This is a genomic window from Saccharicrinis aurantiacus, assembly GCF_947489045.1.
Taxonomy (GTDB): Bacteria; Bacteroidota; Bacteroidia; order Bacteroidales; family Marinilabiliaceae; genus Saccharicrinis; species Saccharicrinis aurantiacus.
Genome location: NZ_CANLCN010000003.1, coordinates 1 through 57,671, shown reverse-complemented (window position 1 = coordinate 57,671; position 57,671 = coordinate 1). Strand labels below are relative to the sequence as shown.

The window sequence follows — 57,671 nt, the reverse complement described above, 5'->3', positions numbered from 1 at the left end:
TAGTATAAGATTTATCGATATATGTTCCGCCAAGTTGTCGTACATACTCAACACGCAAAACTTTAAATATGTTGGTTAAGCCAAATCCAATTTCGGCATAAGGTACTGTAGGGTCATTATGGTAATAAGTTGGTAGATCGAAAACACCATTATATGAATTGGTTAAATCACCATAATGTGTTTTTAACGACACTATTTCACGCAGTTTTAATTCACGAATTAAAGGAATCTTATTAAGTACCATACCGCCTCCATTAAGATGGAGGTGTGCATTACCATATAAGTTATGAGCAAAAGAGGCGTGGTGCAATAAATTATACTGATACTTAGAGTAACCAAATGACATTGAACCCACAGGTTGATCTAAGATATCGTAAGGAGCATCACCCATAAGATATCCACCATTAACCATGTACACAATAAAGGCCTGACCTAATATTAAACGGCCCTGCACAGAACCTCGTATGTGTGCATACAAACCCGAGTCGCCAATATCTCCATCGTGAAGTTTTACTTGTCCTATATCCACACCAAAATTTACGATAGGTACAGGCGTTGAGTAATACACTCGGGTAAAGAAATAAGTGTCAAACTTTTGGCCAAATGCATAACGCATATTAAAAAGCACTCCGTAATTTGAATAGTCGTTATAACTCACACCATCTTTTGTAAAACTCACATCAGGTGTTTGAGTGGTTTTGGTATAATAAGGCGCAGCCTCTATATGCAAATCATTCTCAGCATTATATTCAAAGCGCATTTCAAAACTCTTATCCTCCTTTATGTAAGGATTCCTTTCGGTTGAAGTAAGCGCTCCGATAAAGTTACTATTGCCCTTGTTATTGGGGTTATTTTTCACAAATCGAAGAAATTTATCTTGCGAAAGAAGGTTATAATCATCAGAATAACTCATCCTTAAAATTACCTTATCAGTAGGCAAAGGTCGGAAAGCTATATTTGTACCGTACTTAAATTCTTCGCTTTTGGTTCCGTAACCTAAAAATCCACCCACATAAAAATTATCCCACAGTTTTTCACTAGTTCGTAATGGAACTGTAATTCTGTTGCCTTCTATTTTATTGGTACTATAAATATCGAATACAGGGCCAATATCTACTTTTCCAACATTTAAATAGCTCGATAGCGCCATACCACCAACTCCATCTGCCGCTTTTACATATGTGTTTTCCTTTAAAGTTTCTACTTTCCGATAGGTACTATCTCCCACAAAGGAGGAAGAAAACTCATCTTGAAACTTCCATTGGTTTCCTTCTATATTATCAAGATTGGACGAAGTAGAGTAAATAGTTGACTTATTTACCAACCAGTTTCCACTGGATACCTGATCAATTCGTTCAGAATCGTATTGCGAAGTATCTTTATTTAGCGTTAACGACATATTTATATCAATACTCTGTTTGTCGTAAAACCAATCGCCATTGGGGAGTTGCTTATAGGCAACCTTACCCTTAAAACCATTTACAAAGTTAATGTTGGCTTCTTTAGGTATTTGAGCCGATATTTCAGTAATGGCATAGCTTCCCTCTTCAACTACAAACTGACCCGAGAATAAAGAATTGTATCTGTTTTTAGGCGCATAAGTAAAATGATAATACTTTTTATCGTTTACCCGGGTGCTATCGTTAAAGTATAAATTGTAATGCAACATTGCACTGCTGCTAATGGGTGATATGAATCCGCGCTCAAGTATGAAAATTTGATCTTTATAAAAATCTAAATCCACAACCACACTTCTTAAAATGTAGTTTTCAATGGCTTGATTAATTCGTGGAAATATACCGTCCTTTTTACTATAAACCACCTCAGTATTTTCACCCTCAACTCTTTGAGCTTCTTCGGCTAAATATACTGGAGAAAACCGTAGAGTTTGGTTTTCCATTTCTATGCTTACATCGTTTATATTGTCAAAAGCACGAGATATGATAGAGCTGGTATCAATGGCGGTATATACTGTTGTATTTTGAACAGATTTATAGTTGTTAACCGACCTTATTTGTCTGCGGTTTTCTTTTTTGTGTTCCTGAATTCGTTTAAATATAACCTTTGCTATAGGCATTTTTGCATTAATGGTTACATCATCAATTACTTGTACTTCTTTTGCCAGATGTATGGTAGTTTTTGCATCACTATTTTTATTAATTGATACTTCATTACTAATGTAGCCAACAGATGATGCACAAAGCGTATTACCACTTGGGTTTGCAATAGAGAAGTATCCATCAGCATCGGCAGTTACCCCCTGAATAGTACCTTTAATCCATACATTAGCGAAAGGAATAGTTTCTTGGCTATTCTTTTCTTTTACATACCCTGAAATACTTTGTGCGTAAACCTGAGCACTAATAATGAATAAAATAATACCAGCTATTCCTTTCTGAAACATATAATTTAGTTGCTAGTATCTTTTTTCATTAACCAATAAAGTCCTTTAACCCCAATTTTAATATCATCAAGCTTAAACAATACTAATATTTTCTCAGTATATGCTATTGCTCCCCATCCTACAGCTAGATAATACATCCAAGGGTAAAACCCGAATACAAACAAAATGAAGAAGAAGATGCTTTGAACATATCCTGCAGAAACGGCTGAGTATAAATGCAAACCTGGTATTTTTCCAAATCTGAAAAAAGATACAAAGTAACTCAATACAAACACCGTTAAAAAGATATATAAAATCAGAGCATGCGGTTCTATTTCAGTCCATTTAAAGATAAATAAACCCAATAAAGCCATGGCGTAAGTGCAGATATCCGCAAGGTTATCTAAGGCAGCTCCAAAGTTGGTTTGTAGCTTAAAGTATCGAGCAATATTTCCATCCAATACATCACTCACTAAACTTATACAAAGTAGTGTTACAAAAATACTCTCTTCTCCTGTAAGGGCCATTACTAATATTACAGGAAATACCAAGAGGCGGTAAAGACTGATTAGGTTAGGAACGTTTAATACGTTTTCTCCTTTTACTATTATTTGTTTCATATGCTAATAATTAGTTGTCATACGGAACTCACAAATAAAATTGATGACCCTTTTGTGTATAAATTGGGATAATCAAATTTGCATGCTCGTTTAATCGTTTTTAAAAAATAATTTCACTATTTAAGTGTTAAAACTAAACCGTGATAATTGAGTGTATATACATCCAAAAAATGGTTTTGTAATAATGCTATTAACTTGCTTTTGGCATTAACTGTGCTCCTTTAGGGGTTCGCAGAGTATTAATAAAATATTCTAACATCTTAGCTACATTATTTTCTTTAACAGTATTGTTGTTTTCTTTGTCTAATGAATCTAATTGCGTTGTATCAAATCTCAGATTGGTGCTGATGTAGTTCCCAGTAAACGACATACCCACCGAAACCAAACGCTCAACAGGTTCCATTTCGTTTTTATCAAGCTCAGATACAGGTATAATACTGATTGGCATTAACTTAGCAATACTATCAATTATATAACGATTTGGTGTTGAATATTTAGCAATACAATTAATAATAACCGGAGGGTTTTCTACTTCAACGGTTCTCTTTAAATAATTTACTACAGTGTCTATCGGAATCAGGTTTTGTGTTGAATTAGAATCAACTACCATTCTAACTTTTTTATTGGGATATCGATTAGATAAACTATACATCCTTTTTGCAAAATCAAAAATTCCATAATCGGTTTTTGTAATGCCCGAAGTACTATGCCCAACTACCTGCGATAGTCTTATAACATGCGCTCTCGTACCATTATCATCAATATGCTTTTTTACTACATTTTCAGCATATCGCTTCGATTGTTCATAGTAGTTTCTAAATTCACTGATATCGGCATTATCGTAGAATTTTTCTTCAAATACACCCTCGTGTTTACCACACGAGTATGCTGTGCTAATAAAGAAAAAGCGTGAATTTACATTAGAGTATTCATTGTATACGTTTAATGAGTTTTCTAATCCATCAATGTTTGTGCTAAAAATCTCGTCTCTCGATTTAAGATCGTACTTTAATTTTAGATTAGCGGCAAAGTGGTAATAATCAAAATTACCACTAAATATGATTTTTAGTAAAGCCTTCGAAAGTCCAAAATCTGCCTCTAATAACCCGTAAGAGAACACTTTAAGATTTTTATTATTAGAGTGCTTTCCATCAGTAGTTTCCTCCAATACATTATACATTCTCTCGTTGGCTGATAGCTTTTTGTTTCCTCTTACCAAGGCAATTACTTCATAACCTTTATCTAATAATTCATTAATAAAGTTAGAAGCAACATATCCGTTGGCTCCATTAATTATTATCTTTCTCATTGTTGTATTTTTTTCTTGTTTAAAAAGTGTGGGTACTATAAAAATATAAGTAGTATACATGCTATACTTACTGGTATACTAAGGTTGTCGGACCCGCGCCAACTGAATAGTTCACTCATAGCTCCAATAATGGCTATTATTGCAGATAGCCAAAATGTTTTTATATCAAATACTCCCCTATAGTAGTATATTGCAATTAGGCTAATCACAAAGCTCATACTAACAAATGCCCCTGTGCCTAACCATGTTTTCTGATATTTACGACCAAATAGAACTACTTGGTTGTTATATTTTTTAATGTTCATACCAAGTATAGCAGCCATAGGATCGCAAATAGCTAATATTAACATTGGTAGGATATAAATAAACTTGTTTTCGAGGTAGCTCGATGCTAAGAATGTTACGTAAATAGATAAAGGTAATAGATAACTTCCGACTGATTTACGCTTTATATCGTGTATTGATTTAAGTTGCTTGGTTTGTTGCGTAAAATACAAGCCTGCAAAAAATATGAGTGCTAGCCCAAGTACATACCAATGCGATTCAATCATATATGGCATCGGTATTACCGCAATTATTGAGGCAAAATGAGCAAACTTCCGTGTTATTTCACCCTTTATTTTAAAGCGTCTGTAGTTTAATTCGTTAAAGCCAAGTAGTATTACTATTCCTATTAAATAGAAAAACGATAGAGTAATTATATTTCCCATTATTAATGTTTTTAAAAGTTGAAAAGATTTATACATACTGCTACCCATGCACCACCAGCTATAAGGCTATCAAAGCGGTCGAGCACGCCACCATGGCCAGGTATTAAGTTGCTATAATCTTTCACTTTATATTTTCGTTTGTAATATGATGCTGCTAAGTCACCTAGCATGGCAAATACAATAATGCCAATGGCAAGTGTAATTATATGAAGCGGGGAGTTATTATAAAGGCTATTAAGCAATAGCGCACTAGCTGTAGCTACAATTGTTCCGCCAACTAAACCACCTAATGTTTTATTCGGACTAATTGTGGGAAACAACTTTGTTTTACCCCAAAGTTGACCTGTGATTTGGCTAAAACTATCGAATATGGATAGTACCAGAAATGTAAATAATATGATGTTTTTAGGAATCTCGCTAAAACGATATAAGCCTATAGAGAGTAAACTAAATAGTATGAGGGATGCCAGAAAAAATGCCTTATTCTTTTGCTTTGATTTATAAAACAGCCTAAGCAATTCTGCTAAACCTATACCAATTATAGCAACACATAAATATTTAAATACAATTGGGTTTATAACTATACTGAAAAACAGCGCGTTTATAATTATAAAATAGGTTCCAAACTTGGTATAGCTTTTTTTGGCAACATCAGCAGGTTTGTTTCTGTTGATCACATAGAAACCAATTCCGCCTAAAATAAAATAGCTTATAATAATAATGTATATAGTTGTTATCATACTAAAGGTTTATTTTAAAATCATGATTATTCCAACAGTAAAAAGTACTACAGCATAAATAAAGCGGGCTTTAGATTCTTTATTGTTGGTGTTTGTTTTTGAAATTATTTTAGGTCCAATGAAAGCTCCAATAATTGATCCTGCTGTTAAAAATAAGATCAGCGTTAAATCAATTTTACCGATTAATAAGTGTGCTGTTATTGAGGCTATTGTATTTATCAAAACAACAAATAAGGAGGTTCCTATTACTAGCCTTAAGGGTAACTTTAAAGATAATAATCCGGCTAAAACCGGACCTGTTCCGCTTGTACCAAAGCTACCAGAAATTGCCCCCCCGAATAAACCATATATTGATGATTTAATATTTCGAGAAATAGGAGTTTGATTTAGATTGCTATTATTGGTTTTAAGAAGAGCTTTATAGGCAATGCTTAAGGATAAAATTATTGTGTAAGCTCCAAAGCAACTTTTAAGCAATTGTGGAGAAACTATTGATGTGATATATGCGCCTATAAATGCTCCTGCAAGTCCAAATATAACAAATGGCAACCCTGTTCTAAAGTCTATATTGTTTTGTTTCAGATGCCCGTAAGTACCCACTAACCCTATGGGAAGAGTAGCTACTAGAGATGTAATTACAGCTGTTTGTGTAGGTACACCTAAAACAATTGTTAGTATTGGTAGAAAAAAAAAGCCACCTCCACCTCCTAGTACTGTGGCAAATAAACCGATGATGAACCCTACTATTGGTAGTATATAATAAATAGGTTCTATAGAAGAGTAAAAAAACATGGTGTAGAGTTAATTGCAGTATTCTAGATAAATATCGGCTATGGAATGTTTAATCTTAGCATTTGTTAAAATGCCATCTGTATATGTATACTCATGAGTAACATCGCCCTTGTTATTTACTAACGCATACATGTGGTCTCCAATAGATTTAATAAATCTTTTTTCACCACTCTTCTCTTTATAAACATGCTCAATATCAACGGGCTCATTAAAATACAATAGGCTTCCTGTATATGTAATAGGCTCATTTATATATACTGTATCATTATCTTTAACGCAGATATAGTCATTTGCATCAGCTATAAGCCATGTATCAGAATCTAATTTGTTATTTTTCTTTGTTTGCAGATGTGATTGTAAAAGTCTTCCATCCTTATGAGTTGTGTATAATGTGTATTTTATTTTATATGGTAATAACACCTTTACCCTAATTTCATTAACACTTTCTGTAGTAATGAGGCCTTCATTATTAGTATACTGTGTTACTGTAAATTCACCTACATTCATACCCAGAGATTTCACATTATATCTCATCGATTTTATGTTGTGCTGTGCAGATACTTGAATTAAGCAAATACTGAATAGTACTAACAAGAGTTTTCTTTTCATTTTGAATTTGAGCAATTAATGTTAGAATTGAATTTGTGATGTAAAATCATCCTATTGACCTTTCAAAAGTAAAGGACATCATTCCTCGAAAATCAATTTTAATACTTAAGTGATAAAAACAATGTTTGAAACGTACAAATCGTATTATAAGTTGGAGAGTAAAGAAAAGTGAGCTATTATTATTTCTTTTGAAAAAACAACATACTAGAACTCTAAGTTATCACAATAAGACACGACAATAAAGAATTAACAACCAAACAAATACACCTATAAACCACGCATTACAAAAACTCATGTAAGAAAAGCACTCTGACGTTCCTAGGTTTAGGGCTTTCTAATCTTTGGTTCCATAAAATAGAAAAGCAGCAAAAGGGTTTACCTTTTACTGCTTTAATTTATTTGAAGATTTTAAGTATGATAGTACTTATCAATCATTCACTTTATTCTCCGATATTGAGAAATGCCATTTAAGAACTCTACACTTTATATCAATTCCTAAACAGAATATTATCATTAGCCACATCAATATAGATGGTAGAACTTCGCTCTATTGTATCTGCTAATATTTGTTTTGATAATTCATTAATCACATTTTTTTGTATTAAACGTTTTATGGGCCTTGCACCAAATACCGGATCAAAACCTGCTTTAGCCAAAAACTTAGCAGCCTCATCTGTTAATTCAATATCAACTCCTTTTTCATTTAACATCTTTTTAATGCTATTAAACTGAATATGTACAATCTGCTCTAAATCTGATTCAGACAAAGGGGTAAACATGATAATATCATCTATACGATTTAAAAATTCGGGTCTGATAGAATTTCTCAATACTTGAAATACCTCATCCTTTGTTTTATCGATGGTATCAATGCTCGAACCCAACTCAGCAAAGTTTCTCTGTATCACATCAGAGCCCGCATTAGATGTCATTATTATAATTGTGTTTTTAAAATCAACAACTCGACCTTTATTATCGGTTAAACGACCATCATCGAGTACCTGTAATAGAACATTAAACACATCAGGATGGGCCTTTTCGATTTCATCGAGCAAAATTACCGAATACGGTTTTCTACGCACCGATTCTGTCAACTGTCCACCCTCATCATATCCTACGTATCCAGGAGGGGCACCAATTAAACGAGAAACTGAATGACGCTCTTGATACTCTGACATATCAATACGTGTCATTTTTGTTTCATCATCAAAAAGGTATGAAGCCAAAGCCTTTGCCAATTCTGTTTTTCCAACTCCTGACATCCCCAAAAAGATAAATGATCCTACAGGTCGCTTTTCATCTTGTAGACCAGCCTTACTCCTTCTAACCGCATCGGCAACAGCCTCTATTGCTTCTTGCTGACCAACAACACGTTTATGTAATTCGGCCTCAAGACTGAGTAGTTTTTCCTTCTCACTTTTCAACATTTTTGTGATAGGAATACCAGTCCATTTACTAATTACTCCTGCAATATCCTCAGAATCTACCTCTTCTTTTATTAAAGAGTTTTCGTGTTGTTTATCCTGAAGTTTAGCTTGCAAATTAATAATGGATTCTTCCGCCTGTTTTATTTTTCCGTAACGCAACTCAGCTACTAAATCAAACAAACCTTCTCTTTCAGCTTTTTCTGCCTCAAACTTAAAGTGCTCTATATCTGATTTATTCTTTTGTATGGCATCCACAAGGTTTTTCTCTTCTTGCCATTGTGCTCTAATAAAAGTTCGTTTATCGTTTAACTCTGCAATTTCTCGCTCTAAAGCTGAGAGTTTAGTATTATCCCCCTCGCGCTTTATTGCCTCGCGCTCTATCTCCAACTGCTTATACTTTCTATCAAGCTCATCCAACTCCTCAGGAACCGAATTAATCTCAAGTCGCAACTTAGCAGCAGCCTCATCAATTAAATCAATAGCCTTATCGGGCAAGAAGCGATCAGAAATATATCTGCTAGATAATTCCACTGCAGCAATAATTGCATCATCTTTTATACGTACTTTATGATGCGATTCGTAACGCTCTTTCAAACCCCTAAGAATAGAAATGGCACTCAAATTATCAGGTTCTTCTACCATTACCTTCTGAAAACGGCGTTCTAAGGCCTTATCCTTTTCAAAAAACTTTTGATATTCTGCTAAAGTTGTAGCCCCCACTGATCGTAATTCTCCACGAGCTAATGCAGGCTTTAAGATGTTTGCTGCATCCATCGCTCCTTCTCCTTTACCTGCACCAACTAAAGTATGTATCTCATCTATAAATAGGATAATTTGACCATCACTTTCAATTACTTCTTTTACAACAGATTTTAAACGCTCCTCAAACTCACCTTTATATTTAGCACCAGCAACAAGAGCTCCCATATCAAGAGAGAATATTTGTTTATTTTTTAAGTTCTCAGCAACATCACCATTCATTATTCTAATGGCCAAACCTTCCGCAATTGCAGTTTTACCTACCCCGGGCTCTCCAATTAATATTGGGTTATTTTTAGTTCGACGCGACAAAATTTGCAACACCCTGCGAATTTCGTCATCTCTACCAATTACAGGATCGAGCTTTCCATTTTGTGCTTGATCGTTCAAATTTATTGCATACTTCGACAAGGCATTATAAGTATCTTCCGCAGTTTGGCTATCTACTCTAGCACCTTTTCGTAATTCAATAATTGCGGCCTTTAAATCTTTAAAAGATACACCAGCATCCTTTAATAAATTAGAAACTTCACCTTTAACCTTTACTAAAGCCAAAAGAATATGCTCAATACTTATATACTGATCTTCTAATTCAGTTTTTAATTCAGTGGCTTTATTTAATACCTCATTAGCCCCTCTTGATAAATAGGGCTCACCCCCACTAACTTTTGGATAAGCATTTATTATCTGATCTAAGATTAAATCGACTGAACGTACTCCAAGTTTCTGAAAAATATGCGATACTAATTGATCACCTACCATTAATACGCCCTTTAGTAAATGACCGGGCTCAATAGCTTGATTACTATTTGATGAGGCAATTTCTACTGACTTATGAACGGCCTCTTGTGCTTTTATTGTATAATTATTTAAGTTCATACCCTTTTTATTTAATTAATTATTTAACTGAAATTAAACCATTAATAACATGCTTACATATTATGATTAATTCCTTCTCGATTTGATAGTCATCAAAAGGCAAACCAATCTTAATTTACTGAACTATTGACATTAAAACACTTCTTACAAAGTCACTATGTCATTGATTTAAAGTTTTATACTGTCAATAATTCCGAATTATACTCCACAAAAAAAGCGAGACCAATACAATTGACCTCGCTTACTCTATTATTAATTCCTCTTATCCTAAGAGCTCTATTTCTTTAACCGTTACATTTATGGATGACTTTGCGTCACCCGTTTTACTAGTATAAGCCGAACACGTTGGTTCTCCTTCTATCAGAACTTTTGTTCCTTTTTTTAAATAATCAGCTATGTTTGTTTCGCTTTCTTTCTTTTTCCAAATTGCAGCACGTATCCATTCTGTACGTTCTACCTTTTCTCCTTTGTTATTTTTATAATCCCTTGAAACGGCAATATCAAAATTAATGGCCTTTTGATTTCCAACTTCGTTTATAGTGGCGTCGTTTCCTACGTAACCACTCAAAATAATTTTTAGCATAACTTTAGATTAGTAAAACCTGTTTGGTTTAAATTATTACTCGTATTTAATTTATTAATAATAATTGCATTAGGAGTATTGAAGCTACACAAAAAATATTAATCCTCAAAAATCAAAGCACATAAAATTAAACAAAACAACTATTTACACAAACAAAAAACCCCAAGTACAGCGAATTGAGCTTTACTTAGGGCCTGATATATTTTTACTATATGTATTCTAATAATCTTTATCTTGGTTTTTCTCTAACATCTTTTTAGTGCTTAATAAACCACATGCGGCGTAAATATCTTCACCTCTTGATTTTCGAATAGTAGTAATAACTTTCTTCTGTTCTAAAACTTCTTTGAAATGTTCCATAACAACATCTGAACTACCCGTTAAAGGTGTATCAGGAATAGGATGAAATTTAATTAAGTTTATACGAGCATTTACCCCAGACATTAGCCTAACCAATTCTTTTGCATGTTCAGGACTATCATTAACACCATCAAACATTATGTACTCAAATGAAATGCGACGCTGGCGTCCAAAATCATACTCCTTAAGCGTATCCATCACTTGCTCAATTGGATATACATTTTCAATTGGCATCAATTCTTTACGCTGCTCATTATAAGGACTGTGTAAACTTATGGCAAGATGCGCTTCACTTTCTTCAATAAATTTACGCATTGCAGGTATAACTCCGATAGTGGATACGTTTATTCTACGTGGACTCCAAGCAAAACCCCAATCGGAAGTGATAATCTCAAGACTTTTCATCACTTCATCAATATTATCCATGGGCTCTCCCATTCCCATATATACCAAGTTAGTCAATTCATCCGTTTCCGGGATGCTTACCATTTGATTTAATATTTCACCAGTGGTTAAATTCTTTTGAAAACCTTGTTTACCAGTCATACAAAACAAACAACCCATTTTACAACCCACTTGAGAACTCACGCAAAGTGTTTTTCTGTTTTCAGAGGGAATATAAGCAGCTTCAATAAACTGATTAGAAACAGTAGTAAAAAGGTATTTTTTAGTACCATCAACCGATTCCTGAACCTTATTGTAATTAGTTAAACCGATTATATATTGTTCGCTTAAAATAGCTCTATTCTTTTTAGAGATATTCACCATAGAGTCAAACTCACTCACCTTCTTTTTGTACAACCAATCTGCCAACTGTTTGGCTACAAATGCAGGCATACCCAACTCTTTGCAAATATCTTTTATCTCGTTAAGTGTTTTTCCAAACAATGCTTGCTTACTCATACTATTATTTTTTGCATCAAAGCATTAGCTAATGATGATCTTATAAATTAAACGAAATGGCTAATTATTGATGCTCTAAAAATATATCTCGGCCATAATATTTTCAAAAGGAACGCCCTTTGCTAATATTAAGTCTCGAACATCTACAACCATTTCAGGATTGCCGCAAAGGTAATATTTAATTTGCTTTGGTAAAGTATCTTGCTTTTCTATCCAAGCAGATAATCTTTCATTAAATATATTATCTGCTTTCTCTTGCGTGCAAAATCGCATATAGTTATTACCAATTTTATTAAGCATCAAATCTTGAAAAAGAAACTGATCGAGATATCGAGCTCCATAGATGAGCTTTTTTGGCGGCTTAATACCCGATTCAATCATTGAAATAAAAGGGGCAATTCCGGTACCTGTTGCAATCCACCACTCTTCTGAATTTGAAGGAATAAACTCACCAAATGGTTCAGTAACCATTATCGAATCTCCAGCCTTTAATTTAGCTAGTTTAGGCGTTAAAAAGCCTTCTTGTTTAATATCAAATAATATTCGCATTTCATTAGCAGTATTGCTACTTGCTATGCTATACAAACGAGGTTCGTGCGATTTATCAAGCGCAATAGCGACAACCTGACCGGGTTTGAATTTAAATTTACGGGTAAAGCTCAGTATAAAATAATTATCTGCTATTTCGGAAACTGATGTGACCAAATGCTTATGTAGTTGTTTAATTTTTTGAGGCATTTTATTAGTATTTACAGGCAAACACAAAAAAGCCATGCTTTGTTTAGCATGGCTACATATTAAGTTTATTATATTATAGAATATCTATTTTACAGGAATATAAATTTCACTAATCCACTTGCGGGAGTCAGGCTCATCCATCGGATTAGTAATATATAATTCGTACCCAGCATAATCTTGCGATTGCATATTTTTTTGCCCTTGCATATAGCTCATTCCCGCTGACCACGCATTGCCTATATATTCATAATCGCCAGTAAATACAACTTTAACAGCTTTACCCGCATCAATTGTTGAAGAAATGAATCCTTCCGAGGCCTCTATTTTCTTATCAAGAACTCCACCTGCTACAAACTCTAATTCTGGATTAAAAATATCAAACTGAGTATAAAGTGTAATTCCTTTAGTTGATTTAAGATTATTTTTTTCTACCTCTTGCCAAACATCGTACATGGCCTTTTGCATTAGTGGTCCTAAATCTTCAAATGTGGTTCTTTGGGCCTTTCCTAGGTATGCAATTTCAGGTATATCAACTACTCCTATAATCTCAACTTTAGAAGCAACGTAACCTTTTTCAGCCAATCCTTTTATCATTTTTAAACCTCGCTCATAATCCATACCAATTAAAGGCTCCATCATTTTAGTCATAAAACGAGCAAAAAATGGCATTTCTCCTTTCATGCCCCATGTTACCTTTGATGTTGAGTCGTTTAATGATTCAAATATCCAATACACATCCGATTTTGATTCCATTGGAGTTTTAAAACGAATCTCTTGGTTGATGAGTTTATTTTTTTCAAGTTGCAGATGTTCAATTGTTCCTATTCCTACCAACTCACCTTCCCATGAGTATGTATCACCGATATCTGAACCACTTCCGGTTACATCTACTTTTGCATCTGGCTCCATACATAACCACGGCGACCATTCGGTCCATGTTTTGAAATTATTTACAAGAGGAAAAACCTTGTCAACAGACTTGTTTATTACAATTGATCGTGTTACATTGTAGTGTGATTCTAAGGTATATAACCAAATAGCAACTCCTAAAATTGCTAAAACAATAACCGCTAATACGGCAAGCAATATTTTTTTCATAATTAATACTTTAGGGATAATATTATATGTTAATCACTTTTCTATTTTCATTTTTCAGAGGTTGATAAAGAAAACTCCCTACGGGCAATTTCCATACTATTAAAGAGTGTAACGTTACTTTTGTTTATAATCAATCGCTTTTTTCTAAGTGAATTATAAACATATATCTTATCAAACTAGTATAGTTAATTGATTCCGAATCAAAATCCTTAAAATCAATTCTAGAATTATTTACTATACTTACAAATAATAGATATCCGATCCTTTACTTTCTCTATTCACATTATCAATCGCTGTAATCTGAATTCCTACTACTCCATTTTCATCTTTAAGCAATGAATTTAGCAATGCTTTTTTTTCGGAATTAATTAACTTTAATTGTCTAACACCACCTTCTTTAATTGTATATAGTGCATAATATTTCACACTCGATTTATCCTTACACTTCCACTTAATTTTACCGTTTCTAGAGATGTTTAACTTATTAGGAGTTGCAACTCTTTTGTTAGGAGTATTTATACAAACTGGCAACAAAGCTGGATATTTGTATTGCACAGATAAACTATCCGACACCCCTAAACTATTTTGAGAAAAGAATTTATGCCTAAAAAAAACGCTTCCTTTAATACCTTCTGTATTTCTTGTTTTTTTAACTTGATTTGGAATTTCTGAAGGGTTTCGCCAAGCGCCATCTTTACTATCAACCTTATAAAGTGCGTGACCCACATAAACGTCCTTACCAAAGCTATTTTGGGCCCACCAATTTACCAAGTAATTATACGGAACTGCTTTATTTTCATCTGACCAATAAACTTGAGGTGTTATATAATCAATCCAATCTTTCTCTAACCAAAGTAATACATCGGCATACAAATCATCATAATTCGTAACACCTGCCCTGGTAGCACTTCCGCGTTCATCTTTATCTTTATTTCGCCATACCCCGAAAGGACTAATTCCAAACTTAACATTTGGGCTTTCTGTTTTTATAATATTCCCTAAATCTTTAATAATTTCATTTACGTTTTGTCTTCTCCAATCTTCAATTGATAATTTTCTTACATTATATCGTTTATAGGATTCAGCATCTGGTAATTCTTCTCCCGCAATAGGATATGGATAAAAATAATCGTCGAAATGAATACCATCCACCTCATATTTGTTTACTATTTCAGTAACTACGTTACCTATAAACCTTCTTACTTCAGGTACACCTGGATTATAGTATAATTTACCTCCATAATTAAAAGTCCAATTCGAATTCTGCTTAGCAGGATGCTTATCAATTATCTGTTCTGAAGCACTTTGTGTAATCCTAAATGGGTTTATCCAAGCATGGAATTCAATATTGCGTTTGTGCGATTCTTTTATCCAAAACTTTAAAGGATCATATCCGGGTTTCTTTCCTTGCTCACCGGTAATGTACCTTGACCAAGGTTCAAATTTAGATTTATAAAAGACATCGGCTGAAGGCCTAACTTGCACAAAAACAGCATTAAAATTTAACTTTTTGTAATATTCTAACAAGTTAATAATCTCTTGCTTTTGTTGCTTTTCGCTTAATCCCTTTTTTGATGGCCAATCAATATTAGCAATTGAAGCTACCCAAACTCCTCGCAGCTCAATAGAAGGGGTTTGCGCTGACAAAATAATACAACTAAAAAAAAAGAAAACAATAAAAGGAAAACGGTAAAACATTTAAGCTATATTAGTTACGAAATACATCAATGAAATTATAATATTTTAACAATTTTGGCACTTGGTTTGTTAAAGCAATGATACAAAATTTTAGTCTTTTAGAACATAGTTGGTAGAATCTATTAATATAGATTTTACTAACTCATACATTTACTATATATGCAAAATAAACTCTATAATTCTCCAACTTATAAAAAGGTATTTTGGGGATTCTTACTTTTCTTTGGGTTAACAATATTACTCTCAGTACTTATTGTTGATAGTTCAAATAGAACAAGCAAAATTCTAAACCGAAATAATTCAGTCAACTCTCTTCTAAACTCCATATATCACGCGCGTTTAGCAAATGATAGCGACATTGTAAGAGTAGATACTTTAGAAATAAACAATTTATATAAGATTACTAATAAGATTGACAGCTTAGCTCAAATTGCATCTGAACAAGTAACTAAAAAATCAACTCAAAAGTTGTTAACCAAAGTAAGTTCTTCGGTTAGTAATATTAATTCACTGTATAGCGAACTTTCTTTATTACTCGACAGACGAAATAATAGAGTTGAGGATTTAAGAAAAATTTATAATAACATCGATAAACTCAGGGCATTTACCGCTGAAGAAATGAATGAGGTAGATATTAAAGACTACAATTCATACGCTACTTTTGTACAAAGCACTATTTACGAACTAATAGAACTGCAAGACTTTACACCTATATACTCAAACGACTCAGCAGTTGCTTTTAGAAGTAAACAACTTGAATATAGAATCAATAAAGTATTTTATCGAATAGATAATAAGAAAGAACAGTACTTTGATCAGTTAATAGTTAGTAAACTTGGGGAGCTTAAATCGTTTGTTAAAACATACGATGTAGCTCTAGTTCGATTAAGAAGTATTAATACTCAAATTAATAAAACCGAAGAGCATATATTCAATATAGCTAACAAAGCCCAATACTATGCAGAAGAGGCTACCAAAATAGAAGAACAAACCTTACTCTACTACCTTAAAAACAGAGCATTAATACTTTATGGAATTATAGCTTTAACGCTTATATTGACTATATTTCTTTTTAACTATTTTATTAAAAGCATTAGAGCTGATGAAAGAAAAAGAAACTTGTCAGACCAAGAATTACAAAAATCTAAACACCTTTTATCAAGCATAGTAAATAATAGCAACTCTCTAATTTATCTAAAAAACTTAGATGGATTTTATACCATGGTTAACAAGCAATGGTTAAATATATTAGATCAAAAGGAAGAAGATATCATTGGAAAAAATGACTTTGAACTTTTTGATATTGAATATGCCCAAAATTTTTCACGTAACGACAAGAAAGTAATTGAGTCAGGCCTACCATTACTACAAGAGGAAAAGCTGTTTATAAACGGACAAGATGTTATTTATCTGTCAAACAAATTTCCTATTAAGGATGCAGAAGGAAATATTACAGCCATTTGTGGCGTAAGCACCGATATATCCAACCAAAAGAAAATACAACGCGCACTCGAAAAAAGTGATGAGACTTTCCGTAATCTTGTAGCAAACGTTCCAGGTATTGTATTCCAATCGAGTACAGATTACGACAGGGAAATGTTTTACATTAGTGATGAGGTTGAAAAACTTACAGGCTCAAAGGCTGCTGATTTTATTGAAAGCAAATCTAATTTTACTGACTTTATTCACCCTGATGACTTGCTGAAAGTAAATAATATAATTACTCAAGCAAAAACTAATTTTAGTTCGTATAAAGTTGAATATCGATTAATTGATAATACTGGCAAAGAATTTTGGGTGAGTGAGAAAGGAACGGCTATTCGCTCTAAAGGTGATGGCTTGGATGTGCTACAAGGCGTAATTATTGACGTTAGTGATCAAAAGAAGATCTTCTCTGAAATTATATTAAGAGATCGTTTCCTTACTGGACTCTCTGATTCTGTTAACGAATTAATAACCAGACCCAACATAAAAGAGGCACTGCCTATCGCTACTCGAATAATCACCGACAGCTCCGATTATGATATTGGTTTTATCCTGAAAAATGAAAAAACAGAAGACAATGAAGTAATCACTTCACAGTTATTTCAATGGAATAGAAACCAAATTAAGCCAACGGTGAATCAAAACCTTCAAAAAATACCGTTTGAAGAATTAGGAGCTAACCAATACTTTACCTTAAAAGATGGTAAAGAAAGTATAATAGATTTTAATTTAGATAATAGCCAACCTGCATTAAAAAGTCTTAAGCTTACGAATTTGTTACTAATACCAATACATACCAGAGATCATTTTTGGGGTGTATTAGGCCTAGGTTATCAATCGGGTACAATTAGTATATCTCAATCAAACATATCCTTACTAAAGGCCTTTACTGCAACAATTGGCATTACTATCGATAAAGAAAACGATGCACTTGATTTAAAAGAAGCTAAAAACTCAGCAGAACAAGCTACGCATGCAAAAAGCGACTTCTTAGCTAGGATGAGTCATGAAATCCGAACTCCTATGAATGCCATTATAGGGCTTAGTCATCTAGCATTGGTTAAAGAAGATTTAGATTATACCACAAACGATTATTTAAAGAAAATACAATTATCATCTAAAACACTACTTGGGATTATAAACGACATTTTAGACTTTTCAAAGATTGAAGCAGGTAAACTTACACTAGAAAATATAAACTTTGATTTGGAGAATGTATTCTCTGAACTATCTACATTAGTTACCCAAAAGGCCCACGAAAAAGAGCTTGAATTAGTATTTGCCATAAATAACGATGTGCCTCTTAACTTAATTGGAGATCCTTTAAGATTAAGCCAGGTGCTTGTTAACTTGGTAAACAATGCCATTAAATTTACCGAGAAAGGTGAAATTATTGTTGAGGTTAAAACCAACTCTATTAAAAACGATGAAATAGAATTACTCTTTGCCGTTAAGGATACAGGTATTGGTTTAACGCAAGAGCAACAGAAATCATTATTCGAATCGTTTACACAAGCAGACAGTTCTACTACCCGACGTTATGGAGGATCTGGTTTAGGGTTATCTATTTGTAAGCACCTTACCGAATTAATGGATGGTTCTATATGGGTTGAAAGCGAGCATAAAGTTGGTAGTACTTTCTACTTTACGTGTAACATAAATATGCAAGAGATTCAGAAAAAGAATAACACGGTTATTCCTAAAGATATGAAAGGATTGCGTATTCTTGTCTGTGACGATAACGAGCATGTATTGAATAACATTGCCGATATGCTTCGCAATTTCAAGTTTCATGTTACCACTGTAAATAGTGGTACAAAAGCACTTGAAGAAATCAAAAAGAGGAATGATAGTAATCAATTCCAGTTGGTTATAATGGATTGGATGATGCCAAACATGGATGGCATTGAAACCATTGAGGAGATTACAAAACTCTCTAAAACTCAATTACCACAAATGCTAATGGTTACTGCCCACCAGCACGAAAGCATCATTGTAAAATCAGAAGAGCTTAATGTAAGCAGCATTTTATACAAACCATTTTCTTATTCTGATTTGTTTGATGCTATTCTTAAATCATTGGGAAAATCAGTTCAAAGCAGAAGTTTACATTCTAGCCAAGAAGGATTCTATTATAATAAACTCAGCGAATGCACTTGCGAAATGCGACTATTAGTTGCAGAAGACAACCCAATTAATCAACAAATTACCACTGAATTACTCGGTTTAGTAAATATCAAAGCTGATATAACTAATAACGGACAAGAAGCCTTACAAGCTGTTAAAAAAGACCCAAATCAATACGACTTAGTACTGATGGATATTCAAATGCCTGTGATGGATGGTTACGAGTCTGCTAAAAAGATTAGACAATTGCCACATGCTCAAGATTTGCCTATTGTTGCCTTAACGGCTGATGCTGTTGAAAAAACAAGAGAAAAATGTATCAGCTATGGCATGAATAGCTTAGTGGCAAAACCTATTGAACCTGAAGTGCTTTATAAAACTATTTATAAGTATTGCGCTAGCCTCAAAAATGAAAACAACATTAAGATTATTGCCTCTCCAGAGACTAAAGACTCTAAAGATACTCCTGATACATTCCCACAAATTGATGGAATTAATATTCAAGAAGGATTAAACCGATTTATGCAAAAAAACCACTTTTTCAAACGCTTATTGGTCAATTTCTATTATGACCATGTTGGTTTTATGGAGGAACTAAAAAGTATTATAAAAGAAAAGGACAAAGAAACTACCTCACGCTTTTTACATTCTTTTAAAGGTATATCAGGCTCTATTGCTGCTACCGAACTTTATCCGCTTTCCATAGAAATGGAAAATGCTTTTTTAAAGAAAGATCCCCGTTTTGAAGAACTATTAGAACTGTTTGAAGTAAAACTGGAGGCACTCCTTCTTAAGCTAAAAAATACCCCATATTTAGAAATTGAATAATAAATACTATTTTTACGGTGTTACCTACACACCGTAAAATAGTAGTATTCTTTTTATTGGAGTATCTACACATAAATTCCTATTTAATGAAGTATACCTACATTATCTTATCTATTCTTTTATTTACCAATTGTCGTTTTATTGAAACCAAAACAGAACTCCCTTCAGTCCCTTTAATTTATTATTCTTTTAATGGCAGCGCTAAAAACACTGGCATCGAAATGTTTTCATCTATTGGAAGCCAATACTTAAGCTATGCGAGTGGAATCAATGATTCGTGCTTCGATTTATCCTTATCGGCCAAACAAAGAATCCCGATGATTATAAATACGAAAGAAAAAATGCATTTAGATCGGTATAATGGATTCTCGATGACTGTATGGGTTAAACAAGTATCCGGTTCGTTTGAAGAGTATGCCATAATCGGAAATAAAAGTTTAAATAAGCCTAATGAAAAAGGCTGGATGCTGTCAACCACAAAAGAAGGATCGTGGAAATTTGAGATATCTGATGGCACCAATACTTGGAATTATAAAGCTAGCTCTTATCGACAGATTATTAACGATGGCAACTGGCACCAACTTGCTGTTGTAGTTAATAAAACACAAAAAGAAATTCATTTGTATTACGATGGCAACAATGTTGGCATTTTAAGTATTGCTCAATTAAATAGTTTAACTGGAAACAGAAATATACATATTGGTTGTGATCCTGATTCTAAAAACTATGCACAAGATTCCTTTTACGGTTGCATTGATGAGGTAGGCTTATGGACCAAAGTTTTATTCCCTTCAAACATTAAGGAATCGTACTATAAATTTAATTCAAGCATTGATGTAGACAGAACAAAACCTATCAAAAATGATTTTAAAGTACTGAGTTGGAATATCTGGAATGGTGGTAAAGAAAAAGGAAGAGAAGCCGGCCTAGATATGGTTTCCGAAATTATCGAAAATTCTAAAGCTGATTTCATTAGTCTTCAGGAGACTAATAATTCTGGTGAATATATAGCAGACAAACTGGGATACTATCATTTTAAACGAAGTAATAACCTTTCGTTCTTAAGTAAATACCCCATCGAACAAACTTTTGATATTTATAAGGAAACTAATTTTGGGGTAGTTAAAATTAATATTGAGAAAGACTTATCCTTATATCTTGCTAGTATTGAGCTTAACAACAAACCCAACATTAGAGGATTACTAATGAATTCATTATCTAATGTAGATTCTATTGTTTCAAAAGAGAAAAGCACACGAGGTAAAGAAGTCCAATTCATTCTAAATGAAATGAAGCAGTTAAGTAATAAAGGTAGTAAAAGAGATGCCTTTATAATTTCGGGGGATCTTAATTCAGGATCTCATTTAGATTGGACTGCTGAAAATAAAGACCACAAGAATGGACTTGTAATCCCCTTCCCTGCCACAATGTACTTTGAAAAAATGGGATATACCGATAGCTTTCGCGAGATATTCCCTGATGAAACTAAGGTATTTGGCACAACATTCTCTCCTATTTTTACTGAGGGATACCAAGATAGATTGGATTACACCTACTACAAAGGCACCTCTATAAAACCCATAGAAGCAGAAGTAATCACCAACTCAAATTCATTTTTCCCTTCAAAACGAGGTGCACTACTAACTACCTTTAAAATAACCGAATAGCCTATTATACAATTCATTATTAATTCTGATAATTCTCATCCTCTAAAAAAAGTTATAACTTTAATAGGGGATTTTTCTTTTTCCCTTGTCATACTATAAACACCTTGATTAATGAAGGACAGTGAACTAATAGAACTAATAAAAAAGGGAGACGAAAGGGCATTCGAGAAGTTTTTTAAGGAGCATTATATTGGGTTAGTTGCTTTTGCTAATAAATACCTGCACGATATTGATAAGGCTGAAAGCATAACCCAAGAGATATTTGTGCTCTTGTGGGAAAAGAAACAGAAGTACCAAATACAATCGATAAAAGCCTATTTATTCTCCGCCGTTAGAAATAGATGTAATAATGAGCTAAAGCGGATACAATACGAACAAAAATACAGATCGAAAATAAATCCTGAATCTCAAATCGAATATCTCAATTATTCTGATTCAACAGTACTTGGCAAAATAAATTCGATCATTGACACATTACCCGAACAGAGGAAAAAAATCTTTAAGCTAAATAGGATTGACGGACTTAAATACAAAGAAATTGCAAACAAGTTAAATATATCGCCCAAAACAGTAGAAAATCAAATGGGCAAAGCTCTAAAATACCTAAGGTTAAATCTTAGTGAGCTGAAGAAGCAAGTATATCAAATAATGTTGTAGTTATTAAAGACGAAAGAACAATGAAGACTAATAATATAAATAATGAGTTAAATTGGGATATTGCCACCAAAGTTTTAAGTGGTGAAGCCAATAAAAACGAACAGCTGTATATTGAAGATTGGATAAACCAAAGCCCGAGAAACAAAGTTGAGTGGGAACAAATTGCATCAGGTTTATTCGAAACCGATAAAGCTATGCTTACCAAGCAAATCAACGTTGACGATGCATATACTAAAGTAAAATTACAAATTAATAAAAGTAAATTAAAGCAACGCTTTGCTTATGTATTTGGTGCTGCAGCTGCAATATTACTACTTGTTGGTATATTCTCGGTATTCAATTCTAATAATATTGAAACTATTGCAACAAGTAATTTAATTGTTAAACAGTATCAATTACCTGATGGTTCTGTAGTTGATATTAATAAAAATTCTAGCATATCAATTGATAATACTTTCAATAAGAATGAACGAAGAGTTAGTTTATCGGGAGAAGCCTTTTTTCAGGTTAAAAGAAATGCCTCTTCCCCTTTTACCATAGATATTGGCGATATAAAGGTTAAAGTACTTGGAACTTCATTTAATATTAAGGAAACCAAAAATCAAACAGCTGTAACAGTTGCTTCAGGCACGGTTGAAGTATTTAAAAGTAATAACGAAGATGATGCTTATTATTTAACTGCAGGTGATAAAATATATTATAATAGGATAAGTCACAAGCTAGTTAAAGTTAAGAATACCGACAACAATTTTATCGCATGGAAAACTAAAAAGCTAAAGTTTAAAAAAGAACCTTTAAATGATGCTATTGACTTAATTGAAGACATATATAACGTAGAAATCGTATTACCTGAGAATTTTAATTCTGAAGAAGCTCAAATTAGTGCCACCTTTAATCAAAGTAATATTGATTTTATATGCGATGTTATTTCAAAAACCTTTAATATTAGTGTCAGCTTTGTAAGTAGTTCAAAAACCTCAATATAAATTATAAACTAAATCTGTGCATGAAATCAAAAACATACTTATCATCTTAATATTATGTAGTATATCTACATTACCTCTTATAGCGCAAAGTGAAAAGGAAATTACAAAACCAATTCGTATTAAATACGAAAACATATCTATCTCGAACCTACTCGATTCGCTTAATAAAAAATATCAGGTAGACTTCTCATACGATCCCAACACAATACCTACTGATTCTATCATTAGCATTAATGAGGAAGGTATTTCAATAATCGAACTTCTAGGCAAAACCCTAAGCAATACAAAAATAGATACCTTAGGTAATCAGATTATTATTACTAATAATTTTGCAAAACGGAAATCTGTCCTTAGTAGTAAAAACCTAATCGTAAACGGAACTGTTTTTTCAGCTAATACCAATAAGCCCATTTCGTATGCAAATATTTCCATTCTAGGAAAAGCACTTGGAACCATAAGTAATGCTGAAGGAGAATTCTCTCTCATTATACCCGATTCGTTGGCTCATAGCACAATTGTTGTTTCATCATTAAGTTATAATCAGAAAAGGTATCTAGTCCCAAATTCTGATACAAGTATATTTGTAGCTCTTCGAGAAAAGTTTGTGCAGATTAAAGAAATCAAAATCAAAAATATTAAGGCTGATGAGGTAATTGAGAATTGCATTTCTGCCTTCAATGATAACTATATTAACGAACCACAAACGCTTAAAGCATTCTTCAGAGAAACCATCATTCAGGATGGTCAGTATATTGATGTAGCAGAGGCTGTTCTTCAGATTGATAAAAGCGAATACTCTAATAGCATCGATGAAGAAAGAGTTAAATTTATTAAAGGTCGTAAAGTCAAAAGTGAAACAGATGTATCAGTAGCACGACTCAAATTAGCTGGCGGCCCCGCTGTATTTGCCAAACTTGATGTGGTTAAACACCGGTCTTTTTTTAATACAAATGATAAGGATACAAAATATGTATATAAACACAATGGCTACATAATTGAACATGATAGGCTCATGTATAAAATATCGTTTAAACCTATTATAACCGAAGATAACTTGTATTACGAAGGCGAATTTATTATTGATACAGAAAGCTATGCACTTAGTTCTGTGAAATTTGCAATGACCAAACGCTCTTTAAAAAACAGCGCCGATTACCTAATAAAACAACATGCAAAAAAAATAAAGTCAACCCCTTACTTTACAGAGTATAGAGTTAATTACAGACCCATAAATGACAAATGGATTTTAAATAATGTAAGAGGCGAACTAAAAATTCGGATGTCGGATAAACGAAACAAACAAAGCTCAGAATATCATGCTGTGGCAGAATTGCTTATTTCCGATGCAACCTATAATAGTGAACCTTTAAGAAATTCAGAGTCGTTTAAAACCCATTATATTTTAGCGGATGAAATAAAGGAAACGGATATTGCCTTTTGGAAAGATTATAATGTAATCACCCCCGATGAAGATTTAGAGAATGTTTTTAAGAAACCAATTTCAATATACTTAGTCCCTAATCTAAAAAAACCAGACAAGCAGCCTGGTTTTTAATAGTTGTTATTTAATCACCTATTCTAATTATGCACAATGTTGTTGTAAATATTCGATTGTAGATTCTACCGATCGGATATTATTCAATTCAGAGTTATCAATTTCAACCTGAAATTTAGTTTCCAATAAAAATAAGAAACAAGTTAAATCAACCTCATCTTTCAATATTCCTTCTTGCAAATTTGCATCCTCTGAAATGCTTTCGCGTGGAATACCTGTTTTTCTTAAAACCTTATATAAATTTCTTCTTATTGCTGTTTGTTCCATAGTGGTAAATGTTAGTCCAATATACTAATGCTTATAGCTTACAATATTGGTAATTCATAATAAAGACAATCAAGTATTACATTACACGTACTCTATTGTGATTTATTTTAAACATTTATTACAAATCGCTCAATAACTGATATTTACGAGTGAATATTTTTTCACCTTATTTTAACAATCAGCTATTAAATACCAAAATTACTATTACTATCCGCACAGAAAGTTGCGCAAAAACATCAATTAAAAAGTCATGAATTATTCTATCTTTGCGATACTTTAAAAAATAACAGAAAATTGATAAACAATGAATACTTGGTTTGAGTGTAAAGTAAAATACGAAGCAATAGACGAACAAACAGGCAAACAAAAAAAGGTTAATCTACCCTATTTAATTGATGCCGTTTCATATACCGAAGCTGAAAGCAGAATTCATGCTGAAATGGAACAATACGTAAGTGGCGAATTTTCAGTTCCCTCGATAAAAAAAGCAAATTATACCGACCTATTCTTTTACGATGATGGAGACAAGTGGTATAAATGTAAAGTTGTTTTTGTAAGTATTGATGAAGAAGCTGGTAAAGAAAAGAAAGTTTCAAATATGATGTTAGTACTTGCTTCTGACCTTAAAGAAGCATACGAGCGCATTAATGAGTCAATGAGTGGAATGACTGTTGATTTTGATATCACACAAATAATGGAAAGTCCTATAGCGGATGTATTCCCTTATTTTAAAGATGATGTGAATGAAGAGATTCCTGAAAACTTAAAACCTATTTCAGAAGTAGAAGAAGTTTCTGAGACTGGGGAATCGGAATTTTTATAGATCATAAAAACCAAAAAAAACATGAATAACGTCAGTATTTCATACATACTGGCGTTTTTTTATGCAAAAAATGAAAGTTTATTCAGTAATTTTAGGCCTCTATCCTCAAAATAACACTTTCTGAGATGTTAATCATTGTTAATAATTCACGCGCTCAAAATTTAGAAATTAATAACTTTCGCTCACTAATATTTAACAATTATCTCTACCGTTTAAAGAAATCCTTTTGTAAATTTGGTTGATTTTAAGAATGATAGAATAAGGATTATAAAAACTCTATTCAAAAAATATTCTGTAACTAAATCATAAGAAAAAAAATAAATCAATCATCTAAGAAACCCTATCTACTATTTATTTAAAAGTAAATGAAGAAAAATATCTTTAATTTTTTATTTTTGTCATCGCTAAATTAGAAATTCCATTAAATCAATAGATAATGAAAGAGGAAGTATTAAATTTAAAGCCTACTAAGAAGGATCGTAAGGATATGATCCAGTACATAAATCTTCAGCTGGCTGCACTTGGACAACCTTTGTTTCATGATGAAAATGATTCAAACAAAAAATTGTCTAATGCAAAATTTTTAGACCTAACAGATGGTTTAATCCAAAGCTTTAGAGAAAAGTCACGTTTATTATCCGATCACCTTTCTCCGGTTGACACTAGAATTCAAAACTTTATTGATGATTATCTTAAAGATGTTAACATCGGAAAATCATTACAAATTCCTAACAATACATTTGTATTAAATCAAAAAGGTTTAGCTCGCGAAATCAGTTTACCACCTAACGGCGATACTTTTAAGAATGATTTAGTAAGCTCTTATAGAGTAAAGCAAGGTATTCTTAACAACCCTAAAGCTGATAAAAGAACTACTAAGGGTACTTTCCACATTGTAGATGGCGGTATGCCTGTGCCTTTGGACAAGAAAGAGGTACCAAGAGTAACTTTTGCACACTTATTACATTCAGCATTAAATCCGGATGTAGAGTCAAAACAATTGCCTTTTACTGCCAACCAAGAGAAAAAAGCCAATGTAATGTTATCATTAATGTTACGTCCGGTTGTTTGTCCTGAGGTTCCAGGTGTAATTGAGCAAAAAAGCATGGAGATTCGTTTCTTCGCTCCTGGTTGTTTAGCTAGTAACCTTGACTTTGTTGAGAATATTTTTGGTAACGCAGGTGACCATAACCTAGCAGAAAACGATGCTGCATTAGATGTTGAGCACTGGACTGGTCATACTGGTTGTGTAGTACTTGCACCTCAGTTAACTAAGTTAAAGAAAAAAGATGTTGGTCTTCCGCATATTAGCGAAGCTACAGAGCGTCAGAAAAAAGACGGTATGTGCTACGAGAGCGAAGATGAATTATACAACGAAGGTGGTGCGTTTAAATTAACTTGTAGAACTGATAAGGGACAAGTTATTACACTTATTGCAGATAACTATTATGGTTATTCTAAAAAAGAAGTAAAAACTCAAATCGGTTTCTCTGCTAACCTTTACGGTTTAGTTGAAGAAGAGCATGCTGGTGGTGCCATTGCATTCCCTCGTGGTATTATGAGTGAAAATGTATTTGGCGATGTATTCTCTGATAAATTTGATTACAAATACAGCTTCAAAGAGGCTATGAGCCTTATTAATAGCAAAGCTGAAGTAAAAGCTGAAGGTTATGCTATCGATAAAAAATATCCAAATATCATTTATATTCCTGAGTCGGCTGATATCGATATCCAAAAATCTACAGTTAGCTGGGATGGCGGATCTTTAAAATTATCTCCTGAGAAAACTTACGTACACCCTTCTGGTGACAAGTTTCAGTTGGTAAAACACCCTACTCAAGCATTATGGCGCATAGTACACACAAGTGCAGAAGGTATGTTCTGTCACAAACCATGTACAGTTTCTGGTGGTGGTAAATCAGAGATTTCTAAATCGCTACAAAACGCTATTAAGTATGGTACATTTAACATCCAAAACTTAGAGGCTGATTTTAAATTAGCTGATGAGGTAATTAATAAAGATTACTCTGATCGTTGGAAAGAGGTTAGAGAAGGTGGTGAGAGCCGTTCTTTCTTAAGCCCAAAACGTACTTTAGGTTCTGCAGTTAAATTATTAACGCCATCAGAACAGTATAGCGATGAGTACAACGAATTCTTAAACAACATTCCAGCACACATCCGTACTTTAGTTCTTTTTGTAAAACGTCTTTACAGAAACGATAAAGAAACAGGTAACTGGAAAGATTATATGACTGTAGAGTATGTAAATGGTCGTGAAGGCACAACATTACTTTACAAAAACAACCCAGTAATGGGTAGCTACGTTCGTATTGGATTTAAAGAAGATGGCAACTGGTTAGTACACAAATTACGTTCTGACTTTGTTCCTTCTCATAAAATTCAGATGGAAGATGATATCACAGCTTCTATTACATTACCTGCTAGCAGCATTCCTAACTTAAACGGAGAGTACGCTAACAAGAGTGTGAAAATTACTAAGAACTGTGAGGCTCACTTATTCCAACGTCCGGATGAGGCTGTAATTAGAGGTTACGATATAGGTGCTGAACTTGATATTGTTACTCCAGGCACATTCCTTACTAACTACGAGCCTATGCGTAAAGCAGATGCTATTGAGTTAGTTGAAGATGCAATCAACTTTGATAAGTATACACAACCTGTTAAAGATCTTATTACTAAGGTTGCTAACAGCGATAAAGACGGTTATTTTGTAACTCCATCTCATACACGTGTTGTGGCTGATGGTCCTACTAAAAACCCACGTTACTTAGAGAAAAACGTTTACGCTACAGAAACTGAAGATAGTTACTTAGCTGAAATAGGTATCCGTTTACGCAGAAGAATTGCTGCTACTGATGCTGTTGTTCACCCAGTAAATGCTGTATTACCAGGACGTAGAAATAACCCAGTTGATAAAGAAAACGGTATTAGACCATTAAGTGTTTATAACCCGATTCATTACCAAGAGTTACCAGAGTTATTTATGGATTTCATCTGTAGTTTAACTGGTAAATCTCCATCAACAACAGGTGCAGGTTCTGAGGGTGCTTTAACAAAAGGTCCTTTTAACATGTTAGCTCCAACTGCTGACCTTAACAATGCTTTATTATCGTACATCTTAACAGAGTACCAAGGATTTAGTTCTGCTGCAGGTTACGTTGGTAAAAATCGTTTCGATCACGATATTAGTCTTCTTATTCCTGAAATTTGGGCACGTTTAGTACCTGAAGATAGAGATCCTGAGTTATTAATTAAAACAGGTTGTTTAGAGAAAATAGAAGACTTCGAGTTTGAAGGTAAAAAAATATTAGGTAGCCGTTTAGGATACAGAATTACTGAAAACTTCGCATTCCGTTGTATGAACCGTTTATTCGATGAGCCTAAAGCTGTATTTAGTGAGGAAATGTTGAAGCCTGAGGTTCAAAGCATGGAAGATTTTGTGGATGGTATTAACAACATCTGCGAAGCACAAGAGAAAGTAGCAAAAGCTTATTTTGCTGATGGTTCTATTGATGCAGCTATTCCTCCATTGAAGATTCTATTAAACATTATGGCTTACGGTGAGTACGAAGGAAAAGAAATTTCTGATCCTGAATTACGTAAATATTTCGATCGTGAGTACGTTGTTAATAGCGATTGGTACAAAGAGCGTTTGGCTTTACGTCAGTCTCAATCTGCTGCATTTATTACTTCTCAGTTAGCAAATCTTGAAGATTTTGCTGCTCAGCCAGAAAATGCAGAGTTAGTTGTAGATATGAATGTGGCTTCAAGAATTGAAATTGCTAAAACTAAATTAGCTTACATCACTTCTGATGCTTACATGGCTGATCTTGTTGGTACAATTGGTGCTGACCCGCTTTACAAAGCATAATCAATTATTGATTATATATACGAAAGGCTATCTGGAAACAGGTAGCCTTTTTTTTGCTGCATACAACACCCCTTCATAATACTTTAAATGATCTCTGGATAATATTACCTTCTAAGGTAAAATATATACACCGATAGGGATCAATTTTAGCACTTAAAATTTACATAATCGTATTCATACTTAAAGTGAACTACGAATTAGTGAATACTATCCAAATATCCTAGAATACTTAATGAAGCATATTTACACTTCCTAACAAAACAACTCCACAAACAACTAAATTGTAAGCATATTGCATCTGTTATTTGCAAATTGTGCTCAACAACATAATAATTAAGTATTGCTTAATTCTATTTAACTTAGCTTAATTACCTTCAATTACTACCTTTGTTTCGATTACAAAATCATACATTAATGAAGAGATTGGGCATTAGAATAAAGAGAAAAAGAGAAGCATTACATATGCAGCTTAATGATTTGGCAAAAAGAGTTGGTATTAGCTCAAGTGCCTTATCTCAGATCGAAAATGCCAAAGCATCGCCTTCAATTGTTACTCTAAAATCTATTGCAGATAACCTACACTCATCCGTTGGAGAACTAATTGGTGAGAATGAAGTTGTAACGAACAATCCCCTAGTTAAATTTGATGAAAAGCATTTTGTTGAGCAGAATCAATCAGGAGCTTCGCTGTATTTATTATCGAATCATGGCAATGGTAAACAAATGGAAGCCTTTTTAATTGAGTTTAAACCTGGCTCAAATTCTAAAAACATTATGAGAACGCATCCTGGACAAGAATTTTGCTTTGTCTTAAAGGGTGAAATAGTACTTCAATTCAAAGAAAAGAAATATACACTTCAGGAAAAAGACAGTTTCTATTTTAATTCAAATAGATCGCACGAAGCCTACAATGAATCTGATGAAACCACTGAAGTGATATGGGTAATAACCCCTCCTGACATACATTAATCAAATGCATAACTGAAATATGGAAAAATTATAACATTAATCATAAAATAAACAAGAAAGATGACAGAATTACAACAACATCTTGAGAAACTAAAGATTGCATTACCGGATAATGTTGCTATGCTTTTAAATGAAGCAAAAAGTGTTACTTTTTTTAATAGTACTGAGGAGCTTGCAAATGCAGCAACCAATGGTAAAGAAAATTTAGAATTCGAAGTTAAATATGATGTACCTGGAAAAGGTGAATACACAGAAGCTGTTGTTCATCGTGTAAAGAATGGTATTTCAGCAAACTACACAGAGTCATACATGCGTCGTAGAGACCCAGGAACTATGGCCATTGCTGATGATAAACCAACAGACAAAACTAAATTTAAAGATAAGTTTGGATATGAGTTCTCAAAAATTCAAGGCGAAACATTTGAATGGATGAAAGCACAAGACCTAGCTGTATTCTTCTATTTTGCGGGTCGTGCCGGAATTGGTTCTTTAGGTATTGCTATTGCTCCTGCTAATGCTGGATTCTTCGCTTTAGGTTTAGCTATGCTTCAGGAAATGAAATCGCTTGAGGATTTGAAAGAAGGAATGGAAATTAAGTCTTCTATTTTTGTAGCTCCTGTATTCCGTCATACACACTTTGAAGGAAAACAAGTTGTAGTTCACAACCGTACTGACGAAGTTCACGAATTATATTCATATAACTTATACCCTGGACCATCTGCTAAAAAAGGTGTTTACGGAGTATTATTGACACAAGGTGAAAAAGAAGGATGGGTAACAGCTCACTGTTCTGCAGTTGAGGCTATTTCTCCTTACGATAACATTACTACATTTATGCACGAGGGTGCTTCTGGTGGTGGTAAATCAGAGTTACACCAACACCTTTTACGTGAGCCTGAAGGTGGTATTTTATTAGGTCAGAACATTGTTACTGGTGAAACTAAGCACGTTGAGATTCCTAAGTCTTGTGCTTTCCGTCCGGTTGCTGATGATATGGCTTTCTGTCACCCTTCTGTTCAAGAAGCTGATGGTAAATTACGTATCGTTGATGCTGAGAACTCTTGGTTCGTTCGTGTGGATTCAGTAAACCAATATGGTGATGATCCAACACTTGAGAAAACTTGTATTAATCCTAAAGAGCCATTATTATTCTTAAACATTGATACTAATCCTGATTCTACCGCTCTTATTTGGGATCACATCGAAGATGAGCCAGGTAAAAAGTGTCCGAACCCACGTGTGGTAATCCCTCGTAAGATTATGCCAAACGTAATTGACCGCCCAGTAGCTGTTGATGTTCGCTCATTTGGTTTACGTGCTCCTCAGTGTACTAAAGGAGAGCCTACTTACGGTATTGCAGGTATGTTCCATATTTTACCTCCAGCATTAGCTTGGTTATGGCGTTTAGTGGCTCCTCGTGGACACAAAAACCCATCTATTGTAAGTGATGGTTCTATGCAGAGTGAAGGTGTTGGTTCATACTGGCCATTTGCTACTGGTAAAAAAGTGGATCATGCTAACATGTTATTAAAGCAAATTATTGATACACCACGTACTACATTTACATTAGTTCCTAACCAAAACATTGGTTCTTGGAAAGTAGGTTTCAAACCTCAGTTATTAATGCGTGAGTACATGACGCGTCGTGGTGCTGCTAAGTTACGTGAAGATCAATACCAAGATTCTCGTTGTCCTTTATTAGGATATGAGTTAAACTACTTAACAATTGAAGGTTCTAAAATTCCTAAGCAATTATTAAAAGTTTACAAGCAACCAGAAGTTGGTGTTGAAGGTTATGATGCAGGTGCTGCTGAGTTAACTGAATTCTTTAAAAAAGAATTAAAGCAATACTTACAACCAGGATTAATGGAAACAGGACGTAAGATTATTGAGGCTTGTTTAAATGATGCAACTATTGAAGAGTACAACCAAATTGTACCAATGAGTTTTGAGTACGATTACTCGTTCAAAAAAGTAGAAGACTTTAAATAAGATTACGAAATACTGAGTAATTTATAATTAACTCAGATGACTTAAATTAAAATACGGTAATTGCTTTATGCGGTTACCGTATTTCTTTTTTATGAAGTTGTTCAAAGTTGTCTAGAAATTTCGAGAGTGACCTATTGGTTTTCAGTGGCAAGGCTCAATTTTTCTTGCATAGCCATAGCTACGGAATTAAAATTAGCTGAAATCAATGAAACGAGAGTTCTATGAGATAAAATACATGTTTCAATCTCATAAAATTAAGATGTTACTCGCAGTTTTTCAGCATGACTTTAAACAACTTCTACAAATATTAAGTGTCAGTATTTTAAGATTATCAAGGAATACTATACATTTGTGCTCTCAAAAATATCAATACCATCAAATGAACAATATAGAACAAGCAGCGGAATTTTTAAAACAAGAAGACGTAGTAGCTATACCTACTGAAACTGTATATGGTTTAGCAGGTAGTGCTTACAGTGAAAAAGCGATTAAGAAAATATTTGAAGTAAAAAATCGTCCTTTCTACAACCCGCTTATTGTTCATATTAAAAGTATCGATGACTTAGCCAAAATAGCTACAAATATTCCTCCTTTAGCTTATAAGTTAGCAGATGCCTTTTGGCCCGGACCACTGACAATGGTGCTTGATAAGCAGGATTGTATTTCGGATTTAGTTACGGGAGGAAAATCAACTGTTGCGGTAAGATTACCAGGACACCCTGTTACATTAGAGTTATTAAACCAATTGGATTTCCCCCTTGTAGCCCCAAGTGCGAACCCTTTTAACTATTTAAGTCCAACTAGTGCACACCATGTTGAAGAGCAATTAGGCGACAAGATCCCTTACATTTTAGATGGTGGTAACTGTGAAAAAGGCGTTGAATCTACTATTATTGGTTTTAAGAACAATACCCCTATCCTATTTCGTTTAGGAGCCTTATCAATGGAAGATATTGAAGAAGTTGCAGGTGAATTAACTGTATTAAATACATCAAAAAATACCCCTGATGCTCCGGGAATGCTATTAAAGCACTACTCTCCCACAACTAAATTTTGTTTATCAGATAACATTGAACAGAGCATAGAACAATATAGAAACAAACGCATTGGTTTAATAACATTCAATTCAACAGTAAATAGTACTTCTGTTTTTTACCAAATTGCTTTATCCAATAAAAATGACCTCAAAGAGGCTGCCTCCAATTTATTCAGTACGCTTCATAATTTGGATAAAATGAATTTAGATGTAATTATTGCTGAACGATTTCCTGACAATGGCTTAGGAAAAACAATAAATGACAGATTACAACGAGCTGCTTCTGATTCAACAATACTTTAGCATTAATACTTCCTGCACTAACGATTTACTGAGTCTGTTTTGGACCAACTTTATTAAGTGACACGAAAACTTCGGCACTGTGCATTAAAAGGGCAGAACTACACACATAGTCTGTAATTCTGTAATATACTTCATCAATTTTAATATAGGCTTCTTCCTATTCTGTAGGTACAATGTCGAGCTCGGTAGACATTCCTTCGAGTCTGGTAGACACTACTTCCTGTCTGGTAGAGTCTCCTTCCTATCTGGTAAACATTTTTTCGCCTTCGGTAGACATTTCTTCCTACTTGGTAGACATTTCTTCCTCCTTGGTAGACATTTTTGCAAGCTCGGTAGACATTTTTTCCTACTTAATATACATTTTCTCATAAATTTTGAACCATATAAGCGCGTATTAGTATCTACCAACATCGAACCTTTACCATATTTATACTGAAGAGGACAAGAACAAGGCGCAATTACGTTCTTATATTAATTATAAGTGTAAGATAATTAGTACTATTCTATTGGGCGAAGACTCAGGAGAGTTGATTATCAAGGATTACATCATTAAATCTTCCCCGGTGAAACACCGTACTCTTTCTTAAAACAACTTGAAAAGTAAGCAGGAGAAAAACCCAAGGCATAAGCAGCATCTGAAGGCGAAAAATTCTCTTCAGTAATTAACCTATAACCTTCTTTTAAGCGCATCTTTCTAATATATTCTGCTGTTGAAACATCAAGCATACGCCTTAGCTTATCGTTTAATGTGGTTTTGCCAATTCCAATTTGCTCACATAACACGGGCACACCAAAGTTCTCGTGCTTCATTTCGCGCATAATAATTTTATTAAGCTTGTCTAAAAAACGTTGGTCTTGCTGCTCAAAATTAGATAAATCAACATGATCACCCTTTTTAAATGATTCAATTAATTGCTTACGCGATTGAAGAATATTATTGATTTTCTGTAACAAAATATCACTATTAAAGGGCTTTCCTATATAATCATCGGCACCAACCTCTAGGCCTTTAAGTTGTTCTTCCACTTCGTTGTATGCAGATAGTAAAACAACAGGAATATGCGAAGTTATAAACGCGCTCTTTAGCTTTTGGCACATGGTAATTCCATTCATTTCGGGCATCTGATAATCAGAAATAATAATGTCAGGAATGTGATTGGTAGCATATTCAAGACCCTCTTTACCATTCGGTCTTACAGTCACGTTGTAATACTTTTCAAATATGCTTGCAATGTACTTACTGATTTCCGCATTATCTTCCACAATTAGTATACTTCCTTTAAGAGCATTCTTCATCGTCACCTTTTCTGTATTCTGAGTAGATACTTTACCTGAGGTATTCTTATCGTATTTATATTCTCCCGGAACATTAGCTACAAGCTGAGGAATAAAAGCCCTAAAAGTACTACCATTTTCTAGTGAACTTTCTACATTCAGAGTTCCATTATGTGCCTCAATAATCTTTTTAGCAAGAGCCAATCCTATTCCAAAACCATGCTGATTGTTGTTATCTGTTTGGTAAAAACGATTAAAAATAGTATTAATCTCATCTGAAGATATGCCTTTGCCAGTATCTTGTACCGAAAGTTCAATTCCCTTATTTAATTCCTCAACCTTTATATTAATTGTGCCGTCCTTCGGTGTGTGTTTAATGGCATTACTAAGAAGATTAGTGATTACTTTTTCAATTTTATCTGCATCGCATACCATTTTTATATTCTCATCAATAAAATAATGAATCTCGATGTTTTTGCCAGACAACTCATATTGATACAACTCGCAATTATCCTTAATAAGATGGGCAATATTACATTCCTGCAGCTTTAAAGGGAGTGCGCCGTTTTCTGCCTTCCGAAATAAGAGCAATTCATCCATTAAGTTTGTGAGCTTATTGGCACTTTTATGCACCGTGTTTAATGAATGCTGCAATTCATAATCAAGCTTTCTGCTTGCAAATATTTCTTTTATCGGACCCAAAATTAGAGTCAGAGGCGTTCGGATTTCATGCGCAATATCTGTAAAGAAACGAAGCTTTGCTTGATTGATTTCTTCTGCTTGCTTCTTCTCTAATTTAGCCAAAGCAATGGAACTTTTGTATAAGGCTTGTTTCCGCGTAATGCGATAAGTAATAAAAAATAGAGCAAATAAAATAACTACATAAAGGATATAAGCCACATTTGATTTATACCACGGAGGATATATAACAATTTCAGGACTATAAGTAGGCGCTGACCAAGCCGAATTAGGAAGTGCAACCCATAACTTTAGCTTATACTTGCCGGGTGGAACATTGGAAAAAAAGACTTTATTGGTTCCTGTAGTACAAAGCCGCTCCTCGCTTGAATAACCCTCTAAAAAATATTTATAGATATAGCTTTCAGAAGAGGTATAATCTGGTGTAAAAAAAGAAATTTCGAAGCTATTTTTATCGTAGCTGGTTGACAACCCAGTAGCGAGTTGACCAACATTGTAGTGATCGTTTCCAATTGTAATATCTGAAACAACAGGACTAGGAAGCTCTATATTGGCTTTGATGTTTTTAGGTTTAAAATAAGTAAACCCATTAATACCACCCATAAATAGAGTTCCGTCACTAGCTTTTGCTGCAGCATTATAGTTAAACTGATTGTCTTGTATGCCATCTACCTTTTTATAATTTAAAAAGCGTTTGGTAGAATAATCAAAAGCTACTAAACCGGAATTTGTGCCCAACCAAATTCTACCCAAATCATCTTCAACAATACTGTATACAACCTTAAAATCGATATGCTCAGCCTGTTGTATTGCTTCAATAAAACCCTTATTTGTTTGGTAATAATAAAGCCCATCGCCATAGGTTCCAATCCAAATACTATTTTTTGAATCGCAGTAAATGGAGGTTATCCCAACGGAAGTTAGGCCCAATTTTTGAGCCTTCTTTTCCAATTCTATATTGTATGAATCTGATTTTAAATCATAGATCTTCAACCCGTTTTTAGAGGCTATCCAAAGGTTATCTTTCTCATCCTTAAAAAGGGAAGAAATATATCCCTCATTACTTTTTATCAAAGTAGATATCTGTAGCGATTCGGTATCGAAGCTTAGCACACCAAAAGTAGTAGCAATGTATATGATCTTGTTCTTATCATCAAAGCAAAAATCATCACAGGTTATGCGAGCATTCCTACTTAAGAAAGCATTAATTACGGTATTGTAAGTTTCTTTATTCTTTCCTGAAATAATATTAAAACCATTGTCGTAATATCCACCCCAAACTCTTCCCTCCCAATCTTTTTTAACGCAGTGCATAATATTGCTGCTTAATTGGTAGTTATTGCCTTTTGCGCTTTTAAATTGGCCCATGGTTCTGTTATATATTACTAAACCTGCGGTTTCTGTTGCCAAAGCAATGCTATTGCTGTCTATTTCTAAAATACTACTAATTAAGCCTGATGGTATCTTACTATCCGTATCCGTCTTTCTGTAAGTATTAAAAAGCGTTTCTCGATTGGCATATTTCACCACGCCCTTTTGCCATGTTCCGCACCATAAATTACCTTTATTATCCGCAAGCAAGGAGTTCATCCAATAGTTTGGAGGATTCTTAAACTTAATATTTTGGCTTGCATTATCAACCGAAATCAAACCTTGCTGCGTAGCAAACCAATATTTACCATCCGAAAAAGCAACATCTCCAATTTTATAATCAATACCAGTCTGTTTCCGTAAATAAATGTGGTAGTCATTCATGCCCGAAACATCAAAGTGCCCATTTTCTATTGGGATAATAAAACTGCTACTATTTTGCTTAATCCAAATACTATTAGTTTTTGCTAAGTATTTTAACTGAGTACATTTTTTTATCTCAGGGATGATACTTTCTACTTGCTTTTTATTGGGGTTGTAGGCGAATATTCCTCTCGACGAGGATATAATAAGTTGATCATCTACAACAGTAATATCATTTACCGCTTTCGCGGGGATAGATACTTCTTGCATAGAGATATTTTCGCCCTGAATTTTAAGCTCTACCAACTCATGATTTCTTATTCCATATAATAAGCTATCATTAAACATGCATATATGCTGGTATTTCTCCTTCTGCAAATACAGAGGTAATGGCACCCATTCCTTACTCACATAATTATAACAAGCCAAACCAATATTGGTGGCAAGCCAAAGCTGATTCAAATTATCTTCAGTAATATCATTTATAAAGTTATTCGACTTTAAACTATCACGCTCAAGATATAGTTTCTCAATGCTGTGCCCATTATAGCAATTCAAACCATTTTGGGTATAAATCCAGATGTACTTTAAATATTTATCCTGATAAACTCCCCTAACTTCATTTAAGCTAAGCCCTTCGTTAACCGTAAAAACTTGCGTTGATGATGCTAATGAAACAGAAGCACAAACGCACAAAAACATAAAAGTCAACATTACTCTTAGCCTCACTAATTTTTGAGTATTTAATAATTTTAAATCAGTCATAATGCACGCTCTCAACAGGGGGTAAATTATTTGTGTGGTCAAAATTAAAAGAATCCGGTCAATAACCATAGCCAAAAACAGAGGCTTTTACATTCATTTGTAAGCGGTAAAATGCCGTAAATGCAATAAATATATACACTATGAAATTTCTAAATTTTATTCTAATCCTATCAGCTCTATTAAGTACTTGCTTAATCAGTGCTCAGAAAGATATAAAAATAGATGTTGGGTCAAACAACAACATCGGCCATTTGGGTAAAGGGATCATCCCCGATGCGGGAGTAAACGATCCGCACATTCATATTTTTAATAATAAGGCCTATTTGTTTGCCAGTCACGATACCATTATTGGCGATAAAAACACCACTTACATGATGCCCAATTGGAACATTTACTCTTCGCAGGATTTGGTGCATTGGGAGAAGGAGTTTGTTTTGTATCCTGAAAACACCTACATAGGTAAGAAAATAGATAAATGTTTTGCTACCGATGGAGCAAGCCGAAATGGCAAATACTATTTCTATTTCAGTAATTTCAATATTAGCACTGGTGTTGCTGTTAGTGACCATCCGGGAGGGCCTTATACCGATACCGGAAAACCTGTTTTAACAAAAGATATAAAGCCTTTAAAGAATAAAAAATACGACCCAACCATATTTATAGATGATGATGGTAAACATTATATCATTTGGGGACAAACGGGTTGGAATAACAATTCGTACCAAATAGCCGAACTTAACGAAGATATGCTTAGCATTAAGTCTGAACCACGTGATTTGGTAATGGCTGACAATACCAAGATAAAACGCGATGCCAGTTACCTGCACAAGCACAACGAAAGATACTATTTAAATGCCCACCATGGCCAATACGCAAGCTCTGATAATCTTTATGGCCCGTATGAATACCGAGGGGAACTTGAAGCTGGCGGCGACCATGGCACTTTTTTTACGTGGCACAACCAAACTTACTACACCGCCGGAGCATGGCAAGCTCCCTATTTCAGATATACCTTTTTATGCTACGCACACTATAAAAACAATGGAGAAATTGTTGTTAAGCGACCACTAAATGGCAAAGTAGATTTAGGTGTTGCACGATATGATGCGAGTTTGGGAAATATTGAGGCCGAGTGCTATTTTGCTGCTTCTGATGAACTTCTGAAAAAGGAAGGCGCAACAGGTTTTGAGATTCAGAACATCACAAATAAAAGCTATTTATTTTATCCCAAAGTATATAATATTACTGATGACGCTCAGATAGAATTCAGCGTTTCAAGTGCTCACCCCAAAGGAGGAACTATTGAGGTGCGTTCAGAAAGTACTGGAGGAAAACTACTTGCCTCTTGCAAAATTAAACCTACAGGCGCTTGGAACAAATACGTAAATGTGAGCTGTGCATTGCCTAAACTTAAAACACCGCAAAACTTGTACTTAGTTTTTAAAGGTAAAGAGGGTGAATTGATGCGTTTAGACTATTTCGAGATTAAATCAAAGAAGCACTAATTACCAACTATTAAAAAAATAATAACATTACAATGAAAAAGCTACTACTACTTCTACTACTCGCCATTTCATTTAACCTATATGCACAAAAGCCTGCTGTTTGGTTAATTAGCGATGGCGGCAAAAACATTAACGACCCAGATGATATTTCGGCAATAGCCAGCTATATACTCATGTCGAATGAGTTTGATACGCGGGCCATTGTGTTGGGAAGCACAACCCACCCGTGGAACAAAGATACCGAAGATATGAAACTTTGGGCTGAAGAAACCTACGGAAAGGCGTATGCTGCCGACCTTCCGAACTTAAACAAATACATCGGTGGATACCAAAGTAAGTTTCGTTTTATGGAGTCATCCATTAAAGGACAAGGCAAAAATTTCGCATGGAACGAAAACTATAATTTAAATGATTACCCAAGTATTCAGGCCCTATACAAAGAACTAGAAAAAACCAAAGGAACACTAAACGTATTATGTTTCGGTCCATTAACCGAACAAGCCATTTTGGTAAGTTACTGTATTCAAAAAAAGCGTACTAATTTATTAAATAAACTTCGGTTTATTAGTCACTGGACTTCTTCAAACTTTCATGTGGGTAATGAGGCTAATCCTGAGCGCACGCACAATTGCATGGGCGATCCTATTGCTTGCGATTACATAAAAAAGATGGCGCTAAATGGTCGCTTCGAATTTTACGAATGTGGCGGAATTGGCCAATATGGCATCGTTGAAAATGCTCAAAAAGGTGCTCAGTATTACGACCTATTTACAGAAAGTAAATTAGGTAAAATCTTCCGCGAAGGAAAATTCAATAAAAACCGTGTTGATGATTCTGATTGTGCAACCTATTGGACATTGCTAGGTAATTGGGGTGTATCCTTAAATGATATCGCTAGCAATGGATTAAACTTTCCCGATGTTGAAAAACGAAACGAAGAGGCATTTGCTAAAAATGCAAAAGCAATGCGCGATGAGCTTTTACGTCGTTCCAATGCTGCTGCAGGTTATAATCCTGATGCCATTAAAGTAGATCTTATTGTGCCGGAACACGGCATGGCTGATCCGCATGCATGGGTTGAAAACGATACGCTTTGGTTTATTTGTGGCCATGATAAGAGCTGGGAACCTTCACACAAATTCCGAATGGACAGATGGGAAATATGGTCAACAACAGACCTGAAGAACTACAAATATCACAATAGCATTTTACCAAAGGATACCTACATTGGCGATCTTCCGCATTGCTGGGCAGGCGATATCACAAAACGCAACGGCAAGTATTACTGGTTCTTCTCCAATCAGCATATCGATACTGGTGTGGCTGTAGCCGATAAAATTGATGGCGATTATAAAGACCTTCTAGGCAAACCATTATTGCCTGCCAATATTGTTCCTGTAAACCCATACGATCCTGAAATATATGAGGAGGATGACGTTTACACAATCTGTTTTGGTGCAGGAACATACTACATGGCAACTTTGGCCGAAGATATGATGTCGCTAACAACAGAACCTAAGGCTGTTGAGATAAAATATAAAGATGGCAAGCCATTCCGCTCAGAAGACAAGCCTACCCTATTTAAGCGCAATAATATTTACTATCTGGTTTTTGGTTCTCGCTATGCGATGTCCGATAATTTATATGGCCCCTATACCTTCGAGGGCGCCTTCTTAAGTGGCGGACATACCAGTTTCTTCGATTGGCACGGTCAGAAATATGTGCTGCAAGAAAACCACGATATTAGCGCATTCTATCGCGGAGCTAGCTTAAAACCTGTATTCTTTAATGAGGATGGTACAATACGCATTCCTAAAAGCGATAGATTTTATCCGGGACCGGGAAGAACTTTCCATTTTGAGAACAGTACTATGGGCTGGAAAGCCTTAAATGGAACCAGCATTTACATGAACGATGGTAAATTATCTGGTAAGATTTCAGAGCCGAAAGCTCTACTGACAAGTGCGCCTGTACTTTTCACACCGATGGATGGCTGTACAAAGGTCATTATTAAAATTCGTAACCAAAGTTATGCCGATAGACTGAAGATTTCTCTTGCTACTCGTAATAAGGGGCAAGACTTCTGGAGCAGTGCAGCAAATCCGGTTAATTGGGATGAGCAAGAATGGATAAACATACCAATCAGTGCTAACGATACTGAGTTTAAAACTTACGAAATAAAACTTTCTCAGTTTAAAGATATCAAAGACAGACTGCTTCAAGTAGCTGTTCAACCTGCTGTGAATACCTACAACGGAACATGGGAGATTGAAGAGATTATTATTGAATAACAACAGACATAGCAATTGGGCAGCAACAAGCTGCCCAATGCTTCAAACTTCTATGAAATGAGAAAAAAATTACAAAAATTGATCTTCGCATCTTTTACATTTGCCATTTGCTTTGGAGTTTCTGCACAGCAAACAGCAAGTGAAATTGATGCAAAAGTGGATCATATGCTTAAGCGAATGACCTTGGAAGAAAAGGTTGATTACATTAGCGGAATGCGCATTGGCGGACACGGCCCAAACAAATGGGATGGCACCAAAGAAAACAAACGCTTGGGTATTGAGCCAATAAAAATTTATCACGGCCCTTATGGCATTGGTGCACTCAGATATGCTAAGAAAAATGGAACATATTACCCATCATCCATTAATATGGCATGCACATGGAATCCTGAATTGGTGCAAGAAGTTGCAACATCAATGGGAAAAGAATTAAAGGCTGCCGGCGGACAATCGAACGCAGGACCTGCAATGAACATCATTCGTGATTTGCGAGGAGGACGGAGCATGGAATACTTTACCGAAGACCCTTATTTGAACGGCCAAATTGCTGCGGCTTATGTAAAAGGAATTCAGTCGCCAGGGAATTTTGCCATAATGAAGCACTTTATCTGTAACAATCAGGAACGCGAAAGAAATTATATCGATGTTAATGTTGGCGAAAGAGCTTTGAGAGAAATTTATCTCCCAGGATATAAACAGGCTGTTATTGATGGTGGAGTACTTGGTGTAATGACGGGTTATAATACAGTAAACAGCTCCCATAGTTCGGCCAACAAGCACCTAATTCAAGATATTCTGAAAGATGAATGGGGCTTTAAAGGTATTGTAATGACAGACTGGTCTGGCTCTGATGATGACGCAGTACAGATGCTGAATGCTGGCCTTGATTTAGAGATGCCAAGACCAAAAACATTGACTTCAGCCAATGTTCTAAAGGCACTAAAACAAGGGGAAATAAGCGAAGCAGAAATAGACGAGAAAGTCAGACGTATTCTTTATGTAAGCTATTTTACTGGAGTTATGGATGCTAAACCCGAAATTCGTCCTGAAGAAATGACAACACCCGAAACAATTGAACTATCCAGAAAAATGGCAGAAGAAGCGATCGTTCTTCTTAAGAATGAAGATGATATTCTTCCACTTGACAGAGATAAGGTGAAAAGCATTGCTGTAATTGGCCCTAATGGTGAATTTGGAGCTCATTTCCGTAACGGACAAAAAAGCTATCAGCTATTACAAGGAGGAGGTAGTGCCTCTATTTCTCCACAGCAAGGACGAATGATAACGCCGTTTGCCGGAATTAAAAATGCATCTAGAGGAATTGAGGTTACTTTTGAACCAGGCTGTTATGGCGACCACGGATGTACAACTATTCAACCTGAATTTTTCACAACTACAGATAATAAACCAGGACTAGAGGCTAAATACTATGCCAACAGTAATCTAAATGGTAAACCCAATGTAAAAATCGATAAGAACATTCGTTTTTTCTGGCAAAAAACACCTGAAATTATAGAACAAGGCAATGATAAACAAAATGGTTCTGAAGACGGATTCTCGGTAGAGTGGACAGGCAAATTAAAAGCTCCAATAAGCAGAAAATATACTTTTGAAGTGGAAGCACAGGGACTTACCAAGGTATTTATTGATGGAAAATTAGTGCTTGACAAATACAAGCCTGATGTTGGCTGGGATAGATATGCTATGGGCTCTGCTTATTTAGAACAGGGAAATCACGATATCAAAATAGAGTTCCGTAAATCAGCAGCGCGCAACCAACTGCACTTAATGTGGGATTATGGTAACGATGTCTATTTAGATAAAGCAATTGAGTTGGCTAAAAAATCAGATGTAGTAATTATGCCTGTTGGAACATCTGGCAGTCTGGAGCGCGAGGCAGTAGACCGCGATGAAAAACTAAACAGATCAGAGAGCTTAGCCTTATCAGCTGCACAAGAAAGGTTAATAAAAGAAGTCTCCAGAGTGAATAAGAATGTGGTTGTGGTTACTTTTACCGCCGGTGTAGTTTGCGAGCAATGGAAAAACAATGTATCAGCAATCTTATACGCAGGTTTCCCAGGACAAGAAGGTGGAAACGCATTGGCAAGCATACTCTTTGGAGACGTTAATCCTTCGGCTAAACTTACAGTTTCTATACCTAAATCAGTTTCGCAATTCCCTGATAAATGGTATTCTAACAAGGAAACTATTTCTTACGATGAAGGCATTTATGTGGGCTACAGATTTTTTGATGAGTATAAAAAAGAACCCGCATTTCCTTTTGGTCATGGCTTAAGCTATTCACAATTCAATTACGGTAAACCTAATTTATCAGCAAAAGCTAAAATAGGCGAAGTTGTTAAGCTTAAAGTACCCTTGAGTAATATTGGAACTATAGCTGGTAAAGAAGTAGTTCAAGTTTATGTACAAGATAAAAAATCGAGCGAACCTCGTCCACTAAAGGAATTAAAAGCATTTAAAAAAGTACAATTAGCACCCAATGAAACAAAAGTGATTGACATAGAATTAGCTCCTGAGTCTTTCTCTTTCTTCAGCGAAAACGAAAACAAATGGATTACCGAAGCAGGAGAATTTGAAATTTGGATAGGTAGTTCTTCTGCCGATATCCGACAAAAAGTAAAGTTGGAATTAGTGAAGTAAAGTATTCATCCTATCTCTTTTAAAAAATAAAAAAGGAATAAAAACAAAACCCTTCAAAACAAGAAGTTTTGAAGGGTTTTTGTGGAGATGCAGGGTTTCGAACCCTGGTCCAATATCTCATTTATTTTCAGTCTTTTAATTCACTTTTTTAGGCTATCTGTACAAACAATTGTAAAACAACTCTATCAATTATAACATTGTATATAGTACTTATTATATCAATAAATAGTACTTCTGTACTACATTCTATAATTAAGTTAAAGATCAACACTTTACAACAGTTCAAATTTAGTACATATATAAGTTCAGTTCAATATTGTTTTTTCCCTTATGCCTTTTATAAGCTTTAGGCATAAGGGAAAAAAGTTATTTTAGGTTAATGAAAGATTTAAGTTCTATTTCATCAACAGTAATTTTATTATCATTAGCACCTCTTACAGTGAGCCATTTTGGATTAATAAATTCTTCTTGATTGTTGAATTTAACAAATGATACATTTAATGAGTTTTCTGAGAAATAAGTAATTTCAACCCATACTATTTTATCCAACATACTCTGATCGTCACCTAGCATGTTTGTGTAAACTTTCTTAGTTACGTCTTCTATTTTAGTTTGAAGAGGAACATTATGATTTGGATAGTTAGATATGAAAACCAAAGGGCTATTTACACTATCATTAATAATATGAACCGGAAAGTTAATTACGCTTCCAAATTCATTAAATAACTCCATGTATTCAGTTAGAGATGAATCTAATTTGTAAGCTTGATCATTTATACGGTTTAGAATTTTTAAAATTTGAATCTTCGCAGGTAGTATTTCTGTATTATAATCTTTTATGCTTTGAGATTTAAGAACAATCTCCCTAAAATCAATAAATTCCTGTAGCTTAATATCTTTAAATTTAGATCTGAACTGATTCTTAAAAAATACCTCATATGGTAATTTGTAAAAAGAACATAATCCTATAATTTGTTGTGTACTTATAGATTGATAATTAATAAGACGACTTAGTTCTTCCTCTGTTACATTTAAAAATAAACAAATATCTCTTATAGATAATTGGTAGGATTTAAAGTAATCCACTATCAATAGAACTTCTGAATAATCAATAAAACTAGAGAAACTATCTGCTTTAATACTAGAACTTGTAAAATCTGTTAGATCTATATTGAGGAAACTACACAGTTTAACCACAGAACCAAATTTCATTACCTCAGGATTATCTAAAGCATTATATAGTCCAGTTCTAGACATACCAGCGGTTTCTGCTAACTTCACCGCACTAACCCTTTGACTCTTAGCTTTTTGTTTGATTGTGGCTGCTAATTCTTTATAATTCACTGAAAAATAATTTAAGAAAATTCTTTTTTATGATAATAAAATTATCAATATTTGAATATTCAAAGTACAATGTCAAGCATGTGAACATATGTGAATTCAAATACATTCAAATATAACAATTATTGATATGGAAAAACAAAAAGTAGAAGTAGTAACCGTACCTAGGTATGATCTGGAAGAAATAATTTTAGATGTATTGCGAAAATTTTGGCGCATAAAAGAAAAAGAGGAATCTAAGGAGGAGAAATTATTAACAAGAACTCAAGCAAAGAGTAGATTGGGAATATGCAATAATACTCTTGTAAAACTTATTGAAAAAGGCCTTATTAAAACTACTATAGATAAAAAATGGGTATTAAACTCATCCATTGATCTATATTTTAATAAAGGAAATTAATATGGCTCTACTAACTAATGATCCAGTTAGTTTATTAGAGCCTAATAAAAAGATTAATGGGAATAATGCTACTTCTATTTGTAAGAATAGTTTCTTAACCCAATTAGACTTAATACCTAACTTTACTAATGAATTAATTATATCTACATCAAAAGAGCGGTGCACAGCATTACTTGCCAAAAAATATTCATCTATTTACCTTGATTTTGCTTGTATTAGTAATATAAGCGAAGTTATTAGTAGACTTAAAGCTAGATGTAAGCATCTTTTAGTTATTACAGATGAAAATAATTTAAAAAATATCAATAAACTATTAGAAGCGTACCCATTTATTAAACCTATAGACTTATCATCTTTTAACGGCAAAAGAGATGTGAAGGTTGAGAAATGGAGAGTTCAAAACTGGCAAACATTCGATGTTTTGATTGATAATATTATCGCTTCAGATAATTTAATAATTGAGACTGATAATATTGTAATATCCACAGAGAGTAAGTTAACCGTAAGTTTGACGAGTTTATACTCTGCTATTAGTAATGCAAAGATATATAGGTATAACTCTGATGGTAAATCGGTATTTATAAGGATTAAGAATGGGGTATTAATTCAAATTATAAAGTCCGAACAAATAAAGAATACCATATTCAGTGAAATGAAAAAACGGAACTTAGAATTAGAGTTAGAAAAGCTCTATAAGGGTTCTAACTTTTATTTCTGTGACACCACTTTATCAAACATTGAGCAAAAAAGAAGTTTGAACGAATTTAGGTCAGAAAAGAATGTTGAAAATCTATTTTTTAATGGCGTAATATGGCGGATCTCTCACAATGATATAAAAGCTATTTCTTATAAGCAATTCGATTCATATGTATGGGAAACAAGTACAATAGATTGGTTTCCTATACTCGAAGAAAAATATTTTGAGATAAATAATGATGGGTATTTAAATTCATATAAGAGAGGATATTGTCACTTCTTAGATTTTATATATAATACATCTAATGTATATTGGAGAAAGGATGGCAAGTCGCTTACTAAAGAAGAAAAACAAGAGATTAATACGCATTTTATTAATAAGGTTACTGCTTTAGGTTATTTGCTTCACACTCATAAAGAAGAAAGTGTTAGAACGGCTATTACTGCAACAGACCATATTGAGCGTAGTAAAAATGAAGCACAAGGAGGAACTGGTAAATCATTATTTGGAAATGCCTTAATGGAGATTCTTCCAACTTATTATAGATCTGCTAGACAAAAGAACCTATTGGATGATAAGCATCTTTTAAGTGGTATAGAAAATGACACGAAACTCATATTTTTTGATGATGCCAGTAAGAATTTTCCATTTGACAGATTATACTCCTGGGTAACTGGACAAATAGATATCAATAAAAAGTTCCAAGATGTGAGAATTGTAGATAAGAACCGATCTATAAAATTCTATTTGACGACAAACTATTTGATATTGAGTAATGGAAATTCAGATGATAGACGTATTCGTTACATAACATTCTCAGATTACTACGGAAAACACAGAAGCCCTATTGATGATTTTGGGGAAGAACTTTTTTCATATAATTGGAGTTGGGAACAACGAAACCGATTTTACAATGTCGCGGCACAATGTATAAAAGCCTATCTGAAATTCGGATTAATAGAGGCTCCAAAACATAATATTAGGCGTAATCAATTAAGAACATCTATACATGAATCCTTTCTTGAATGGGCTGAAGAAAATTACCTAGATTTTATCAATAAAGAAGTAAGAAGGCAAGATTTGTACAATCTTTTTATGCAGTCTTTATCTGAATTTGAAAGGCGAAAATTTAAACCTACATCGTTTAAAAAATACCTAAAGGATTTCTGTGAACTCAAGAGTTTAGAGTTTAACCTAAGTAAAAATGGTAAGGATATAAAAAGGAATAGTATAGAGTACTTTGAAATCTATACTAAAGGTAAGAGTAAATAGCTAGCCGGAACAGAAGATTTTCTGTTTTTAATATGGCTTTATTTCATAAAGTTTTATAATTGAGACTATTACGAAAGACAATATATATTACTCAACTCAATAGTGACATTAAATGGATATATAGTTTACTCATTATTAACTAATTAAAAAATATTTAGGTGTATTTTATGGCACATACAGTAACAACAACTAATATTGGTAGCCAAGAACGAGCTGCCCTAAAAAGACTTGCGACTAAACACGGTTTAAAGCAAGTTGAGTTTATAAATCATGCAATCCAATATTTCAAGAAGACAGGAATAAATCCAGCAGACGAAATCTTTTCGCCTAGAGAGGAAATAGCAAAATTAACTAAACGTGTAGATCAAGTTATCCAGTTTATTAAAACCAACGAAAGTAAAAAGCTAAACCCCTTGTTAGATCATATGACTATCATATCAAGAAAGTTGGAGGGTCAGTTAAGCAACACGGTTACAAAAAAGGATTTTTCAGATTTGAGTTCATCCATAAGCAATATGATTGATGTCAATATTGAAAATCAGGAAATTATATTTCAAAAGATTAAGGGTAATATCAATTTAGAAGAATTAAATCAGAAATCTCTTAATGAACTAAAAATTGAAGTTGATCAGTTAATGAAAATGATGCAAATATTTTATCAGTCTTTCAGTAATAAGTCATTAATGGGTGTAGGTTTTAAAAAAGAAGATATTGCCAAATTTAATAATGTGAAAAATACATCTGATGCCATACATTAAGTTTGATACACCTTCTTCTTCAAATGCAGGTTCTGTAACAGGATTTTTAGAGTATATGAGTAAAGAGGACAAAGCTAAAGGTCTAGATAAAGAATTCTGGTATAACGAAAAAGATGAATATATACCAGATTACATGGTGCAAGAAAATATTGATTTTGAACAAAAAGGTGTTGCAAAAGGAGATTATAGATATTATACAGGTTCAATAAATTTTTCAGAGAAGGAATTAAGCTTTTGCAAGAACAATGAAAAATCCCTTAAAGAATATAGTAAACGAGTATTTGAAGAGTATGCTAAGAATTTTAATAAGGGTTTGTCAAGTTCTGACATAAGATGGTTTGCTAAGCTTGAATCTAATAGATATTATAAAGGAAGCGACAAAGAGGTTATAAATGGGAATGTTAAATCTGGCGATATAAAACCAGGACTTAATACCCACATTCACTTTATTGTTGGTCGTAAAACCTCAGATAACAAAAGAAAAGTATCTCCTATAACAAAACACATTGCAACTAAAGAAGGTGCTGTGAAAGGTGGTTTTTCTAGAGATAATTTTAAGAATAGGACAGAAAAGGCTTTTGATAATTATTTTTGCTACAACAGGCCTATTGAAGAAAGTTACCGATATTTAAATACCATATCCAAGACTGATAATAGACTTGAAAGAAATAAAGCCCTAATATCTGCAAGCGACAAAAAACAATCTTTGTTAAAGTACGATTTATTATCAATACCTGAAAAGGAACAGAAGCTAAACACGCTAATCAACTTTATGCAATATGGAGGAGCTAAGGAGAAGCGGTTTATTATTGATTCTAAACAGGTTTTACAATCCGCAGCATCTAATAATTATAATGGCGATGTATACAAAAGTCTATTAAACCTCAATTTAAAAATCAAAGAAGGATATAAGCCGCAAGATAAGGATTTAACAAATCAGATATTGAGTTATTCAAAATTCATTAATGTTCCCTATCATCAGCTTCCCCAAGATTATAAAGTAGACCGGTTATATAGGTCATCCCTTATCATAAATAAACGCTTGCCCGAGAATAACAAACTCGATATTTATTCAATAATGAATAAGGCACAAGCTAACAAATACGATGGCAATATGTACGCAGGTGTCAATAGTTTGAATAAAAGCATCACTGCCAATAATATTCCTGATGATAGTACACAGTATGTATTATCGTTCACAAAAACACAAGAGAGAGAATATAGTCATCAAAATAGGCCAGAGGTAAATATTGCAAGCAAAATAGATAATAATAAAGCACCTATAATAGATGCTTCTTCAGTTAGTGCATCAAATAATGGCACTAATTATATAGAAGAAAATAAATTAAAAAAACGTAAACGAAACCCTAGAAACAAATTTTAGTATGGCAATTATTTCATTTATTAACCAAAAAGGAGGTGTAGGTAAAACAACTACTGCCGTATGCCTCGCTGCAGCTTTGAGTAGCAAGAACTTTAAAGTACTTTTAATTGACTTAGATGGGCAGTGTAATGCTTCTGCATCATTAGGAATTAATAATGCAGAAGTAACAAGCTATTCAGTTTTTAAGGGAGAGGATATAGTTATTACACCTATTAACGAAAATCTATTTTTACTGCCTTCATCATTAAATGTAAACTCATTAGAGTTAGAACTTAATGAGGTTGGAAAAGAACAAATATTAGGTGAAATTTTAGAACCTATAAAAGAACAATTTGATTTTATATTACTTGATTGTAGTCCTAATTTAGGTCTTATCTCTATAAATGCCCTTGTAGCTTCAAATTATTATATAGTGCCTCTTCTACCCCACCATTTAAGCGTTCAAGGTGTTTCTAAATTGCTAGAGGTAGCAGAAAAAGTAAAGCGTAGAATCAATCCACAATTAGAATTAGGTGGTTTTGTTCTTTCTCAGTTTTCTACTAGAAAAGTACTTCACCAAAATACTGCTGAAGTTATTCAATCCCATTTCGGCAATAAGTTATTCGATACTGTAATTCGGGAGAATATAAGCCTTGCTGAAGCACCATCCTTTGGGAAATCAATATTTGAATATGCTCCAAAATCTAACGGAGCAATTGATTATATGAATCTTTCAAAAGAGTTAATTAACAAGTTAAATAAGTAACTATGACAAAGAAAAATTTTACATACGGGATGGATTCGTTAATACAAAACAGTAAACGAAACATCAAAACTGATGAAGTAAAAGATCATCAGGCTACAAAGCAATCAAAAGTAAAAGCTACTTATTACTATAACAATATGGACTTAGAATCTATTAAAGCCATATCCTTTTACGAAAGACGTTCTATAGGCGATGTTATTGAAGAAGCTCTCAAGAACTACCTAGAGCTATACCCAAATTTGGATGCTGCAAAACATATTTACACTTCTAAAGCATAACTGTATTACCATACCTACCACATCTAATGACATTACCATTGTATATGGTTAATATGGTAAAGTATATTATAGTGATTTCTAGTCCATCACACCTTCTATTTTGCTTTTTCCAAAACAATACCATACAGTAAAGTAATACCAGTGTTTATGGTATTACCACACCCAATGGCATCATCATACAGTATGGTATATCCATACATTATTTCTATGTTGAGCCTCATTAAATAGGTAAATCCAAACATTAAATAATCTCCTATACTTTAATAAACTATGAACAACATACGTAAAATCCAAGAGCTAAACTTTCAAGATCTATCATAAATGCACCTGCAATTTAATACCAAGATTGGGTTCTTCTGAAGTTAATGAACTCGAGAGGTCTATTACAGCAGTGATGCAGGGTCCGTTAAGTGCTCAAGTTTCACAGTTTTTCATATTTGAAGAAAAGTTATTAGGAGGTTCTGAATTTGATAACCTGAGACGTTTTGTGATTGATGCTTTTGAGGCACTAGCTTTAGTGTCTGAGAATAACTTTAATCTATTGATTGATAGTTTGGTCAATTTTATTGACGAAAATAAAAATAAATTTAAAGATGTAGAATTTCTCTATATGTCAATTGAGCATATCAGAAAAAAGTTCTATGAAACAGTTGTGGTAAGCTATGATATGGCTTCTGCAAAAAAGAAAATTGATAAGTTTATTTTTGATTAATAAGATTACGTCAAAAAATCGAAATGTTCCTTATTTCTATTTCATTAGTTTAAAGGGAATTATAATAATAAACAAATAAAATATACCGAAGCAAGATTAGAACAAGCTCTTATTCCGTTCTTAAAAAAACAAAATTACACAATACCTTTCTGGCAGGACTATTGAGCGCGCAAGCGTCAAGGTGCGTGATAAAAGCTGATTTAAAAAGCTTTTTAGCAAAGCATTATGCTTCTGATTATATCACCTCTCCCGAAATTGAGCTCATTGTTGGTTACCTATACAAGAGCAACAAAAAGATAATGAAATGGATGGTGGCAAATGATTTCATCTTTAAAAGAGAAAAGCACGACTAGAAAGCTCTGCTCATTCACCTTATCTATTTTTATACCCCCAGTTATAACGCGTTTATAGTAGTTGATCAACTAAAAATTGAAACCAAAGAAAGCCGTATATCCGATTTAGTCATCTACACTAACGGATTTCCCTTGTTGTTATTCGAACTAAAAACTGCCACTGAATTACGTATTATTGATATCCGCAATCGTAAAACAATGCTGAGAACAATTGTGCAAGCGTAGGTTAACAAATTATACAGTAAATTAAATAACGAATAATAGAGAATAGCCTTGTATCGTTCTATCGAGACGAAAGAACTGTGCTTTACATGTAATTATCCTTAAAGGCCATTGCCTTTAGTTCCTGTTCATTTCTTGAGATATTATATTTGGTTGCAATAGCTCTCCATTGAGAAATAGCAGATTTTACTTCTTGTAATATCTCATTAGCTCGTTCATCCGTTAATCGGAAGAATTGTGAAACCTCAAGGGCTAAATCAAAATCTAAAGAATTGTCATCATCAGAAATGTTTAATTTCAATCCAGTACCAGTCTCAACAGGGTTAATATCGTAAGCAGGTGAGAGTATCCAGCCCTTTTCAGTTAATAAGAAACCATGATTTCTCAGATGATCATCTGTATTTGAGACACAAATACTAAACACTATTCTTCTCCAAAGTTGCTCTAAATCATTCGCTATATTCGCACCTTGATTTTGTATAAACTCAACAAGTTCTAGGTAGCTTGCTCCATCATTATGATCTTGACCATCATTATAGCCTAGCATTGTCATAGCAGAAGCAAAATGAATACGACCTCCTTCAGCTGTTCTATCAAATCTCTTTGTTAGAAATGTATAATAGCTAGATGAGTATTTTCTCACCATACTTTCAGACATTACTATACCTGCAGTAATCGCTAATTCATAAGTAACCATTTCCCAAGCACCAATATCACCCTGATCATTTCTACTAGGAAATTTTGCTATCCATAAATGGCCATTATCATCAATAATACTAGCCTTTGGTCTAGCACCACCAAGAGAAGCACCTGGTGCAATTAACATTCCCAACCACTTTAAGTATTCCGGATCATCAATTACATCATCTTCTTCTATTTTTAAGCTTGCGTATTCTAACTCTTTAAGAGAAGCCCACGGGGGACTAGCCATAGACTTATTATCATTTAGAAAGGCGTCATTATTATCTATTTTAAACCTCAATCCACCCATTCTATGGCCATCGTATACGCCAAGTAGATAATCTGTTTCAAACAGTTTTGCGGGTTCTCTTTTTTCAATTCTAGCTATAGCAGCTTCTCTTCTTCTCATTAAAATTCGTCCCCACCTATCAGGAGAAGAGTCTAAGAATATTCCAAAGTTCAGCTCAACATCACTATGGAAATGGAGACCTGAATATAACTGTAATTGGGGATCTAAGAGTAGAGAATTATTGTTTCTCAACCAATCCTTATCATATTCGAACGAAAATATTTCTTTACCTTTTAATCTGCTAGAATATAATGTGCCTAATACCATTGGGCATTCCATAGTTCCCCAATCTGCATATACGGTAATAGATCGTTTTGTCTTTTTGCTCATCACTTCTTAACTCTTTTAGATGCCCTACCTTTTAAAGCTATATCAGCATCTTGTAACTTGCGTCCTAATACATCATCTTTTGCAAGGAGTAATAAATCCTTTTCAAGTCCTAGAACCTGCAATACTAATAAGTATGAGCCTAGACTCACTGTAGCGGCACCTTTTTCTATTGAGACTAAGGTAGGACGACTTATATTTGCACGTTCCGATACTTGTTCAGCACTAAGATTTCTACGTAAACGAGCGAGTTTAATATTTTCTCCTAGTTCAGTAAGAATTCTTCTAGTTTTTGGGAGTATTACAATATTCTTCTTAGGCATAATGATAAATATATTTTACAAATATAGTAATTATTGTGAATTATATTTTACATTATAAGAGTATGTATTTATATAAATACATCGAGAAAGTTGGATATATATCAACTCTATATTTCTATAGATATAATAAACCTATAAGGTTATATATCTATAGAAATATAGGTTTATAAAATGATAAAGTTATTAAGCAATAAGTTGATAATTAAATAATTTCATCTCCTACAGAATCACCAAAATCGATTTCTCCATGCATATTCTGCTTATTTATACCCTTCAACAACTTGTTTAGTGTGGGTCTTCTTTCAATGGGCCTAAGAATGTATTCACCATTTTCTTTAGCAAGAATCTCCATCGCACCTCCTACACTTAAATCATATTTCTGAACCATTTCTTCAGGCAATGGCAAGATGTACTCACCTTTAGTGTTTCGTATCAGTTTTACTATATGTTTACTCATTTAATAATTTTTTATTGATTAAGAACTCCAATGAAGGAGGGTGATTAAATCCCTCATTCCCAATTTTCAAGAGCTTATTAAAAAAGTATTGGCTCATCAATGATTGAAAATTCCATCTGCGTTCATATCTTACAATAGGCCATCCTCGTGTAGGATAATAGTCAGCCATTCTTGAACATGCTCCAATAATTGAATTTTCGGCTAAATATCGATTCCCTTTTTGAGCATAAAGCTTACATGCATCTGTTACGGATTTATTTATAAGGTGAAAAGTTTGAGATACTGAATGTTCTTGAAGTAGATTATTAAAAATCTCGTTAAACTTATTGTCGTGGTGGTAACGAAAACTATTATGCTGCATTTCACCAATTAAATACTCTTTGGACTCAGCCATTGCGATTTCTTTCCATAAATTAAATTGCTCTTTTAAACTAGCTTCTAGTTTATTGTTGCAATTCAGTAATTCCTTTGTAACAGAAATATCAATGTTGTATTTATAATCAGTATAATCCAGACTTTCCGATATCCCTAAGTCGCTTAAGTTATTGTTTAGTATTGCACCAATAGGAAATATTTTAAACTCCTTTAATAATTTACCTTTTACTGTGGATAAATCATCTTCAATTATAGCTTGTACTATACTACCTAAAAATACTTTCTGAAAAAGAGTTAATTTCTCAAACTGAGATCTAGAGATATTAATTTCATGATCATAATAATCTGGATTCATTTTTCTTTCCCAGATTTCATGTTCTTTTTGTATAGCCAGTTTTCTTTGATGTAATATAGGATCAAAATCACATATCAATACCTCTTTACATCGAGGACAATATGGCTTCGATTTAGCTTGCCGAGATAGATTATCAATCCATGATACTACCTGACAGTCGGGACAAATAATATCATAACACTGAATTGGAGGTAGTTTTTTTACAAATGTATTTCCAGGAATCTTTTCAAGACTAAACTGCTCAATGATCTCATTTATCTTAAGTCCTTTTCCATGAAATAACTCAACAACTTCTTGAATACTATCCTTTGTAAGATTTTTCAAGTAATCATTGATCTGTGGTTCAACAAGAGGGTACTTATTCATAGGCTCGTTTATTTGGCTCACAAGCCACCAAAAACAAGGCGGGTGTGAACCTCCACTATATTAAACTAAACAGGTACGACCAAGCACCCAAGCATTTAATAATAGCAGAAGGAACACACCCATATAGAGTGCGTTCACTTCCTATCTTCTCGTGCTTATAAAATTGGTCGTTTTGTTTAGCGAGAAGCGTCAGTAACGCAAATAATTTCTAATATTTCAGCCTCAAAAGTAATAAATCATTAGCAAATAATGAGTAAGTTTAAGACTTAACAAAACTTTTTTCCCTTATGCTTATTCAGTATTGCTCCGATATACACCTTGAATTTGTACAAAATAGACTCTACTTAGAAAAGAATCCAATTGAACCAAAGGGTGACATTCTAATAATGGCAGGAGATATTACCTATTGGGGTAAAAAGCATTTTAAACACGCATTCTTCAACTATGTTTCTGAGCAATTTAAAGCAGTTTATTATATACCAGGCAATCATGAATTCTATTCAGGTAAAGACCTGAGAGTATTAGATAATCCAGTTTATGAAGCCATAAGAGAAAATGTATTTATTGTTAATAATAAAATGATTCACATTGATGATGTAGATTTAATTTGCACCACTTTATGGTCAGAAATTCCAGACTCAAAAACTTTGCTAATAGAAAATGGAGTTAGTGATTTTCATAAAATAAAGTATCGAGGCAAAAAGCTCGAATCAAAAATATTTAATCACTTACATAAAGAAAGCTTACAGTTTATTGAATCTGCAATTTCTTCATCAAATTTGAATAAAAAAGTAATTGTAAGCCATCATATACCAACATAATTATGCAATCCGGAACGATACAAAACATCTGAAATTAGTGGCGCTTTTGTATCTGAGCAACAATCATTAATAGAATCTTGGAATGCTGATTATTGGATTTATGGCCATCACCACTTCAATATGGAAGAGAAGCTAATTGGTAAAACAAAACTAGTTACTAACCAACTTGGATATGTTCATATTGAAGAAAACATTGATTATAGAAATTCTGCATATTTTGAAATCTAATTTAACTAAAACCTGTGAACTTGTGAACCTGTGAACTTGTGAACCTGTGAACTTGTGAACCTGTGAACTTGTGAACCTGTGAACTTGTGAACCTGTGAACTT

42 protein-coding genes (1 of these 42 running past the window's edge) are annotated in these 57,671 nt (G+C 33.7%); 22 read left to right on the top strand and 20 right to left on the bottom strand.

The annotated features are described in order from the left end of the window. From QMO11_RS05135 to QMO11_RS05075, 13 genes are all read right to left on the bottom strand, one after another. On the bottom strand, nucleotides 1-2,404 hold the 5' portion of the coding sequence (locus QMO11_RS05135) for a DUF5686 and carboxypeptidase-like regulatory domain-containing protein (RefSeq protein ID WP_282036326.1). 41 nt of this gene lie to the left of the window's left edge; the window shows 2,404 of its 2,445 coding nt (coding positions 1-2,404); it begins with the start codon at nucleotides 2,402-2,404; the stop codon falls past the left edge of the window. Between the two features lie 5 nt (nucleotides 2,405-2,409). Then, complete coding sequence (locus QMO11_RS05130; protein WP_282036325.1) at nucleotides 2,410-3,003, bottom strand: CDP-alcohol phosphatidyltransferase family protein; 594 nt, start codon at nucleotides 3,001-3,003, stop codon at nucleotides 2,410-2,412. A 190-nt stretch (nucleotides 3,004-3,193) separates the two neighbouring features. Further along, the gene (locus QMO11_RS05125; RefSeq protein WP_282036324.1) at nucleotides 3,194-4,312 is read right to left on the bottom strand and encodes an SDR family oxidoreductase; all 1,119 of its coding nucleotides are present in this window, start codon (nucleotides 4,310-4,312) and stop codon (nucleotides 3,194-3,196) included. Between the two features lie 35 nt (nucleotides 4,313-4,347). Next, on the bottom strand, nucleotides 4,348-5,022 hold the full coding sequence (locus QMO11_RS05120) for a diacylglycerol/polyprenol kinase family protein (RefSeq protein ID WP_282036323.1): 675 nt from the start codon (nucleotides 5,020-5,022) through the stop codon (nucleotides 4,348-4,350). An 11-nt stretch (nucleotides 5,023-5,033) separates the two neighbouring features. After that, nucleotides 5,034-5,762, bottom strand: a complete 729-nt coding sequence (locus QMO11_RS05115; RefSeq protein WP_282036322.1) for a phosphatidate cytidylyltransferase — start codon at nucleotides 5,760-5,762, stop codon at nucleotides 5,034-5,036. Nucleotides 5,763-5,771: 9 nt separating this feature from the next. Then, nucleotides 5,772-6,554, bottom strand: a complete 783-nt coding sequence (locus tag QMO11_RS05110) for a sulfite exporter TauE/SafE family protein (protein ID WP_282036321.1) — start codon at nucleotides 6,552-6,554, stop codon at nucleotides 5,772-5,774. Nucleotides 6,555-6,563: 9 nt separating this feature from the next. Continuing rightward, nucleotides 6,564-7,163, bottom strand: a complete 600-nt coding sequence (locus QMO11_RS05105; RefSeq protein ID WP_282036320.1) for a DUF6134 family protein — start codon at nucleotides 7,161-7,163, stop codon at nucleotides 6,564-6,566. A 488-nt stretch (nucleotides 7,164-7,651) separates the two neighbouring features. Then, the gene (gene clpB / locus QMO11_RS05100; RefSeq protein WP_282036319.1) at nucleotides 7,652-10,228 is read right to left on the bottom strand and encodes an ATP-dependent chaperone ClpB; all 2,577 of its coding nucleotides are present in this window, start codon (nucleotides 10,226-10,228) and stop codon (nucleotides 7,652-7,654) included. Nucleotides 10,229-10,490: 262 nt separating this feature from the next. Next, the gene (locus QMO11_RS05095) at nucleotides 10,491-10,811 is read right to left on the bottom strand and encodes a single-stranded DNA-binding protein (RefSeq protein WP_282036318.1); all 321 of its coding nucleotides are present in this window, start codon (nucleotides 10,809-10,811) and stop codon (nucleotides 10,491-10,493) included. 219 nt (nucleotides 10,812-11,030) lie between these two features. Beyond that, nucleotides 11,031-12,074, bottom strand: coding sequence for a dual-specificity RNA methyltransferase RlmN (gene rlmN, locus QMO11_RS05090; protein WP_282036317.1), 1,044 nt, complete (start codon nucleotides 12,072-12,074; stop codon nucleotides 11,031-11,033). 75 nt (nucleotides 12,075-12,149) lie between these two features. Then, entirely contained in the window at nucleotides 12,150-12,812 is a 663-nt protein-coding gene (locus QMO11_RS05085; protein WP_282036316.1) for an FAD-binding oxidoreductase, read from the bottom strand. An 84-nt stretch (nucleotides 12,813-12,896) separates the two neighbouring features. Continuing rightward, entirely contained in the window at nucleotides 12,897-13,910 is a 1,014-nt protein-coding gene (locus QMO11_RS05080; RefSeq protein WP_282036315.1) for an SRPBCC family protein, read from the bottom strand. 240 nt (nucleotides 13,911-14,150) lie between these two features. Continuing rightward, nucleotides 14,151-15,608: a glycoside hydrolase family 10-like protein gene (locus QMO11_RS05075; RefSeq protein WP_282036314.1), complete on the bottom strand. Its 1,458-nt coding sequence runs from the start codon at nucleotides 15,606-15,608 to the stop codon at nucleotides 14,151-14,153. Nucleotides 15,609-15,767: 159 nt separating this feature from the next. On the opposite strand from QMO11_RS05075, the gene QMO11_RS05070 reads away from it, so the two are divergent. From QMO11_RS05070 to QMO11_RS05050, 5 genes are all read left to right on the top strand, one after another. After that, entirely contained in the window at nucleotides 15,768-20,048 is a 4,281-nt protein-coding gene (locus tag QMO11_RS05070) for a hybrid sensor histidine kinase/response regulator (protein WP_282036313.1), read from the top strand. Between the two features lie 86 nt (nucleotides 20,049-20,134). Next, nucleotides 20,135-21,715 carry a LamG-like jellyroll fold domain-containing protein gene (locus QMO11_RS05065; protein ID WP_282036312.1) on the top strand — a complete coding sequence of 527 codons (1,581 nt, stop codon included), beginning with the start codon at nucleotides 20,135-20,137 and terminating at the stop codon, nucleotides 21,713-21,715. Between the two features lie 111 nt (nucleotides 21,716-21,826). Next, the gene (locus tag QMO11_RS05060) at nucleotides 21,827-22,372 is read left to right on the top strand and encodes an RNA polymerase sigma-70 factor (protein ID WP_282036311.1); all 546 of its coding nucleotides are present in this window, start codon (nucleotides 21,827-21,829) and stop codon (nucleotides 22,370-22,372) included. 20 nt (nucleotides 22,373-22,392) lie between these two features. After that, entirely contained in the window at nucleotides 22,393-23,358 is a 966-nt protein-coding gene (locus tag QMO11_RS05055) for a FecR family protein (protein ID WP_282036310.1), read from the top strand. Nucleotides 23,359-23,374: 16 nt separating this feature from the next. Then, nucleotides 23,375-24,913 carry a carboxypeptidase-like regulatory domain-containing protein gene (locus QMO11_RS05050; protein WP_282036309.1) on the top strand — a complete coding sequence of 513 codons (1,539 nt, stop codon included), beginning with the start codon at nucleotides 23,375-23,377 and terminating at the stop codon, nucleotides 24,911-24,913. Nucleotides 24,914-24,940: 27 nt separating this feature from the next. Here QMO11_RS05050 and QMO11_RS05045 read toward each other — a convergent pair whose 3' ends face one another. After that, nucleotides 24,941-25,180: an acyl carrier protein gene (locus QMO11_RS05045; protein WP_068475420.1), complete on the bottom strand. Its 240-nt coding sequence runs from the start codon at nucleotides 25,178-25,180 to the stop codon at nucleotides 24,941-24,943. A gap of 304 nt (nucleotides 25,181-25,484) precedes the next feature. On the opposite strand from QMO11_RS05045, the gene QMO11_RS05040 reads away from it, so the two are divergent. The 5 genes from QMO11_RS05040 to QMO11_RS05020 all read left to right on the top strand — a co-directional run bounded on the left by QMO11_RS05040 (nucleotide 25,485) and on the right by QMO11_RS05020 (nucleotide 34,195). Next, nucleotides 25,485-26,003: a DUF4494 domain-containing protein gene (locus tag QMO11_RS05040; RefSeq protein ID WP_068475417.1), complete on the top strand. Its 519-nt coding sequence runs from the start codon at nucleotides 25,485-25,487 to the stop codon at nucleotides 26,001-26,003. A 436-nt stretch (nucleotides 26,004-26,439) separates the two neighbouring features. Next, nucleotides 26,440-29,895, top strand: coding sequence for a PPi-type phosphoenolpyruvate carboxykinase family protein (locus QMO11_RS05035; protein WP_282036308.1), 3,456 nt, complete (start codon nucleotides 26,440-26,442; stop codon nucleotides 29,893-29,895). Between the two features lie 414 nt (nucleotides 29,896-30,309). Further along, a complete protein-coding gene (locus tag QMO11_RS05030; RefSeq protein ID WP_282036307.1) occupies nucleotides 30,310-30,864 on the top strand; it encodes a helix-turn-helix domain-containing protein in 555 nt (184 codons plus the stop codon). A 60-nt stretch (nucleotides 30,865-30,924) separates the two neighbouring features. After that, the gene (locus tag QMO11_RS05025; protein ID WP_282036306.1) at nucleotides 30,925-32,856 is read left to right on the top strand and encodes a DUF4914 family protein; all 1,932 of its coding nucleotides are present in this window, start codon (nucleotides 30,925-30,927) and stop codon (nucleotides 32,854-32,856) included. A gap of 379 nt (nucleotides 32,857-33,235) precedes the next feature. Then, complete coding sequence (locus QMO11_RS05020; protein ID WP_282036305.1) at nucleotides 33,236-34,195, top strand: L-threonylcarbamoyladenylate synthase; 960 nt, start codon at nucleotides 33,236-33,238, stop codon at nucleotides 34,193-34,195. 549 nt (nucleotides 34,196-34,744) lie between these two features. Here the strand turns inward: QMO11_RS05020 and QMO11_RS05015 are convergent. Then, nucleotides 34,745-38,668, bottom strand: a complete 3,924-nt coding sequence (locus QMO11_RS05015; RefSeq protein WP_282036304.1) for a hybrid sensor histidine kinase/response regulator transcription factor — start codon at nucleotides 38,666-38,668, stop codon at nucleotides 34,745-34,747. 140 nt (nucleotides 38,669-38,808) lie between these two features. On the opposite strand from QMO11_RS05015, the gene QMO11_RS05010 reads away from it, so the two are divergent. Genes QMO11_RS05010 through QMO11_RS05000 form a run of 3 tightly spaced genes read left to right on the top strand, consistent with a single transcriptional unit; the run spans nucleotide 38,809 to nucleotide 45,125 of the window. After that, entirely contained in the window at nucleotides 38,809-40,173 is a 1,365-nt protein-coding gene (locus QMO11_RS05010; RefSeq protein ID WP_282036303.1) for a family 43 glycosylhydrolase, read from the top strand. A gap of 32 nt (nucleotides 40,174-40,205) precedes the next feature. After that, nucleotides 40,206-42,464 carry a family 43 glycosylhydrolase gene (locus QMO11_RS05005; RefSeq protein WP_282036302.1) on the top strand — a complete coding sequence of 753 codons (2,259 nt, stop codon included), beginning with the start codon at nucleotides 40,206-40,208 and terminating at the stop codon, nucleotides 42,462-42,464. Nucleotides 42,465-42,521: 57 nt separating this feature from the next. Next, a complete protein-coding gene (locus QMO11_RS05000) occupies nucleotides 42,522-45,125 on the top strand; it encodes a beta-glucosidase (protein ID WP_282036301.1) in 2,604 nt (867 codons plus the stop codon). Between the two features lie 366 nt (nucleotides 45,126-45,491). Here the strand turns inward: QMO11_RS05000 and QMO11_RS04995 are convergent, their stop codons facing one another. Next, nucleotides 45,492-46,406 carry a hypothetical protein gene (locus tag QMO11_RS04995; protein ID WP_282036300.1) on the bottom strand — a complete coding sequence of 305 codons (915 nt, stop codon included), beginning with the start codon at nucleotides 46,404-46,406 and terminating at the stop codon, nucleotides 45,492-45,494. 190 nt (nucleotides 46,407-46,596) lie between these two features. On the opposite strand from QMO11_RS04995, the gene QMO11_RS04990 reads away from it, so the two are divergent. The 8 genes from QMO11_RS04990 (at nucleotide 46,597) to QMO11_RS21980 (ending at nucleotide 53,290) form a co-directional block, all read left to right on the top strand. Next, nucleotides 46,597-46,866, top strand: a complete 270-nt coding sequence (locus QMO11_RS04990) for a hypothetical protein (RefSeq protein WP_282036299.1) — start codon at nucleotides 46,597-46,599, stop codon at nucleotides 46,864-46,866. Nucleotide 46,867: 1 nt separating this feature from the next. After that, entirely contained in the window at nucleotides 46,868-48,835 is a 1,968-nt protein-coding gene (locus tag QMO11_RS04985; protein WP_282036298.1) for a primase-helicase family protein, read from the top strand. 167 nt (nucleotides 48,836-49,002) lie between these two features. Next, nucleotides 49,003-49,593 carry a BfmA/BtgA family mobilization protein gene (locus tag QMO11_RS04980; protein ID WP_282036297.1) on the top strand — a complete coding sequence of 197 codons (591 nt, stop codon included), beginning with the start codon at nucleotides 49,003-49,005 and terminating at the stop codon, nucleotides 49,591-49,593. After that, the gene (locus QMO11_RS04975) at nucleotides 49,580-50,977 is read left to right on the top strand and encodes a DUF5712 family protein (protein WP_282036296.1); all 1,398 of its coding nucleotides are present in this window, start codon (nucleotides 49,580-49,582) and stop codon (nucleotides 50,975-50,977) included. Before QMO11_RS04980 ends, QMO11_RS04975 begins: the two co-directional genes overlap by 14 nt. 1 nt (nucleotide 50,978) lies before the next feature. Continuing rightward, the gene (locus QMO11_RS04970; RefSeq protein WP_282036295.1) at nucleotides 50,979-51,722 is read left to right on the top strand and encodes a ParA family protein; all 744 of its coding nucleotides are present in this window, start codon (nucleotides 50,979-50,981) and stop codon (nucleotides 51,720-51,722) included. 2 nt (nucleotides 51,723-51,724) lie between these two features. Continuing rightward, nucleotides 51,725-52,000, top strand: a complete 276-nt coding sequence (locus tag QMO11_RS04965; RefSeq protein WP_282036294.1) for a hypothetical protein — start codon at nucleotides 51,725-51,727, stop codon at nucleotides 51,998-52,000. A 346-nt stretch (nucleotides 52,001-52,346) separates the two neighbouring features. Continuing rightward, a complete protein-coding gene (locus QMO11_RS04960) occupies nucleotides 52,347-52,712 on the top strand; it encodes a hypothetical protein (RefSeq protein WP_282036293.1) in 366 nt (121 codons plus the stop codon). 359 nt (nucleotides 52,713-53,071) lie between these two features. Next, nucleotides 53,072-53,290 (top strand): type I restriction endonuclease, encoded by a 219-nt coding sequence (locus QMO11_RS21980; RefSeq protein ID WP_425595540.1) that lies wholly within the window; start codon nucleotides 53,072-53,074, stop codon nucleotides 53,288-53,290. An 82-nt stretch (nucleotides 53,291-53,372) separates the two neighbouring features. Here QMO11_RS21980 and QMO11_RS04955 read toward each other — a convergent pair whose 3' ends face one another. From QMO11_RS04955 to QMO11_RS04940, 4 genes are all read right to left on the bottom strand, one after another. Beyond that, the gene (locus tag QMO11_RS04955; protein WP_282036292.1) at nucleotides 53,373-54,647 is read right to left on the bottom strand and encodes a type II toxin-antitoxin system HipA family toxin; all 1,275 of its coding nucleotides are present in this window, start codon (nucleotides 54,645-54,647) and stop codon (nucleotides 53,373-53,375) included. Next, nucleotides 54,647-54,967, bottom strand: coding sequence for a helix-turn-helix domain-containing protein (locus tag QMO11_RS04950; protein ID WP_282036291.1), 321 nt, complete (start codon nucleotides 54,965-54,967; stop codon nucleotides 54,647-54,649). The genes QMO11_RS04955 and QMO11_RS04950 overlap by 1 nt, the downstream gene beginning before the upstream one ends. 202 nt (nucleotides 54,968-55,169) lie before the next feature. After that, nucleotides 55,170-55,424, bottom strand: coding sequence for an AbrB/MazE/SpoVT family DNA-binding domain-containing protein (locus QMO11_RS04945; RefSeq protein WP_282036290.1), 255 nt, complete (start codon nucleotides 55,422-55,424; stop codon nucleotides 55,170-55,172). After that, the gene (locus tag QMO11_RS04940) at nucleotides 55,417-56,520 is read right to left on the bottom strand and encodes a hypothetical protein (protein WP_282036289.1); all 1,104 of its coding nucleotides are present in this window, start codon (nucleotides 56,518-56,520) and stop codon (nucleotides 55,417-55,419) included. The genes QMO11_RS04945 and QMO11_RS04940 overlap by 8 nt, the downstream gene beginning before the upstream one ends. A gap of 287 nt (nucleotides 56,521-56,807) precedes the next feature. Here QMO11_RS04940 and QMO11_RS04935 point away from each other — a divergent pair, with 287 nt between their 5' ends. Next, the gene (locus QMO11_RS04935) at nucleotides 56,808-57,341 is read left to right on the top strand and encodes a metallophosphoesterase (RefSeq protein ID WP_282036288.1); all 534 of its coding nucleotides are present in this window, start codon (nucleotides 56,808-56,810) and stop codon (nucleotides 57,339-57,341) included. Nucleotides 57,342-57,671 lie beyond the last annotated feature (330 nt).

Coding starts and splice junctions, on each gene's coding strand:
- QMO11_RS05075 (WP_282036314.1), bottom strand. CDS start 15,608: ATGTTTTACCGTTTTCCTTTTATTGTTTTCTTTTTTTTTAGTTGTATT.
- rlmN (WP_282036317.1), bottom strand. CDS start 12,074: ATGAGTAAGCAAGCATTGTTTGGAAAAACACTTAACGAGATAAAAGAT.
- QMO11_RS05130 (WP_282036325.1), bottom strand. CDS start 3,003: ATGAAACAAATAATAGTAAAAGGAGAAAACGTATTAAACGTTCCTAAC.
- QMO11_RS05000 (WP_282036301.1), top strand. CDS start 42,522: ATGAGAAAAAAATTACAAAAATTGATCTTCGCATCTTTTACATTTGCC.
- clpB (WP_282036319.1), bottom strand. CDS start 10,228: ATGAACTTAAATAATTATACAATAAAAGCACAAGAGGCCGTTCATAAG.
- QMO11_RS04965 (WP_282036294.1), top strand. CDS start 51,725: ATGACAAAGAAAAATTTTACATACGGGATGGATTCGTTAATACAAAAC.
- QMO11_RS05070 (WP_282036313.1), top strand. CDS start 15,768: ATGCAAAATAAACTCTATAATTCTCCAACTTATAAAAAGGTATTTTGG.
- QMO11_RS04975 (WP_282036296.1), top strand. CDS start 49,580: ATGCCATACATTAAGTTTGATACACCTTCTTCTTCAAATGCAGGTTCT.
- QMO11_RS05005 (WP_282036302.1), top strand. CDS start 40,206: ATGAAAAAGCTACTACTACTTCTACTACTCGCCATTTCATTTAACCTA.
- QMO11_RS05065 (WP_282036312.1), top strand. CDS start 20,135: ATGAAGTATACCTACATTATCTTATCTATTCTTTTATTTACCAATTGT.
- QMO11_RS05015 (WP_282036304.1), bottom strand. CDS start 38,668: ATGACTGATTTAAAATTATTAAATACTCAAAAATTAGTGAGGCTAAGA.
- QMO11_RS05040 (WP_068475417.1), top strand. CDS start 25,485: ATGAATACTTGGTTTGAGTGTAAAGTAAAATACGAAGCAATAGACGAA.
- QMO11_RS05125 (WP_282036324.1), bottom strand. CDS start 4,312: ATGAGAAAGATAATAATTAATGGAGCCAACGGATATGTTGCTTCTAAC.
- QMO11_RS04935 (WP_282036288.1), top strand. CDS start 56,808: ATGCTTATTCAGTATTGCTCCGATATACACCTTGAATTTGTACAAAAT.
- QMO11_RS04950 (WP_282036291.1), bottom strand. CDS start 54,967: ATGCCTAAGAAGAATATTGTAATACTCCCAAAAACTAGAAGAATTCTT.
- QMO11_RS05085 (WP_282036316.1), bottom strand. CDS start 12,812: ATGCCTCAAAAAATTAAACAACTACATAAGCATTTGGTCACATCAGTT.
- QMO11_RS04985 (WP_282036298.1), top strand. CDS start 46,868: ATGGCTCTACTAACTAATGATCCAGTTAGTTTATTAGAGCCTAATAAA.
- QMO11_RS05010 (WP_282036303.1), top strand. CDS start 38,809: ATGAAATTTCTAAATTTTATTCTAATCCTATCAGCTCTATTAAGTACT.
- QMO11_RS05115 (WP_282036322.1), bottom strand. CDS start 5,762: ATGATAACAACTATATACATTATTATTATAAGCTATTTTATTTTAGGC.
- QMO11_RS05060 (WP_282036311.1), top strand. CDS start 21,827: ATGAAGGACAGTGAACTAATAGAACTAATAAAAAAGGGAGACGAAAGG.
- QMO11_RS05045 (WP_068475420.1), bottom strand. CDS start 25,180: ATGGAACAAACAGCAATAAGAAGAAATTTATATAAGGTTTTAAGAAAA.
- QMO11_RS04990 (WP_282036299.1), top strand. CDS start 46,597: ATGGAAAAACAAAAAGTAGAAGTAGTAACCGTACCTAGGTATGATCTG.
- QMO11_RS05030 (WP_282036307.1), top strand. CDS start 30,310: ATGAAGAGATTGGGCATTAGAATAAAGAGAAAAAGAGAAGCATTACAT.
- QMO11_RS05080 (WP_282036315.1), bottom strand. CDS start 13,910: ATGAAAAAAATATTGCTTGCCGTATTAGCGGTTATTGTTTTAGCAATT.
- QMO11_RS04945 (WP_282036290.1), bottom strand. CDS start 55,424: ATGAGTAAACATATAGTAAAACTGATACGAAACACTAAAGGTGAGTAC.
- QMO11_RS05105 (WP_282036320.1), bottom strand. CDS start 7,163: ATGAAAAGAAAACTCTTGTTAGTACTATTCAGTATTTGCTTAATTCAA.
- QMO11_RS05020 (WP_282036305.1), top strand. CDS start 33,236: ATGAACAATATAGAACAAGCAGCGGAATTTTTAAAACAAGAAGACGTA.
- QMO11_RS04970 (WP_282036295.1), top strand. CDS start 50,979: ATGGCAATTATTTCATTTATTAACCAAAAAGGAGGTGTAGGTAAAACA.
- QMO11_RS05095 (WP_282036318.1), bottom strand. CDS start 10,811: ATGCTAAAAATTATTTTGAGTGGTTACGTAGGAAACGACGCCACTATA.
- QMO11_RS04940 (WP_282036289.1), bottom strand. CDS start 56,520: ATGAATAAGTACCCTCTTGTTGAACCACAGATCAATGATTACTTGAAA.
- QMO11_RS05055 (WP_282036310.1), top strand. CDS start 22,393: ATGAAGACTAATAATATAAATAATGAGTTAAATTGGGATATTGCCACC.
- QMO11_RS04980 (WP_282036297.1), top strand. CDS start 49,003: ATGGCACATACAGTAACAACAACTAATATTGGTAGCCAAGAACGAGCT.
- QMO11_RS05120 (WP_282036323.1), bottom strand. CDS start 5,022: ATGGGAAATATAATTACTCTATCGTTTTTCTATTTAATAGGAATAGTA.
- QMO11_RS05025 (WP_282036306.1), top strand. CDS start 30,925: ATGACAGAATTACAACAACATCTTGAGAAACTAAAGATTGCATTACCG.
- QMO11_RS05110 (WP_282036321.1), bottom strand. CDS start 6,554: ATGTTTTTTTACTCTTCTATAGAACCTATTTATTATATACTACCAATA.
- QMO11_RS05035 (WP_282036308.1), top strand. CDS start 26,440: ATGAAAGAGGAAGTATTAAATTTAAAGCCTACTAAGAAGGATCGTAAG.
- QMO11_RS04955 (WP_282036292.1), bottom strand. CDS start 54,647: ATGAGCAAAAAGACAAAACGATCTATTACCGTATATGCAGATTGGGGA.